Genomic DNA, 55,085 nt, shown 5'->3' on the forward strand with positions numbered 1-55,085 from the left:
CGGATCGCCCACAGGAGCGGCATCGTGGGGTCGTCGCCGACCTCGGTTTCGGTTCCGTTGAGTATGATTTTAACCATGATTTAAATCCCTTCGCTGAGTCACTTTCGGCTCTGGCTTTGAGGTGCCGCCCGGGCAGGGGCGACGGTCGTGCAGGTCCGGCCAGCGACCGTTGCACGTCTTGAACATCATCTTGACAGTGTGCGCCTCGTCGCTCAACGCGCAAGGGTTGTGCGAAAATCGGGTATTTGCGTCGGTGAAACAGGCAGGAACCCGCGCAGCCTGAGCGCGTGCAGGGTCGGTTGCGGTCAGTCGAAGATGCGGGTCATCAACATGTAGTCGTCGCGCGGCGCAAAGCGCAGACGTTCATAGAATGCCAGAGCGGAGGCGTTGTCGCGCCGGACCTCGAGATGCAGCGCGCGTAATCCCGCCCCGGCCAGCGCCTTGGGCAGGTTGCTCAGCACTTCCGATCCGATGCCGCGCCCGCGCACCGCGCGGCGGATGTAGATCTCATCGACGAAGCCGACCATCCCGGCGAACTCCATCGACCAGCCAAAGCTGAGGATGACATAGCCGATGGGCGCGCGGGCCGGCCCGATCAGGTAGGCCACGCCATGCGGGCTGCCCTCGAGCAGGGGGGTAAGGGCGGCGCGCCGGGTGGTGTCGTCCTGCACGATGCCTGCCTCGTCGTGAAACGCCGCCACCAGCGGGGTCAGCCGCTCCAGGTCATCGGGCCGGGCCAGGGTGAGTGCGGTCATAGCGTGGCCAGCCTTTCTGTCAGGAGGTCAAAGAACCCGTCGGTGTCGATATCATGTAGCACCTTTGCGTTGGGCGCGCGACCGGTGACGCCCCACCAGTCCATCACGGTCATGCCAAGGGTCAGGTCCGATTGTGTCTCGACCGTCACGTTGACGGCGCGGGAGGTGAAAAGATCGGGACACAAGAGCCAGGCGATGGTGCAGGGGTCATGCAGCGGGCCGCCCTCGCCGCCGTAGCGAGCAGGGTTGTAGCGCTCGAAAAAGCTGGTGAGATCGGCCACGGCGCGGCCCACGGGGGTGCCCAAGGCACGCAGCGCGGCGTTGCGGGCGGGGGTCACCAGCGCCTTGTGCGTGACATCGAGGGGAGCCATGACCACGGGCACGCCTGCGCGCAGCACGATATCGGCGGCGGTGGGATCGACGTGGATGTTGAACTCGGCCACCGGGGTGACATTGCCAAGGGTAGAATGCGCGCCGCCCATCAGGACGATCTCGCGCACCCGCCCGACGATGTCGGGGGCGCGGGTGAAGGCGGTGGCGAGATTGGTCAGCGGCCCGAGGGCCACCAGCGTGACGCTGCCCGGCGCGCGGTTGCGCAGGGTGTCGATCAGGAAATCCACGGCATGGTCTGCATGCAGGGGCATTCGCGGCGCGGGCAGGTCGGGGCCGTCAAGGCCGCCTTGCCCGTGCACATGTTCTGCGGTGACCAGATCGCGGCCGATGGGACGATCACAGCCCGCGCAGACCGGCAGATCGGGGCGCCCGGCCAGTTCGCAGATCATCCGGGCGTTGCGCGCGGTCAGTTCGAGCGGCACATTGCCCGCGACGCAGGTCAGGCCCAGCACCTCGATTGCCTCGGGGGCGGCCAGTGCCAGCAGGATCGCCACGGCGTCATCCTGTCCGGGATCGGTGTCTATGATGATCTGCCTGCGCGCCACATGTCGTCCCTTTTGCGATTGCGCGGACCATGCGTCCGGCGGGCAGCAATGTCCACCACTTCGCCGGTCCTGTCGGCATGGCCTTGCTACCTGCGAATCATCTCGGGCGTGCCGCGCGGCAGCACGGTGCCGCGCTGCGGCACCGGGGCCGCAAAGCCGCATTCCAGTGCAAAACCTGTCGGGTACGGGAAATATTTCATAGTTATCCGGCTCTTGGCCCCGGCTTTCTGTTTGGGTTTCGCGCCATTCTGGATATAGTCGCCTGCAACTGCCAAGCACTCAAGAGAATGGCCGGGGGAGACCACCGATGATCCGATCGGAACTGATTCAGAAAATTGCCGACGAGAATCCGCATCTCTATCAGCGCGATGTCGAGCGTATCGTGAACACCATCTTCAGCGAGATCACCGATGCGCTGGCCAGCGGCAACCGGGTCGAGTTGCGCGGCTTTGGCGCTTTCTCGGTGAAAAAGCGCGACGCGCGGATCGGTCGCAATCCGCGCACCGGCGAAAGCGTGCATGTTGACGAGAAATTCGTACCCTTCTTCAAGACCGGCAAGCTGCTGCGTGACCGGCTCAACGGAAAGTGATCCATGCGCTATATTCGCTACGCCTCCATCGCTGTCTTCGCGCTTGCCCTCGTGCTGATCGCGCTGGCCAATCGCGGGGTGGTCACCCTGCGCGTGCTGCCCGATGAGCTGGCAGGCTTTGCCGCGCTCAACCCGACCTATGACATGCCGCTCTTCGTGGTGATCTTTGGCGGTATTCTGGCGGGGCTGATCGTGGGCTTCATCTGGGAATGGATTCGCGAGGCTGGAGAGCGTGCCGCTGCCGCAAGGCAGGCGCGTGAACTGGCCAGCCTGCGCGCCGAGGTCAAGCGGCTGAAGGGCGAGAAGCACAAGGACAAGGACGAGGTTCTGGCGCTTCTCGACCAGGCGAGTTAAACCCGCGCCCATGAGCACCGATATTCGCGTCAAGATCTGCGGGCTGACCGCTGCGGGCGACGTGGCTGCCGCCGTTGAGGCGGGCGCGGCCTATGTCGGGTTCGTGTTCTTCGAGAAATCGCCGCGTCATGTGACGGTGGACGCGGCGCGCGCGCTGGCGCTTGACGTGCCGCCGGGCGTGGCCAAGGTGGCGCTGACGGTCAATGCCGACAACGCCACGCTCGATGCGCTGACGGATCGGGTGCCGCTGGATTTCCTGCAATTGCATGGCGAGGAGAGCCCCGCGCGGGTGGCCGAGATCAAGGCGCGCTATGGCCTGCCGGTGATGAAGGCCATCGGCGTGGCCGAGGCGGCGGACCTGGCGCAGATCGACGTTTATGCCGAGGTGGCTGATCAGCTGCTGATCGACGCCAAGCCGCCACCGGGGGCCACGCGCCCGGGCGGCAATGCGCTGGCCTTCGACTGGCGGCTGATCGAGGGGCGGGACTGGCCGCTGCCGTGGCTGCTGGCGGGCGGGCTGACGCCCGACAACGTGGCGCAGGCAGTGGCGCGCACTGGCGCCAGGCAGCTTGACGTGTCGTCGGGGGTGGAGCGTGCCCCGGGAATCAAGGACGCCAGGCTGATCCGTGCCTTCATTGATAACGCGCGCGGTTTAACCGACGCTTAACCAGGATCGGGTCAGATGGCGGTCATGACATGGCCGCCCGATCATCTGAGCCCCGAGACGTGGCTTGCGCAGTTCCTCGACTCACCCGAGGCGCGGCGCGGTGGCGTCGTGAAACGTCAGATCCGCGATGTGGAGCGCATAGCAGGGCGCGACCTGTTCCTGTACGAGGTCGAGCGGCGCGGATTTCAGGTGATCGAGAACGGGCGGCACTTTGTCGTGTTCTGCAATTCCATGCCCCTGCGCCGGGTGCAGGGGCCAAGGGATTTTCAAATCCCTTGGCCAAGCCGCTTGCAAGCGGCTTGGAACGCGGTTTCGAAACCGCGTTGAAAGGCGTTTGCAAACGCCTTTCCCTTGCCCTCGCCCTGTCCTCGCACTAGGACATGCGGAAGCAAACAAGGGGCGTATCTCATGGCCAACGATCTATTCAACTCCTTCATGACCGGCCCCGACGAGAAAGGCCGGTTTGGCGATTTCGGCGGGCGGTTCGTGTCGGAAACCCTCATGCCGCTCATTCTGGAGCTCGAAGAGCAGTACGAGCATGCCAAGACCGATCAGAGCTTCTGGGACGAGATGCATGATCTGTGGACCCATTATGTGGGCCGTCCCTCGCCGCTCTATTATGCCGACCGGCTGACGCAGCATCTGGGCGGGGCCAAGATTTACCTCAAGCGCGACGAGCTCAACCACACCGGCGCGCATAAGATCAACAACGTGCTGGGCCAGATCATCCTGGCGCGCCGCATGGGCAAGAGCCGGATCATCGCCGAGACGGGGGCCGGTCAGCACGGTGTTGCCACCGCCACGGTCTGCGCCAAGTTCGGGTTGCAATGCGTGGTCTACATGGGCGCGCATGATGTCGAGCGGCAGGCGCCCAACGTGTTCCGCATGCGCCTGCTTGGGGCCGAGGTGGTGCCGGTCACCTCCGGGCGCGGCACGCTGAAGGATGCGATGAACGACGCGCTGCGCGACTGGGTGACCAATGTGCGCGACACGTTTTACTGCATCGGCACGGTGGCGGGGCCGCATCCCTATCCGGCGATGGTGCGCGATTTCCAGTCGATCATCGGCAAGGAGACGCGCGAGCAGATGCAGGCCGCCGAGGGCCGTCTGCCCGACACGCTCGTGGCCGCGATCGGCGGCGGGTCGAACGCCATGGGGCTGTTCTATCCGTTTCTCGACGACAAGGAAGTGAGCATAATCGGGGTCGAGGCCGGGGGCCACGGTGTCGACGACCGGATGGAGCATTGCGCCTCATTGACCGGGGGTCGCCCCGGCGTGCTGCACGGCAACCGGACCTATCTCTTGCAGGATGATGACGGGCAGATCCTCGAAGGGCATTCGATTTCGGCGGGTCTCGATTATCCCGGTATCGGCCCCGAGCATAGCTGGCTGCATGAAACCAAGCGCGCGCAATATGTCTCGATCACCGACAAGGAGGCATTGGAGGCGTTTCAGCTGAGCTGTGCAACGGAGGGGATCATTCCGGCGCTGGAGCCGAGCCATGCGCTCGCCCATGTGATGAAGATCGCGCCCGACCTGCCGAAAGATCATCTTCTGGTGATGAATATGTGCGGGCGTGGTGACAAGGACATCTTCACCGTCGCCAAGCATCTGGGCTTTGATATCGAGACCGGTGGCTGATCGGCGGGCGAGGGGCGGCGCGAACCGCCCCTCGCCTTGTTAAGCCTCTGGTTACGCCGGCGCGTGTTGCCGCAGCACGTCCAGCGGCACGATGTCGAGCGCGCGCTGATGCGTCGCGTCGAGCCGCACCTGTGGCGCGCAGCCCTCGTCATGGGCCTGCAGGAAACGCGCGGCGCACAGGCACCACTGATCGCCGGGTTTGAGCCCGGCAAAGCCGAATTCGGGGCGCGGGGTGCTCAGGTCGTTGCCGACATATTTCGAATAGGCGAGGAATTCGGCGGTCATCAGCGCGCAGACCGTGTGGCTGCCGTGATCCTGCGTGCAGGTGTTGCAATGCCCGTCGCGGAAGAACCCGGTGACCGGGTCGCTGGAGCAGTGGGACAGCGTCCCGCCCAGCACATTGATCGACTTCTCCATCTCCATTGCGCGCCCTTCCTGTCTGTCAATGTTCCTCAAGAACCGTCTCGAAGCCCTCGAATTGTGGCGGTCCCATCAGCGCATCGCGCGTCGTCCGGTTGCCCGCGTCCTTGTGCGCCGCGCGAAATGCCTCGGATTTGGTCCAGGCGTCAAAGGCGTCGCGGCTGTCCCAGATCACGTGGCTGGAATAGAGCCTGTGCCCCTCGCCCTCGGGCCCTTTGAGCAGGCGGAACTCGCGAAAGCCCGGAACCTCGGCGAGATGGCTCTCGCGCTCGGCCCACATGCGTTCGAAGTCGGCCTCGTGGCCGGGTTTCACCTGAAAGCGGTTCATCGCGATGAATGTCATGTCGTGCCCTTCTGTCCTGTCTGCGTGAAAGGCTGGCTGGGCCCTTTGGGACCAATGGCTTGCGCTGTTACTATAGCGCCGTGCGCACGCGCGGCAAGCCGGTCAGAGCGCGGCGGCGATGCGGCGCAGCATGGCGATATTGCCGGTCTTGACGCCCGGTTCGCGAAAGCCGCGATCGGCGGAAGTGACCACGATCACCGCGTCGCGGGCCCGGTCGATATAGATGTATTGCCCGTAGATGCCATGGCCGAAGACCTCACCGTCGCGGGCGTCTTCCGGCATCCACCATTGATAGCCGTATTGCAGCGCGCCCTCGGGCGTGGGTGCGCTCGGGGTGGTGGAGGCCCGGATCCAGTCTTCGGGGACCACCTGTTGCCCTTGAAAGCGGCCCATTTGTGCGACCATCAGGCCAAAGCGGGCATAGTCGCGGGTTGTCAGGTTTAGCCCGCCAAGAGCAAAGGCCACGCCCTCGCCATCGCTCAGGTAATAGGGTTCCGCCTCGAAGCCCAGCGGTTGGATGATCTTCTCTGACAAAAGCCCCGGCAAATCGCGACCGGTCGCGCCGCGCAGCACCATGGCAAGCGCATGGGTGTCGATGGAGACGTATTTCCAACGCGTGCCGGGCGGGGCCGCGCGGGCCGTCAACCCGGCGGCGAACCCGTCCATCGTGCCGCCAAGCGCCAGCACCCGGCCCATACGGTTGATGTCGGAGTCGTAGTCCAGATAGTCTTCGTCGAATTCCAGCCCGCTGGTCATCTGCAAGAGCTGGCGAATGGTGGTCCCGTCATAGGCACTGCCCTGCAATTGAGGGGCATAGCGCGTGACCGGATCGTCAAGCGAGGCGATCTGCCCCTCGGCCACCGCGATGCCGAAGAGCGCCGACAGAAAGCTTTTGGCGACCGACCAACTGATCCGCCGGTCCTGCGCCTGCGTGCCGTGCAGGTAGCGTTCATGCACGATGCGGCCTTTGTGGAGCACCAGAAGCGAGGTGACGTTGCGCGCCTCGATCCAACCGGTCACGCCGTCGGGCAGGGTCATCTCGGGGCCTTGCGGCAGGGGCGAAACCGGCCCGTCGCCGCGCGGCACCGGTCGGGTCAGGAAGGCGCGCTCCATGTTGGAGAAATTTGCGACGATCCGATCCGCGTCAAAGAGCGTGTTGACCGCCCAGAGCCGCGTGATCTCTTCGCGTTTCCAAAGGCCCACGACAACCAGCGCAACCACCAGCGCCAGCAGAATCCGGATCGTCCATCTCACAAGTGTGCGCATGTCGGGGTCCTCCTTCTTGCGCGAGCAGAGCCGATCGGACGGTCGAAATCAAGCGTGACGCGGGGGCGCGGCCTGCCTGAAATTTCGGTAAAATAAAATAAAAGGCGGCTTGTACAGGCGGGGTCGCGAAAATGCTGCGAATGTGGCGGAAAGAGGCCTTGTGGAGCGCGAGCGGGGCGGGCATTCTGCGCCACATCTGTTGAAACGGGGCCGGGTCTGCCCCAAGTAAGACCCAAGCGAAACGGAGAGGGCTGGGGCTGCCGCGAAGCCGGGGCCGGTGTCCTCTTGCCAAGAACAGGAAAACGAGCATGCAAGACCCACTCAACGCATCCTATCCCGTGCTGCCGCTGCGAGATATCGTGGTGTTCCCGCATATGATCGTGCCGCTTTTCGTAGGGCGCGACAAGTCGGTGCGCGCGCTGGAAGAGGTGATGCAGGACGACAAGCAGATCCTGCTGTCGAGCCAGATCGACCCTGCCGATGACGACCCTGCAGAGGGCGACATCTACCGCGTCGGCGTGCTGGCCAACGTGCTGCAACTGCTGAAATTGCCTGACGGCACCGTCAAGGTGCTGGTCGAGGGCGTGGCGCGGGTGCGGATCACCGAATATCTGGAAAACGATGATTTCTTCGAGGCCCGCGCCGAATATGTGAGCGAGACGCCCGGCGATGCCACCACCATCGAGGCGCTGCTGCGCAGCGTCGGTGACGAGTTCGCGCGCTACGCCAAGGTCAAGAAGAACATCCCCGACGAGGCGCTGGCCGCTGTGACGGATTCGGACGAGGCGGCAAAGCTGGCCGATCTCGTGGCCGGGCATCTGGGCATCGAGGTCGACCGCAAGCAGGACCTGCTGGAGACGCTGAGCGTGAGCGAGCGGCTGGAGAAGGTCTACGGCCTGATGCAGGGCGAAATGAGCGTCTTGCAGGTCGAGAAGAAGATCAAGACGCGCGTGAAATCCCAGATGGAGCGCACGCAGCGCGAGTATTACCTGAATGAGCAGATGAAGGCCATTCAGAAGGAGCTTGGCGATGGCGAGGACGGCGAAGGCGAGATCGCCGAGCTGGAAGAGCGCATCGCCAACACCAAGCTGAGCAAGGAAGCCAAGGACAAGGCCGAGGCCGAGCTCAAGAAGCTCAAGAACATGAGCCCGATGAGTGCCGAGGCCACCGTGGTGCGCAATTACCTCGACTGGATGCTGGGCATTCCGTGGGGCGTGAAAAGCCGCGTCAAGAAGGACCTGCACAAAGCGCAGGACATTCTCGACGCCGATCACTACGGGCTGGAAAAGGTCAAGGAGCGGATTGTCGAGTATCTGGCTGTGCAGCAACGCTCGAAAAAGCTGAAAGGCCCGATCATGTGCCTTGTCGGCCCGCCGGGCGTGGGCAAGACGAGCCTTGGCAAGAGCGTGGCGCGGTCGACGGGGCGCGAGTTCATCCGGATTTCTCTGGGCGGCGTGCGTGACGAGTCTGAAATCCGCGGCCACCGCCGGACCTATATCGGCTCGATGCCTGGCAAGATCATTCAGGCGCTGAAAAAGGCCAAGACCACCAATCCGCTGATCCTGCTCGATGAGATCGACAAGATGGGGCAGGATTTCCGGGGTGATCCGGCGAGCGCCATGCTCGAGGTGTTGGATCCGGAGCAGAACTCGACCTTCGTCGATCACTATCTGGAGGTGGAATACGACCTCTCGAACGTGATGTTCCTGACCACGGCCAACAGCTACACCATGCCTGGGCCGCTTCTGGACCGGATGGAGATCATCCCGCTGGCGGGCTATACCGAGGATGAAAAGCGCGAGATCGCCAAGCAGCATCTGCTCGACAAGCAGATCAAGAACAACGGCCTGAAGAAGGGCGAGTTCGAGCTGACCGACGCGGCGCTGACCGATATCGTGCGTTACTACACCCGCGAGGCGGGCGTGCGGAACCTCGAGCGCGAGATCGCCAAGATCGCGCGCAAGGCGGTGACGCGCATCATCAAGGGCGAGGAGAAGGCGATCACCGTGACGCCCGACAACCTTGCCGATTTCCTCGGGGTGCGGAAATACAAGTTCGGTCTCGCCGAAGAAAGCGATCAGGTCGGTGTGGTCACCGGGCTGGCCTATACTTCGGTGGGGGGCGAGTTGCTCAATATTGAAGCGCTGCGCCTGCCGGGCAAGGGCCGGATGAAGACCACCGGCACACTGGGTGACGTGATGAAGGAGTCGATTGATGCGGCATCTTCCTATGTCCGCTCGGTCGCACCAGAAATCGGGGTGAAGCCGCCGAAATTCGAGAAGTGGGATATCCACGTCCACGTGCCGGAGGGTGCCACGCCGAAGGACGGGCCGTCGGCGGGTCTTGCGATGGTCACCTCCATCGTGTCGGTGCTGACGGGCATTCCGGTGCGCAAGGATATCGCCATGACCGGCGAGGTCACGCTGCGCGGCAACGCGCTGCCCATCGGCGGGCTCAAGGAGAAACTGCTCGCGGCGCTGCGTGGCGGCATCAAGACGGTGCTCATCCCGCGCGACAACGAGAAAGACCTGACCGAAATCCCCGACAACGTGAAAGAGGGGCTTGATATCATCCCTGTCGATCACGTGCGCGACGTGCTGAAACTGGCGCTGATCCGCACGCCCGAGGCGGTGGATTGGGACGAGGAGGCCGAAGAGGCCGCTGCCGCCGAGGCCGCGCTCAAATCCGGCGATGAGGGCCGGGGAGCGGTTGCCCACTGAGTGACGACACTTGGCTTTGAAAACGAACGGCGCGGGATGGTTCCCGCGCCGTTTTTGTTATCAGTCGATCAGCGCCGGTGACACGTCGATCTGATTGTAATCTACGGCGAGGAAGCCGCTTTCATGGCGGCTGACGGCCTCGGGATGGAGGCGGGCGACGTCCTGCGCCATGGCCCCGCGCACGCGTTGGGCATGGCCCTTGTAGCGGAATTCATAGATGCCGAAGCCCTGGGCCGAGGTGCCGACGCGTCTGATATCGGTCTTGAGCCGCTCGTCGCTGAGGGTTGCCATGGGATAGGCCCCCCCGCCACCATGCGAGATCGTAAGCGCGGCAATGAACACGATCGCGAGGAGCGCCAGAACGATGACCTCTGGCGCGGCACTGCCGACAGGACTGCTTTGGGTCGAGAGCGTGGCGGCACGTATCTGCTTGGCGCTCATCTTGGCGTTTTCGGTTGCGTGAACTGTCCCGGTCAGGACAAGCGACGCGGCGAGTGTCGCCGCACAAATCTTCTTTCTCATGACATCCCCCGTTCTGAAATTGCACTCGTGCAGGTAGATTAATCAAAAACTGACACGGTAAATGAAAGTTGCGCAAAATGCACGAATGAGGGAACATTGTAACACAAGACGGATTTTGAACAAAGATTTTGCGCGATGCAACCTAAGGGGGTGAGGCTGAGTCGGGGTGAGAGGCAGCAAGACGGGGATCGCTTCGCCCAGGACGGGCGCGACGACGTCCGAAGGACCAGGAAAGCTGCGTGATCAGTTCAGCGCGCCTGCTGCGGTCAGAATGACAAGAACCGTATAGAGCGTGAAAAAGGCAATGTCCTGGTTTTGCACCGAAGATGACGTGGCCTCTGCTGCGACGATCTCGGGTGACACGACGGGATCTGACATACCGGCCGCGGTCGCGGGGGGGGCGAGCAGGGCAAGTGCGGTGGTGAGCGCGAATACGTGTTTCATTGTTGCCTCATTGGGATTTTTACGTTCGAACGATACCGGACTATGGATCTCAGTCAACTCTGACTGGTAATGTCGGCGGGTTCGCGCTAGCCTGTTGCGATAATACAAGCACAAACATGCAACCGAGCAACCGAGGCATATGATGGCGACAACGACCAAGACGAGCAGGAGCAAGACCAGCAGCAAGACGACACGCGGCACGGCCAAGCCGGCGACCCGCGCAGCCGCAACCAACACGGCCCCGAAAGCGGCCCCCGAAGAGCCGGTGCAGGCTGTGACGCCGGTGGTGGTAACAGACACCCCGGTCGAGAGCGCCGGGCCAGAGATGAAAAAGCAGGAGTTGCTCGACAAAGTTGTGTCACGCTCCGACACGCGCAAGAAATTCGCCAAGCCAGTGGTCGAGGCGATGCTTGAAATCCTCGGCGAGACGCTGGCGGAGGGGCGCGAGTTGAACCTGCCGCCATTGGGCAAGGTCAAGCTCAATCGCACCAAGGAAGGTGCGCGCGCCCGGGTGATCGTGGCCAAGATCCGGCAGTCGAAACAGGGTGGGAATATCCTGCCCGCTGATGACGATGCGGAGAATGTCAGCGATGTAAAAGATGAGGTTGCAGACCGCGCGGAGTGACGCTAAAAGCCGCCGCACGGGTGATTAGCTCAGTGGTAGAGCGCTTCGTTCACATCGAAGATGTCAGGAGTTCGAATCTCTTATCACCCACCATTTTTCTGCTTCGCCGTGGCGTGACACAGGTGAAACGGGCGCTCCCCTGATGGGTTGAGCGCCCGTTTTCGTTCAGGCCGCCGGGGCCGGGGCGTGGCGCTGGCGCGGGTGGGGACGAAAGCGGCGGAACCAGGCCTCGAGTGTGCGAAAGCTGACCTCGGCGATCAGGACCGATAGCAGGCTGTAGGCGGCGAGCAGCGCCCAATCATGCGCGATCCCGGCAAGGCCAAGCGCGCGGTTGGTGATGTCGAGCGCGATCAGGTGATAGAGGTAGATGCCGTAGCTGATCGCGCCGACGCGGGCGATCAGGGGTTGGCGGAGCAGGCCGAGGCCGGTGTTGTCCTCGCGCAGGACGAGGGCGGCGAGGGTCGCGGTCATCAGCGTGTGAATGAGCAGGTTCGGCCAGCCGCGAATCTCGACCGGGGTGAGGTGGATGGCGAGGGCGAGCAGGGCAAATCCCGCCAGCGCCGTCCAGCGACCGCCAAGACAGCGGGCGGCCAGTGCATGGCTGCGCGGGTGATCGAGCGCAAGCGCCAAGAGCGCGCCCATGATGATCGGCGCATAGGAGGCATTGGGCAGTTTCAGGGTGAGGGGTCCGATCTGTGGGGCGGTGAGGTCGAAAATCCCCATACTGCCCAGCACATTCGCCGTTACCACGACCAGGGCCAGCCAGATCAGGGGGCGGCGGGTGAGCAAGAGCATCAACAGCGGCCAGATCACGTAATACTGTTCTTCGACCGAGAGCGACCAGGTGATCGAGAGCGTGGGGATATGGTCGGTCAGGAAGTTCGACAGGAAGAGGTAGTAAAACGGCACGAGGTCGGCGAGATCTGAACGCCCCTTGAGCCCGACATAGTAGAACGAGACCGCCGAGACGACGAAGACATAGACCGGCAGGATGCGCAGGGCGCGGCGGATGTAGAAATCACGGAGCGAGAACCGGCCATAGTCGCGTGCCTCGCGCAGCAAGAGCGTGGTGATCAGAAAGCCGCTGAGCACGAAGAAGAAATCGACACCGAGAAAGCCGCGCGACAGGATCTGTATCTGGTTCAGGTCGCCCGGCGTTGCGTGATGCCAGAGCACCATTGAGATGCAGACGAAGCGCAGCCCGTCGAGATTGGCGAAATGGCGACGCTCCTGGTATCCGCGAAATTCCAAATGACTGTTCCCGCGTCCCTGCGCCCCCAAGGTCCGACCCTACTGCGCCACCATGGCCCGATCAAGCGCGACACGGGCCTTGCGCGGGAAACAATGCTGCAATGCGGCAGAAACAGGTTGGCTTTTGGCCCAAGGGCGGCTAAAGCCTGCGGCCAATCGACTGGACTGCGGGTGCAATTCCTGCGGTGGCTCTTCCGGCCGCTTATCCGCCGGATCATTGGAACCTAACAGACGCGCAATCGGGCCGGGTATGGCTGGCCGGATCAGGGACGGATTTCACATGATTTCACTCGATGCCTATCGGGCACAATGGTTTGGCAATCTCCGGGGCGATGTGCTCTCGGGTCTGGTGGTGGCGCTGGCGCTGATACCCGAGGCGATTGCCTTTTCGATCATCGCGGGCGTCGACCCCAAGGTGGGGCTTTATGCGAGTTTCTCGATCGCGGTGAACACCGCGATCACCGGCGGGCGCCCCGGCATGATCTCGGCTGCCACCGCTGCGACGGCGGTGCTGATGATCACGCTGGTCAAGGATCACGGGTTGGAATATCTGCTGGCGGCCACGGTGCTGGCGGGGCTTATCCAGATTGGAGCCGGGGTGCTGCGGCTGGGGTTTGTGATGCGCTACGTGTCGAAATCGGTGATGACGGGCTTTGTCAACGCGCTCGCCATCCTGATCTTCATGGCGCAATTGCCGGAGCTTGATCCCCGCCACGTGCCGTGGATCACCTATCTGCTGGTCGCCGCCGGGCTGGCGATCATCTATCTCTTTCCGCTGCTGACCAAGGCGGTGCCCTCGCCGCTGGTGACGATCATCGTGCTGACGGTGCTGGCCTATCTGCTTGGCCTCGATGTGCGCACGGTGGGTGATATGGGCGATCTGCCCGACACCCTGCCGGTGTTCCTCATTCCCGATATTCCTCTCAGCTTCGAGACGCTGATGATCATCCTGCCCTATTCGGTGGCGGTGGCTGTTGTGGGCCTGCTCGAAAGCCTGATGACGCAGAACATCGTGGATGATCTGACAGACACCAAATCGAACCGCTCTCAGGAAATGGTCGGGCAGGGGATTGCCAATACCGCGACCGGTTTCATCGGCGGCATGGCGGGCTGTGCGATGATCGGGCAATCGATCATCAACGTCAAATCCGGCGGGCGCGGGCGGCTGTCGAGCTTTGCTGCCGGTGTGTTCCTGCTGATCATGGTCGTGGGGCTGGGTGACGTCGTGAGCATGATCCCGATGGCCGCGCTCGTGGCGATCATGATCATGGTCTCGGTCGGCACGTTCTCATGGTCGTCGATCAAGAACCTGCGCGAGCATCCACGCTCGTCCTCGATCGTGATGATCGCGACGGTGGTGACGGTTGTCTATACCCATAACCTCGCCATCGGGGTGCTGGTGGGGGTGCTGTTGTCGGGCATCTTCTTTGCCGGCAAGATCGCGCAGCTGTTCCGGGTCACGAGCGAGGCGTCAAAGGATGGGCGCGTGCGGACCTACCGGGTCGAGGGGCAATTGTTCTACGGGTCGGTCGAGGACTTCATGAATGCCTTTGATTTCAAGGAGGCGCTGGATAAGGTCGTGATCGACGTGAGTGGCGCGCATATCTGGGATATCTCCTCGGTGCAGGCGCTCGACATGGCGGTGCTGAAATTCCGCCGTGACGGCGCGGATGTGGAGATCAAGGGCATGAACGAGGCCTCGGAAACCATCGTTGACCGGCTTGCGATACACGACAAGCCCGGCGCGATAGACAAGCTGATGGCGCATTGAGAAGGGGATGAGCATGACGCAGAAGGTCATCGCACTGGTGGACGGGTCGGTTTATTCGGCCTCGGTTTGCGATCACGCCGCATGGATCGCGCAGCGCACCGACGCGCCGGTCGAGTTGCTGCATGTGCTGGGGCGGCGCGAAGGGGCCGAACAGGCGGATCTGTCGGGCTCGATCAAGCTGGGTGCACGGTCGGCGCTGCTGGAGGAACTGGCGGCGCTCGATGAGCAGCGCGCCAAGCTGGTGGCGCATCGCGGGCGGGCGATCCTTGAGGACGCCCGCGCCATTCTGGAAAAGGCCGAGGTGAACGAGATCACCACCCGGCTGCGCCATGGCGATATTGTCGAGACGGTGGCCGAGGTCGAGAAGGACGCCCGCGTGATCCTGATCGGCAAACGCGGCGAGGCCGCCGATTTTGCCAAGGGCCATCTGGGATCGAACCTGGAGCGGATCGTGCGCGCAAGCCACAAGCCGGTTTTTGTGGCCGCCCGCGCGTTCCGGCCCATCGAAAAGGTGCTGGTGGCCTATGACGGCGGCACCTCGGCGATGAAGGCGGTGGATCATATCGCGCGCAGCCCGCTTTTCGCGGGGCTGAAGGTGCATGTGGTGACCGTGGGCCATGCCACGCCCGAGGTGAAGAAGTCGCTGGAGGATGCGAGGGCGTTATTGCAGGCGGCGGGCATCGAAGCCGAGACCGGGGTCATCGCGGGTCAGCCCGAGACGGCGCTTGGCAAGCTGGTCGAGGAGGCCGAGTTCGACATGGTAGTGATGGGGGCCTATGGCCACAGCCGCATCCGCAGCCTGATCATCGGCTCGACCACAACCGAGATGGTGCGGTCGTGCAAGGTGCCGGTTGTGCTGATGCGCTGAGGCTGGGGTGATGAGTGGGCTGGAGCGGACATAACACCCTCGGTGCGTTTCGCACGGGACGCGGCAACGGCAGATTCAGACCAGAACCCCCCGAACCATACCCGGCCGTCAGCGCCCCAGTATTTCGAAATGCGCCTCGGTCGGCACGCAGGCCGCGCCGTTGATCGGCAGGATGTCCTGCGGGCAGGCCGACATGGCGACGATGCAATCCATGACCGCACGCAGCACGACATGATCACCCGGCTTGCTGAGCGGTTCGCCCCAGCTGGTGCGCCCGTCGGCATCCACGGGAATGTTCATCCACAGGTTCAGCGGGTTGGGGGTCTCGGGGGTCGTCAGGCCAAGCTGGCGCAGGGCGGCGTGCAGGTTGTCGGTGCAGTTGTCGTGATACTCGGTACAGCCCAGAAGGCCGTAGCGAAAATCGTCGCAGGCCGCGATCAGCGTGTCGTGGCGACCGGGCGAGGTGTCTTCCTCGAACATCAGGATCGGGCGGCGGCGATTGGTGACGAGCGGATCGCCCGCCGTGGGAAAGATGCGGCCAAGGGTGGGCCGGATATGCTCCATGGACATGAATTCCCCCATGTCATCTGCGCTGAACGCCCATGTGTCCACGACCTGCGCGCCATGCGTGTTGATGATGCGAATGGCCTCGCCGGCGTTGAGCCGTGTGGCGGTGCCGCGTCGGGCCGGGATAGTGTGGTGCTGCGCGAGGGTCATGCGGATCGTCTCCATGCTATGCGTGATGCGCGCAGGCTAGCACGATCGCGGCGGCAGCCAAGCGCGATTTGATTACCGGGGACGAAAGCCTCTTGCGCAGGAACGGAGCCTTGGCTATCACGCGCCGCACGGGTGATTAGCTCAGTTGGTAGAGCGCTTCGTTTACACCGAAGATGTCGGGAGTTCGAGTCTCTCATCACCCACCAGTCTCATCATCACGATTGCCTTGGGGCGGTGGCGGGTGTTTCAAGTGGCGTGACACCGAACGCTATCAAGCCCGGCTGGTCAAGACCGTTGATTGCGGGTGCGATGATCGCGTATCAAAGACCTCTTGACGCATGACCGACCGCGAAAGGCCGCCATCGTGACTATTCCCCAAATGCTGATTTTCTCGATCCTCGCGATCACCATGGGGCTGTTCCTGTGGGGCCGTCTTCGGCATGACGTCATAGCCCTCGCGGCACTGCTGGCGAGTGTGATCGCGGGGCTGGTTCCAACGGATACGGCCTTTGCCGGGTTTGGCCATCCGGCGGTGATCACCGTGGCCTGTGTGCTGATCCTCAGTCAGGGGTTGCAGAATACCGGCGCCGTGGATTGGCTGGCGCGCAGTGTGCTGCCGCGTGAGGCGGGGCGGTTGACCGGCATGCTGGCGCTGATGGGGTTGGGGGCCGTGCTGTCGGGGTTCATGAACAATGTCGGCGCGATGGCGCTCCTGATGCCGGTGGCGGTGCAGCTGTCGAACCGGCTTGACCTGACGCCCGGGCAGGTGCTGATGCCGCTGGCCTTCGGCACCATCCTGGGCGGCATGACCACGCTGATCGGGACGCCGCCGAACCTGATCGTCTCGGGCTTTCGGGCCGAGGCGGGGCTGGGGCATTTCGCGATCTTCGATTTTGCCCCGGTCGGGGCGGCGGTCGCGGTGGTGGGCGTCATTTTCGTGGTGTTTGTCGGCTGGCGGCTGGTGCCGGCGCGGCAATCCGCAGCCGGTGAGAGTTTCGACACCGGAGCCTATTTCACGGAATTGCGCGTGCCGGAGAAAAGCAAGGCCGTCGGTCTGACGCTGCGTGCTTTTGAGCGTGAGATCGAGGACAGTGACGCGCAAATCGTGGGCCTTGTGCGCAACGAGGTGCGGATCACCGCGCCGCATGGCGGGCGGCGCATTCGCGCCGGTGACATTCTGATTCTGGAAGCCGATGTCGATACGCTGGCCGAGGCGTTGTCGGTGTTCGGGATCGAACTGGAAGAACAGAAGGCCTCGTCCGAGGATAAGGACAAGGATAAGACAGAAGAGGTGACGGCGCAGTCCGAAAGCGTCGAGGACACCGATGAGGGAGAGGATGAAAGCCGAGCGCGCAATGATGAAATCGTGTTGCGCGAACTGGCGATCCTGCCCGGATCGACGATTGTCGGGCGGTCCGCGAATGACATGAAACTGCGCACGCGGTACGCGATCAACCTGCTGGCCGTGTCGCGTGCCGGGCGCGCGCCGCGCACCCGGTTGCGCACGCTGGAGCTGAAATCCGGCGACCTGTTGCTGGTTCAGGGGGCCTCGGAGGCGGTGTCGGGGTTTGTGAATGACACCGGCTGCGTGCCCTTGGGCGCGCGCGACCTGCGCATCCCCGACACGCGCATGGCGATCATCGCGGGCGCTATCATGCTGGGGCCAATCGGGATCGTGGCCTTGGGGCTGCTGCCGGCGGCGGTTGCCTTTGCGCTCGGGGTGCTGGCCTCGATGGTGCTGCGCACGGTGCCGCTCAGGCAGGTCTATACCGCCATCGACTGGCCGGTGATCGTGCTTTTGGCGGCCCTGATCCCGGTCGCGGGCGCGATGCAGAGCACCGGGGCTGCCGACCTGCTGGCGCGCTTTCTGGTTGATACCATCGCGCAGGGCAATGCCGTGGTTGCGCTCGGCGTGGTGCTGATTACGACGATGTTCCTGTCGGATGTGATGAACAACGCGGCCACCGCCGCTGTGCTTTGCCCCATCGCGCTTGGAATATCGGACACGTTGGGTGTCAATCCCGACAGTTTCCTGATGGCCGTTGCGATCGGGGCCTCCTGTGCGTTCCTGACCCCGATCGGGCATCAGAACAACACCCTGATACTGGGGCCGGGCGGGTTCCGCTTTGGCGATTACTGGCGATTGGGGCTGCCGCTGGAGGCGCTGGTCGTCGTGGTCAGCCTGCCGTTGCTGCTGGTCGTCTGGCCGTTGTGACCGCGTGGCGGTGCGCGGGGCCGCGAAGGGGGCGTACCTGCGTTTCCCTTCGGTCCGGTTTCGCGCTAGATCAAGTATATGGACATCGTTCTCATCACCACGGTGATCGCCTCGCTTTTCCTTGTGATCGGGGTGGCGGAGCCGTTGGCGGCGCGGTTGCGGCTGCCCTATAGCGTCATCCTTGCGACGCTCGGTATCCTGATCGGCCTTGCGGCGGTGTTCTTTCTGCGCACGGAGCTGACCGATGCGCTCAACCCGGTGGCGGAGGCGATTCTGGGCCTGCCTATCCGGTCCAACGTGTTTCTTTACGTGTTTCTGCCGACGCTGCTGTTTCAGGCCACATTGGGCATGAACCTGCGGCGGATGCTGGATGACTGGGTGCCGATCCTTGTGCTGGCGGTGGTCGCGGTGATCGTGGCGACGCTGAGCGTGGGCTATGCGCTGTCCTGGGCGAGCACCCTGCCGCTGGCGGCCTGCCTGCTGATCGGGGCCATCGTGTCGACCACCGATCCGTCAGCAGTGGTGTCGATCTTTCGGTCACTGTCGGCACCGCGCAGGCTGGCGCGGATCATCGAGGGCGAGAGCCTGCTGAACGATGCCGCTGCGATTGCGCTCTTCGGCCTGTTCATGGGCTTTGTGATGCTGGGGGTGCCCAATCCGAGCCTTGGCGATGCGCTGTCGCGGTTTCCGGTCCTGATCGCCGGGGGTGCGCTGACCGGCTGGTTGGCGGCGCGGGTTGCGGTCTGGATCATGGCGCTGTTCAGCCGACATGAACTGGCGCAGATCTCGATCTCGGTGGCGCTGCCTTATCTCGCCTATATCGGGGCCGAGCAGAGCGTCGGCGCTTCGGGGGTGATCGCCGTGGTCGCCGCGGGGCTGACCCTGAACCTGAGCGGGCCGGGCCGTCTACCCCCGCAAGCCTGGACGAACCTGCGCGAGGTCTGGGACCTGTTGGCGCATTGGGCAGGGGCGCTGATCTTTATCCTTGCGGCGCTGTTGATCCCGCGCCTGCTGGAGGAGGTGAAGGCGAGTGATGTCGCGCTGGTCGGTGTGGTGATCCTTGCTGCAATCGCGGCGCGGGCGGTCATTCTGTTCGGGTTGTTGCCGCTGCTCACGCTGATCCGCGCCTCGCCGCCCGTTGAGCGCCCCTACCGTGCGGCGATTCTGTGGGGGGGGCTGCGCGGGGCGGTGACGCTGGCGCTGGCGCTGGCGGTGACCGAGAGTTTCAGGGTGCCCGTTGAGGTCAAGCGGGTGGTCGGCATTCTTGCTACCGGCTTCACGCTCTTCACGCTGATCGTGCAGGGCACGACCTTGCGGATGGTCATTCGCTGGCTTGGGCTTGACCGGCTGTCGCCGCTCGATGAGGCGCTGTCGCGGCAGGTGGTGGCGGTGGCGTTGCAGACCGTGCGCGAGGATGTCGCGCGCACGGCGGAGAATTATGACCTGTCCCATGACATCGTGCGATCCGAGGCCAAGCGGTTCGGCGAGCGTCTGGACGGGGCGGTGAAGCGTGCCGAGGCAAGCGCGGATATCCTTGACCGGGATCGGATCACGCTTGGCCTGATCGCGCTGGCGGGGCGAGAGCGCGACACCATTCTGGCGCGGGTGCGGGAGCGGACGATCTCGGCACGCATGGCCGAGCAGGTGCTGTCGGATGCCGACCGGCTGATCGAGGGCGCGCGCAGCGACGGGCGCAGCGGCTATATGCGCGCGGCACGGGGGATCGTCGCCTATGGTCGGGGTTTTCGCGCGGCGGTGGTGCTCAATCGCCGCCTCGGACTGGCGCGGCCGCTGGCGCGGCTGACCGCCGACCGGTTCGAATTGCTGTTGTCGCAACGGCTGATCCTGCAGGATCTGGACGAGTTCATACGCGGTCGCATCCGGCGCATTCATGGCCGCCGCGTGGCGGAGTTGCTCAACGAGTTGCTGGCGCGCCGCGTCGAGATGCTGGAGACCGCGCTGGAGGGGTTGCGGCTGCAATATCCCGGATATGCCGAAGAGTTGGAGCGGCGGTTCATCCGGCGCACCGCGTTGCGGCTGGAAGAGCGTGAATACGCGACCATGCGCGAGGACGGGCTGATCGGATCGGAGGTCTATACCGCCCTGATGCAGGATGTCGCCGCCCGCCGGGCGCGGGCGGAGGTGCGCCCGAGGCTCGATATCGCGCTGCGGCGGGCCGAACTGATGATGCAGTTCCCGCTATTCGCCGAGTTGGATGCGCGCGCGCAGAAGCGTCTCGCGCGGGTGCTGCACACCCGGTACGTGGATGCGGGCGATGTCGTGATCCGCAAGGACAGCACGGCCAAGCGGGTGTTCTTCATCGCCTCGGGGGCCGTTGAGCTGGAAAGCGCGGGCCAGACATGGCGGCTGGGTCGGGGCGAGATGTTCGGCCAACTGGCGATCCTGATGAACAAGGCGCGCCGGGCCGAGGTGCGCGCGATTGCGCCATCGACGTTCCTGGTGCTGGACGAGGACCGCTTTCGCCGCCTGTTGCGCCGCAGTGCCGCGCTGCGTGAGGCCGTGCGCGCGAGCGCTGAGAAGCGCGGCATCGAGCCGGGTGGTCTGTTGTCGGATATCCCGGGCTGATGAGGTCGGTAGACTGTCGGGCTAACGATCTGTTTTTGCTTGCAAGTTCCGAAATTGACAGCGGGCTTTCGCGGCGCGTGCGCGGGGCTTTCAAAGGCGCGCGGTCGGGGCCGGGCCGCGGGGTCGAGAAAAATGAAATTTCGCGCATGGGGCGCTTGACGAGGACCGGTCTGCCGCTTAGAAGCGCAACACGTCCGAGGGATCGGGCGGGCAGTGAGCGGTTGTAGCTCAGTTGGTTAGAGTACCGGCCTGTCACGCCGGGGGTCGCGGGTTCGAGCCCCGTCAACCGCGCCACTCTCCTTGAAATTCCCGAGTATCTGGCAGTGGCTCAGACCACCAGAACCGGGATGTCGGAGAGCCCCGTTACCTTGTGCGAGACGCTGCCCAGCAGGTAGCCTTCCATCGAGCCCATGCCGCGGCTGCCGATCACGATCAGGTCGTTGTCGTGCTCTTTGGCAAAGCGCACGATGGTGCGCGAGGTGGGTCCCGATTTGACGAAGGCGCGGACCCGGCTGAAGCCCGCCTCAATCGCGTGTTTCTTGGCGTAATCGGCGACTTCCTTGGCATGGGCGGACATGATGTCGTCGAGATTTCCGGGATCGGAGGGGCGTACCATCGACAGCGATGCCTCGAGCATCGAATGGTGGCGATAGACGGTCAGGATGGTGAGCGCCGCGTCGGTGAGGCGGGCCATTTCCATCGCGCGGTCGAGCGCCACTTTTGCATTGGGCGAGCCGTCGAAAGGCACAAGAATCGATTTGAACATGGGTGTTCTCCTCGGGGTTATTTCGCAAAGGCCAGATCGCGCAGGAAGAGGGCGATCTGCGGGAAATAGATCAGCGCCACGGCAACCGATAGCAGGATGATGATGAAGGGCGGCGTGCCGCGGATCACTTCCCAGTAGGGCCGTTTGAAGACCGCGATGGCGGTGAAGATGTCACAGCCGAAGGGTGGCGTCGCCGAGCCGATGGCGACCTGAAGCGTGATGATTGTACCGACCAGCACCGGATCGAGACCCACGGATTGCACCACCGGCGCAAAGATCGGCACCATGACGAGGATCACCACGATCGGATCGACAAACATGCAGCCGACAAAGAAGGCGATGGAGATGACGAAGAGCACGCCGACCTGTCCCATCTCGTCGATGCCGATGGAGCCAAGGATTTCCTGCGGAATCTGGGCAAAGGAAATCACCCAGGAAAATGCAGCACCGACGCCGACGAGGATGAACACCACCGCCGTGATCAGCCCGGTGGATTTCGCCGTGTCATAGACGCCAGAGAGGTCGAGTGACCGGAACACCAGCACTTCGAGGATGAGGGCGTAGAGCACACAGGCCGCCGCCGCCTCGGTGGGCGAGAAGATGCCGCCATAGATGCCGCCGATGATGATCGCCGGGAAGCCCAAGGGCCAGAGCGCGTGCTGGATGGCGCGGGCGCGGTCGGGCCAGCTGGTCTTGTCCTCGGTGGGGACGTTGTTGCGCACTGCGTAGATCCACGAATAGATCGAAAAGAGCAGCAGGATCAGTAGCCCCGGCCCGATGCCCGCGATGAACAACTCGGCAATCGAGGTGTTGGAGACGACGCCGTAGATGATCATCCCGATGGAGGGCGGGATCAGGAAGGCGATGTCGGAGGAGTTGACGATCAGCGCGAGGATGAAGCTGTCGTTATAGCCGGCCTTTTGCATCCGGGGCCGTAGCGGTGAGCCGATGGCGACCACCGTGGCCTGGGTAGAGCCCGAGACCGCGCCGAACATGGTGCAGGCCGCCGCCGTCGACACGGCAAGACCGCCCTTGAGGTGGCCCACGAAAGCCATCACGAGGTCGATGAGCCGCCCCGCCGATTGCCCGCGCGTCATGATATCGGCGGCGAAGATGAACATCGGCACCGCGATCAGCGAGGCCGGGCGGATGCCCGCCATGATCTGCTGGATCATCGTTTCAAGCTGACCGAAGCCGCCGAAGAGCGTGTAGAAGCCCACGAAGGCCCCGACGATCAGCGGTATCATCATCGGAAAGCCCAGAAGCAGCAGGACGATCATGATCGAGAAAATCGTTGCGGCCATGGCTCAGACCTCCATCTCGTTGTCGTCATATCCCTCAAGCACGGCGGTGGAGAGGTAGATATCCTTGGACAGAATGTTCTTGATGGCCGTGAGCAGATATTGCAGCCCGGTCATGAAGAAGCCGACCGGCACCCAGACGAGGGTAACCCAGACCGGAATTTGCAGCGAGGGCAGGACACGACCGCGCCCCGCCTGCGTCATGATGTACTGGAACGAGTAGTAGCACAGCCCCAGCATGAACACCGCCGTCACCAGCGCGATGACGATCATCATGAATTTGCGCACCTTGGGGGGCAATGCGTCATAGATCGCCGACATGCGGATGTGACGGCCCTGTCGCGCGGCATAGCTGATGCCGGCGAAGGTGATCAGGATGATCAGGATGCGGTTCAGTTCCTCGGAGAAGAAGAGGCTGTTCTGAAAGACAAAGCGGCCCACCACATTGGCGACGGTATTGGCGGCCATGAGCAGCACGCCGACGGCGAGCATGACCGCCTCGATCTTGGCGATCAGCGTGTCGATGGTGCCGAGAAAGCCGGGTAGCGTGGAGACATATGCATCTGGCGGAGGCAAGCCCCGGGCGTTTCGTTCCGGCGGTGACGCGCCGTCCGTTTCAGGCTTATCGTTCACGGCTGACCCTCCCCGTGAAAATCATTTGTCGATTATGGGTGCGGGGGCGGCGCAATGCGGGCCGCCCCCGATGTGGTGCCGGTGTTATTCGGTCACGGCCTCTAGGTCGGCCTTCATCTGGTCGAGGATCTTCTTGCCGCTGTCGCCGGTCATCTCGATGAACCGATCTTCGACCTTTTCGCCAGCCTCGATGAACGGCTGACGCTGCTCTTCGCTCAGCACGTTGATTTCGATCTCGGGCTTGGCTTCCTTGATCTTCTCGATGCTCTCTTCGTGCAGGCCTTGCTGGTAGTCGATGATATGATCGAACGCCACGTCGATGGCATTCTGAACGACCTGCTGCTCTTCGTCCGAGAGGCCGTCGTAGAACTCCTGATTGGCCATCACGGCGGTGGTGAAGTTGCTGTGGCCCATGCAGGTGATCACCTCGGAGACCTCATACATGTTGGCGGACCAGTTCCAGAACATCGGGTTTTCCTGGCCCTGAATGATGCCGGTCTGGAGCGCGCCGTAGACCTCGCCCCAGGGCAGTGGCGTGGGGGTCGCGCCGAAGGCCTGATAGCTTTCGACAAGAAGCGGGTTGGTCATCACGCGCACCTTGACCTCGTTGAGGTCGGCGGGTTCGGTCACCGGTTCCTGCGTGGTCACGCAGACCTCGCCTTCGGGGAACATGGTCAGCAGTTCCAGCCCCTGCTCGGCATAGAGCTCGGGGAACATTTCGTTGACCGCCTTGGAGGTGCGGAAAAATTCGCCGAGTTCCTGGGTGTCCTGCGGCAGCAGGTACGGGACGAAAAAGACCTGCGCCTCGGGGATGAGCGAGCCGGTGAAGCCCGGGCTCTGATCGACGAATTGCAGGATTCCGGCCTGCGCCTGTTCCATCGTGTCGGCGGATTCGCCGAGGGTGCCATAGGGGAAGAGCTGCACCGTGTGATCGGTGTTGGCCTCGACCTCTTCCTTGAATTTCGTGGCAAAGACGCCCTGCACGTCCTCGATCGCCTCCTCGAAGGCATAGCGCCAGGTATCTGCGGTCGCGGCGGTCGCGCTGAGAGCCAGAATACTGGTGGTGGCGAGCGCCGTGAATGTACGTTTGACGACTGTGGTCATGATGTTCTCCCTGCAGTTAACCTATACCTTCGAGCCTGTCGCGAACTGACCGCCTTGTCAAATGGGACTCGTAAGCCATTGTAAAAATTATGTATAGATTGGTTCTTAGGGGAGTCGCGCGTGTCGCTTTTGACCTAATTCAACGCGCGCGCACGTTCAGAAACGGCTGTAGGGCGGCGCAGGTCGCGGTGGGGTTGGTGTCCGGGAAAAAGTGCCCGCCGGGGATCGCCTGGGCCTGCATATGGCGGCATTTCGGAGCCCATGTGGCGGGTACGTCGTAGTGCTCGGCCATGGCTCCGGAGGCCCCGAAGAGGACGAGTACGGGGCAGGGGATTAGCGCCGTTGCGTCCGCCGCGTCATCGGCCATGTCGAGGGCGAGCGTGGCGCGGTAATCGTTGCACATGCCGCGAATCGTGTCGGGGTCGCGCCAGGCGGTGCGGTAATGGGCGAGTTGATCCGCGTCTAAATCCGACAGTTGCGCGCCACCCCAGCCGAGCAGGCAGGACTGGAAATATCGGTCCGGGGCGGCGGCGATCATGGTGTCGGGAAAGGGTTCGGGCTGGGCGAGGAAGAACCAGTGGTAATAGGATTTGGCCACCTGCCAGCGCAGGTCCGAGAGCAGCGTATGGGTGGGGATGATGTCCATCAGGGTGAGGGTCGTCACGCGGTCGGGCGCGTCGAGCGTCAGGCGATGCGCCACCCGTGCGCCGCGATCATGGCCGACAAGATCAAAGGCTGCGTGGCCGAGACGGTCCATCAGCGCGCAGATCTCGCGCGCCATGGCGCGAAAGCTGTAGGCGGCGAGGTCTTGCGGCTTGGCCGAGGCCCCATAGCCCGGCAGGTCGGGGCAGATCACGGTATGGGTTTGCGCCAGCACAGGCGCGATTTGCGCCCACATGGCGCGGGTCTGCGGGAAGCCGTGCAGGAGCAGGAGCGGCGGCCCCTCGCCGCCGATGCTGTAGGCGAGGGCGCCGGTTTGGTGGTCGGTGAAGCCGGGGATCATTTGGCCCGACTCTTACTTGGCCAGAGCGTCGAGCACCCGTGCCCATGACCTGATGCCCTTGTGAAAGCTCTCGACATTGTATTTCTCGTTGGGTGAGTGGATCGCGTCATCCTCTTGCGCGAAGCCGATGAGCATCGCATCCAGCCCGAGGATCTCCTTGAAGAAGCCCGCAATGGGGATCGAGCCGCCCATGCCGGTGAGCACCGCCTCGCGGTCCCATTCTGCGGTAAGCGCCTGACGCGCTGCCTCGAATTCGGGGCGGTCGGTGTTCATCACGGCGGCGGGGGAGCCGTCGAGATCCTGGTTCCAGGTGATTTTCGCGTCGGGGGACAGCCGGTCCTCGACATGTTTGCGGATCTTGCTGCGCAGTTTGTCAGGGTCCATGTCGCCGACGAGGCGACAGGTCAGTTTGCAATGCGCCTCGCTTGGGATGACGGTCTTGGTGCCGGCCCCCTGATAGCCGCCCCATAGGCCGTTGATCTCCAGCGTCGGGCGGGCCCATTGCTGCACCAGCGTGGAATAGCCCGCCTCGCCATGCGGTTGCGTCATACCTACCGAGGAGAGGTATTCGTGCTCGTCGAACCCGCAGTTCTCCCATTGCCGCAGCAAGTCGGCGGGCACCTCGTGGACACCCTCGTAGAAGCCCTCGACCGCGACGCGGCCCTGGTCGTCGTGGAAGGACGCGATCACGCGGGAGATTTCGCGCAGCGGGTTGAGGGCGGGGCCGCCGTAATGGCCCGAATGCAGGTCGATGCGCGGGCCTGTGATGGTGAATTCGTCCTTGAGCATCCCGCGCAGTTGCGAGGCGATGGAGGGCACGCCGGGGGCGACCATGGAGGTGTCGCAGATCAGTGCGAGATCGGCGGTCAGTTCGTCCGCGTTGTCGCGCATGAAAGGGATGAGTGAGGGCGAGCCTGATTCTTCCTCGCCCTCGAAGAAGAAGGTGATGCGGCAGGGCAGGGTGCCGGTCACGTCCTTGTAGGCGCGACAGGCCTCGACGAAGGTCATCAACTGGCCCTTGTCGTCTGACGCGCCGCGCGCACGGATCACTTTTCCGTGGGGCGTGTCCTGGATTTCGGGGGCGAACGGGTCAGTATGCCACAGGCTCAATGGATCGACCGGCTGCACGTCGTAATGGCCGTAGAACAGGAGGTGCGGGCCGGTGGCCCCCTCCGGCCCATCGACATGGCCGACGACCATCGGGCGACCCGGTGTGGGGCGTTTTTCGGCTTTGACACCAAGGCTTTGCAGGTCTTCGACCAGCCAGTCCGCCGCCGCGTCGCAGTCCGCGTTATAGGCTGGATCGGTGGAGATGGAGGGGATTCGGAGTAGCCCCGACAGCCGGTCGAGGGATGCGGGCAACTGGTCGTCGATGCGGGTGAGAACGGCGGAAAGGGACATGGCTGGCCTTTGGGTCTGGTCTATGTATTCTGGGGAGGGTATCAGGCCGCGCGGCACTGTCCAGCACTTGACCCAAGTCAAGGAAGGCGGGGGCGGCAATTTGTAACCTGTTGTGTGAAAGGGATGTATATTATATGCATTCCAAATATTGAATAAGTAGCGTGGACCACGCTGCCAAAGACCCCGAGTGGTGGCCAAGGCTGCCCAAGGGTGCCGAAGGGAAGGACCTGCCAGTGGATTACGCGGCCAAGCTGGATCAAGCGATCGAACGTCTGCACGACGAGGGGCGCTATCGCACCTTCATCGATATCGAGCGGAAAAACGGCAATTTCCCGCATGCCACCTGGCGCAAGCCGGATGGCAACGAGCAGCCGATCACGGTCTGGTGCGGCAATGATTATCTGGGCATGGGGCAGCATCCGGTCGTGCTGGCGGCGATGCACGAGGCGATTGACGCCACGGGGGCAGGATCGGGCGGCACGCGCAACATTTCCGGCACCACGGTCTATCACAAGCGTCTGGAGGCGGAACTGGCTGACTTGCACGGTAAGGAAGCCGCGCTTCTCTTTACCTCGGCCTATATCGCCAATGACGCGACGCTGAGCACGCTGCCCAAGTTGTTCCCCGGCCTGATCATCTATTCCGACGCGCTCAACCACGCGAGCATGATCGAGGGGGTGCGCCGCAATGGCGGGGCCAAGCGGATATTCCGGCATAACGATGTCGCGCACCTGCGTGAGTTGATGGCAGCGGACGACCCTGACGCGCCCAAGCTGATCGCGTTCGAGAGCGTCTATTCGATGGATGGCGATTTTGGCCCCATCGAGGCGATCTGCGATCTGGCGGACGAGTTCCGCGCGCTGACCTATATCGACGAAGTCCACGCGGTGGGCATGTACGGCCCGCGCGGCGCGGGAATCTGCGAACGGGACCGGCTGATGCACCGTCTGGACATCATCAACGGCACGCTGGCCAAGGCTTATGGCGTGATGGGCGGCTATATCGCGGCGAGCGCCAAGATGTGTGACGCCGTGCGCAGCTATGCGCCCGGCTTTATCTTTTCGACGTCGCTCGCCCCGGCACTGGCTGCGGGTGCGACCGCGTCGGTTGCATTTCTGAAGACCTCGGAGGGGCAAAAGCTGCGGGAGCGGCACCAGACGCAGGCGAAGATTCTCAAGACCCGGCTGAAGGGCATGGGCCTGCCGCTGATTGATCACGGCAGCCATATCGTGCCGGTGATCGTGGGCGACCCCGTACATACCAAGAAGCTGTCGGATATGCTGCTTGAGGGCCATGGCATCTACGTGCAGCCGATCAACTTCCCGACCGTGCCGCGCGGCACCGAGCGGCTGCGCTTTACGCCTTCGCCGGTGCACGGACCGAACGAGATGGATGCATTGGTGCACGCGATGGACGCGCTCTGGAGCCATTGCGCGCTGAATCGCGCCGAATTGGCGGGATGACGCAAGCAGACGTGCAATAAACCTTGCGCTGTGTTAATCTGATCTAAAGATAAGGCCTATGGTCGAATCGCAAGATTCGGATGGGGCCAAGGGACACGCAAGAGGCACAGAGCGCATGATCGGGCGGCGTTTTTCGCGCAATGTCGAAACGGACGAGGCCGATATGCGCGGCTTCGACGCCTTTGAACTGCGTCTTGGTGACCTGATGCGCGGTGAACGCGCAACGCTTGGCAAATCCCTGTTGGATGTGGAACGTGAGTTGCGGATCAAGGCCAATTACGTGGCCGCGATCGAGAACGCCGACCCGTCTGCCTTTGACACCCCCGGTTTTATTCCCGGTTATGTCCGGTCCTATGCGCGCTATCTGGGCATGGACCCGGATCAGGCGTTCACGACATTCTGCGCCGAGTCGGGTTTCTCCATTGCGCATGGCATGTCCGCCGAGGCATCGTCGATCCGCAAACCCGGTGCGATGCCGGTGCGCAAGACGAGGGCGCAGGACCCGCTGATCGCCCCGAACACGCCGTTTCTGCCGGCCTCCGAGAGTTTTCTGGCGCGGATCGAGCCGGGTGCTATCGGATCGGCGCTGGTGCTGGTCGCGCTGATCGGCGCCATCGGGTACGGTGGCTGGAGCGTGCTGCGACAGGTGCAGCAGGTTCAGCTTGCGCCGGTCGAGAATACGCCTGTCGTGCTGGCCGATCTTGACCCGCTGAGCGGGGCCGTGGTGACACGTGACGAGGCGATGGCCGATGCGGGCGAGGCAGCGGGTGTGTTTCAGCCGCCGCGCGATGAGCGTCTGAGCCGTCTGTATCGCCCCAAGGCCCTGGATGTGCCGGTGATGGTGGCGCGCGATGCGCCGATTTCCACGCTTGACCCGCGCGAGGTGGGCACCCTGAGTCCGACCACGCCCGAGGCGGACCGCGCGAGCGGGATCGAACTGGCACTGCGTGAGGCGCAGGGATTTGACGCCGAGGCGTTGGCCACCCCCAAGGTTGTTGCGGATGGCCCGCCCGATTTGCATGTCGTGGCCGTACGACCGGCCTGGGTGCGGGTGCGCGGCGCCGATGGCAGCGTGATTTTTGAAGGTATTCTGAATGCAGGCGATACCTATGACGTGCCCGCCACCGAAGAACCGCCGACCCTGCGGGTGGGCGAATCGGGGGCTGTGTATTTTGCCGTGAACGGTCAGCATTACGGGCCTGCGGGCACGCGCGGATCGGTGACGTCCGACCTTGCACTGACCCCGGAGACGCTGACAGAGCGCTATTCCGTGGCAGATATCGCGGCCGATCAGGACCTGCAGCAATATGTCGCCGAACTGACGACAGACCCTGCCGCTCAGGACTGAGCCGCAACGCATGATTGCCCCGAGGGCCTTGGCGTATTATCTGTAGCGTTGACAGCCACTCTCAGACCGAACGGGGCCAAAGCTATGTCGCTCAACCATATCCGCCCGTGGCGCAATATCTATCGCCGCAAATGCCGTCAGATCATGGTGGGCAATGTCCCCGTGGGCGGCGATGCGCCGATTTCCGTGCAGACCATGACCAACACGCTGACCACCGATGTGGCGGGCACCGTCGCACAGGTTCAGGCCGCCGCGGAGGCGGGGGCCGATATCGTGCGGGTGTCGGTGCCGGATGAGCCGTCGTCGAAGGCGCTGAAGGAGATCGTGCGCGAAAGCCCGGTGCCAATCGTGGCAGATATCCATTTTCACTACAAGCGCGGCATCGAGGCGGCCGAGGCGGGCGCGGCCTGTCTGCGGATCAACCCCGGCAATATCGGCGATGAACGCCGCGTGCGCGAGGTGATCTCGGCGGCGCGCGATCATGGCTGTTCTATGCGGATCGGGGTGAATGCCGGGTCGTTGGAAAAGCACCTGCTGGACAAGTATGGCGAGCCATGCCCCGATGCGATGGTCGAGAGCGGGCTCGAGCATATCCGCATCCTGCAGGACAATGATTTCCACGAGTTCAAGATCAGCGTGAAAGCCTCGGACGTGTTCATGGCGGCCGCCGCCTATCAGCAATTGGCCGAGGCGACGGATGCGCCGATCCATCTCGGGATCACCGAGGCGGGGGGGCTGACCTCGGGCACGATCAAGAGCGCGATCGGTCTGGGCAATCTGCTGTGGATGGGCATCGGTGACACCGTGCGTGTGAGCCTGAGCGCCGATCCGGTCGAAGAGGTCAAGGTCGGCTACGAAATCCTGAAATCTCTCGGCCTGCGGCATCGCGGCGTGAACATCATCTCGTGCCCGTCTTGTGCGCGGCAGGGGTTTGACGTGATCAAGACTGTCGAGGCGCTGGAAGAGCGGCTTGAGCATATCAAGACGCCGATGAGCCTCAGCATCATTGGCTGCGTGGTGAATGGCCCCGGCGAGGCGCTGATGACCGATGTCGGCTTTACCGGCGGCGGGGCCGGCAACGGCATGGTCTATCTGGCGGGCAAGCAGAGCCACCGCATGGACAACGCGCAGATGATCGACCACATCGTCGAACAGGTCGAGAAGCGCGCCGCCGAGATCGAGGCGGAGAACGCGGCACAGGCGGCGGAGTAATCGGCGTGGTGCCGCGTGCTGCGCCTGTGGAGATTATTAACAAAACGTAATGACTGCGGGCGCTTGTGGGGCGCTCTTGATTGACGTTGCGCGCGGTTTCTCGTATAGGTTGTGTCATGCTGGACGAAATGGGCGAGCGGCCCCGGGTGATGCCCGGAGGCCGCTTTTTTACGTCGGCACGGCGGAGGCGCTCACAACAGCATCAGACAATCGCACGAGGCATGAGCACGCATGGTTTTGATCACCCCCGATGAGGGGCCTTCGGGCCTGACCACCTCCATCAACGCGCTGGAGGGCCAATTGGCGGATATGCGTCAGGAACTGGAGGACCTCTATCACCGGATCAAGGCCGGGGATCTTGATGAACTGAAGAGCGCGACCAAGGCCACCGCCGAGATCCGGCAATGGCTGAAGATCGCGATAGAAGCGGAGGCGCAACTTGACAAACGCAAACGACACGAGCGTGGCATCGTCCACGGATACGCAATTGATTTCGACGCCGCCCGGGATGAGATCGGGTGCCGCATGGATCGTCTCAGAAGGGCAAGATGTTCAGGACCAGTTCCTAGATGCGCTGACTGAGGGGGAATTGCTGGCGCTGCCCTTTATCTTCGAGTTCTGGGCGCTGGAGCATCAGCTGCCCCCCGATGGCGGGTGGCGGACCTGGGTTATCATGGGCGGGCGTGGTGCGGGCAAGACGCGGGCCGGGGCGGAATGGGTGCGCGCGCAGGTCGAGGGCGGGCGGCCGCTTGACGAAGGCCGCTGCAAACGGCTGGCGCTGGTGGGTGAGACCATTGATCAGGTGCGCGAGGTGATGATCTTTGGCGAGAGCGGCATCCTCGCCTGTTCGCCACCCGACCGGCGGCCCGAATGGCAGGCGACGCGCAAGCGGCTGGTCTGGCCCAACGGGGCGATTGCGCAGGCGTTTTCGGCGCATGATCCCGAGGGGCTGCGCGGGCCGCAATTCGACGGGGCCTGGGTGGATGAGCTGGCCAAGTGGAAGAAGGCGCGCGAGACCTGGGACATGCTGCAATTCGGGTTGCGTTTGGGGGATGATCCGCGCGTCTGCGTGACGACGACGCCGCGCAATGTGGGCGTGCTCAAGGATATTCTGGCGGCCTCCAGCACGGTGGTAACGAGCGCGCCGACCGAGGCCAATGCGGCCTATCTGGCCGAGGGTTTTCTCGAAGAAGTGCGCGCGCGCTATGCGGGCACACGGCTCGGCCGGCAGGAACTGGACGGGGTGCTGGTCGATGCGGCCGAGGATGCGCTCTGGACGCCTGCAATGCTGGAGGCGGGACGTGTCGAGGCCGCGCCCGATCTGGACCGGATCGTTGTGGCGGTCGATCCGCCGGTGACCGGGCATTCCGGGTCGGACGCATGCGGCATCGTGGTGGTGGGGGCGGTCACGCGCGGCCCGGTGCAGGACTGGCGCGCCTATGTGCTGGCCGATGCCAGCGTGCGCGCGGCAAGCCCGGCAAGCTGGGCTAGGGCGGCCATTCGAGCGATGGAGCAATGGGGAGCCGAGCGGCTGGTGGCCGAGGTCAACCAGGGCGGTGATCTGGTCGAACAGGTGATCCGGCAGGTCGATCCGCTGGTGCCGTTCCGGTCGGTGCATGCCAGCCGGGGCAAGGTTGCGCGCGCCGAACCGGTGGCGGCCCTCTACGAGCAGGGTCGGGTGCATCATTTGCGGGGCCTCGGTGCGCTGGAGGACCAGATGTGTGCGATGACCGCGCGCGGCTATGAGGGCAAGGGCAGCCCCGACCGGGTCGATGCGCTGGTCTGGGCGCTGACCGATCTGATCGTGGAGCCGGGGGCCAAGTGGCGGCGGCCCAGCGTGCGGGCGGTGTGACAGGGGGGGCAGCGCCTTGCCCGGTTATTTATGCTGCTCCCGATACTTGGCGGGGTACCGGGGCCATCTGTCGTGTGTTGGCGATTTAGGACGGGGGATGATTGGACTGGTAGGCCCGGAGGGACTCGAACCCCCAACCAAAGCGTTATGAGCGCTCTGCTCTAACCAATTGAGCTACAGGCCCGACCTGTTGTTCCTCGTAAGTGCAGCCCGAAGGGAGGTCAAGGCTTTGACGTTGCGTGGCGCGCGCTGATGGGCTAACGGGTGGCGCATTCAGCCGATGAGGACTGCCATGACCGACAAGCGAAACGGGATCACCTATGCCGAGGCCGGCGTCGATATCGATGCGGGAAATGCGCTGGTGGAGCGGATCAAGCCTGCTGCCAAGCGCACGGTGCGCCCCGGTGTGATGGCGGGTCTTGGCGGGTTCGGCGGGCTTTTCGATCTCAAGGCGGCGGGCTATTCCGATCCGGTTCTGGTCGCGGCCACCGATGGCGTCGGCACTAAGCTGCGAATTGCGATCGACACCGGCCATGTGGATGGCGTGGGGGCCGATCTGGTGGCGATGTGCGTCAATGATCTGATCTGTCAGGGTGCAGAGCCGCTGTTTTTCCTGGATTATTTCGCGACCGGCAAGCTCGAGCTCGATCAGGCGACGCGGATCATCGAGGGGATTGCGCGGGGCTGTGAAGGCTCTGGTTGCGCGCTCATCGGTGGTGAGACGGCGGAGATGCCGGGCATGTATCCGGCGGGTGATTTCGATCTCGCGGGCTTTGCCGTGGGCGCGATGGAGCGTGGCCTCGAGTTGCCTGCGGGCGTGGCCGAGGGGGATATCCTGCTGGGGCTTGCCTCGGACGGGGTGCATTCCAATGGCTACAGTCTGGTGCGGCGGATCGTCGAGATGTCGGGGTTGGGCTGGGACGATGCCTGCCCGTGGTCCGAGGGCAGTCTGGGGGCGGCGCTGTTGACGCCGACGCGGCTCTATGTGCGGCCCGTGCTGGAGGCGATCGCCACTGGCGGTATACATGCGCTGGCACATATCACCGGTGGTGGTCTGACCGAGAACCTGCCGCGCGTCTTGCCCGAAGGCACGGGCGCCGAGATCGACCTTGGGGCATGGGATTTGCCGGGGGTGTTCCGCTGGCTGGCCGAAACCGGCGGGATGGCAGAGGGCGAGTTGCTCAAGACCTTCAATGCCGGGATCGGAATGGTCGTGGCGGTGGACCCGGCGCAGGCCGACGCCGTTGAAGGTGTGCTGCAAGACGCGGGCGAGACCGTATACCGGATCGGGCATGTGACGGCGGGCGAGGGGGCGGTGCGCTACACGGGCCGTCTGCTTTGACCAAACGGGTTGCGATCTTTCTGTCGGGGGGTGGATCGAACATGCGCGCCCTCGTTGAGGACATGGCGGGCGATCATCCGGCGCGGCCAACGCTGGTACTGTCGAACAAGGCGAGTGCTGGCGGCATCAATTGGGCGCAGGAGCGTGGGATCGCGACCGAGGTTGTGGATCATCGACCTTACGGGGCCGACCGTGCCGGGTTCGAGGCCGAGGTCGCAGCACGGATCGCGCCATTCGAGATCGACATCATTTGTCTTGCTGGGTTTATGCGGGTTCTGACAGCCGGGTTCGTGATGCCCTGGCAGGGGCGGATGATCAACATTCATCCGTCGCTCTTGCCGAAGTATCGCGGGCTAAATACCCATTCGCGCGCCATCGAAGCGGGTGAGCGCGAGGCGGGCTGCACCGTACACGAGGTGACGCCGGAACTCGATGACGGCCCGAACCTCGGGCAGGCGCGCGTTGTGGTGCGCCCCGATGACAGCCCCGAGACCCTTGCCGCGCGGGTTCTGGAGCAGGAACATATCCTTTACCCGATGGTTCTGCGCCGGTTCGCGGCGGGCGACACGACCCCGGTTCATTTGCCCTGACGGGGCAGGTGGCAGGCGTTTGCAATCGGCGCATTCTCGTCTATAGCTGGGGCACGGGGGTGGCGCAGAGCAGACGAGACAAGAAGAGAGAAGACACCGTACCCCATGAAAACTATCACCAAGACAGACGATCTCGCGGCGTTTTGCGCCATGGCGAAACAGCACCCTTACGTCACCGTGGACACGGAATTTCTGCGCGAGCGCACCTATTATTCCAAGCTGTGCCTGGTGCAGCTTGCGGTGCCGGGCAAGGAGGACGACTGCGCCGTTCTGGTTGATCCGCTGGCGGGTGACGGCCTGTCACTGGAGCCACTTTACGACCTGTTCCGCGATACATCGGTGGTAAAGGTGTTCCACGCCGCGCGGCAGGATCTGGAGATTTTTCAGGTTGAGGCAGGGGTGATCCCGGCGCCGCTGTTCGATACTCAGGTGGCGGCGATGGTCTGCGGGTTCGGCGAGCAGGCGGGCTATGAGACGCTGGTCAAGAAGATCGCCAAGCAGTCGCTCGACAAGAGTTCTCGGTTCACCGACTGGTCGCGCCGCCCGCTGACCGATGCGCAAAAGACCTATGCCCTGGCCGATGTGACGCATTTGCGGGGGATCTACGAATTTCTGGCCAAGAAGCTGGCCAGCAGTGGCCGCGACAAGTGGGTCGAGGAGGAACTGAGCGTGCTCACCGATCCCGAGACCTACCGCACCGAACCCGGAGAGGCGTGGCGGCGGATCAAGACGCGCAACACCTCGCCGCGATTCCTCGCGATCCTGCGTGAACTGGCGCGGTTCCGCGAGGAGTATGCGCAAAGCCGCAATATCCCGCGCAACCGGGTCTACAAGGATGACGCGTTGCTGGAACTGGCCGCGACCAAGCCACAGAATGTTCAGGATCTGGGGCGGTCCCGTCTGCTGTTGCGCGAGGCGCGCAAGGGCGATGTCGCTGATGGCATCTTGGCCGCAGTCAAGGCCGCGCTGGACTGCCCAACCGAAGATCTGCCCAAGCCCGACAAGATGGCGGATCGTCAACAGATCAACCCGGCGCTCGCGGATTTGCTCCGGGTGCTGCTCAAGGCCAAGAGCGACACCTATGGCGTGGCACCGAAGCTGATCGCCAGTGCCGCCGATCTCGACGCGATGGCGGGCGGCGACCGCGACGTGGCGGCCCTGCGGGGATGGCGCAGCGATGTGTTCGGTCAGGACGCGCTCCGGCTGTGCGAAGGCAAGATCGGGCTGGCGGTGAAGGGCAGCGCAGTGGAGCCGGTCGAGATCTGAGCGATCCGGCTAGAGGTTTGGCAAAAGGCTCTTGCAAAAGCCTTTCGCACCTTAGGCGGGGTCAGCGGCTGCTGACTCGCTCGTTGCGCGCGCCGCGCACGCGGATTTCTGCAGCACGTTCGATATTCTGCCGCGAGACAAAAACCGCTGCATGAACGCTGCGTGCGCGTTCCGGGCCTTGTGGCATATTGTCGGACTGGATCGCGCGCAGCTCGAAGTTGAGGACGCCGTCGATCGGTTTCTTGTCCTCGTCCTCGGGCACCAGCCGTACGTCAAATGCGCCCTGTCGCAAGGGCAGGCCCGTCACCCGGATGATCGCCCCGTCCGAGGTGCGCTCGATCTCCATGGCGGTGATCTGATCGACAAGTGTGCCTTCATAGACAACTTCGCGGTTGCGGCGAAAGATGCTGTCCTCGCGCTCGGGGATCAGGGGATTGGTGTTCTCTGTTGCGGTCGCGGGCGTGGCCCGGCTTCGTGACCTGCTGCGCCCGAACCAATTGCGCGGATTGACCCGCGACTCCCGAAATCCGCCGCACCCTGCCAGGGCGAGCGCCCCGGCCATTGAAAGAAATACCCGCCTGTGCATGCCATCCGCCTTTGTCTTACGTCACTTCCGGTTATCGCATCCATTCCCGCTTGAAAAGGTGCAAGCTTGGACTGGACCTTTTTCGCTCGCCTACCTAGGTCTTGGACAGGACCAGAAGGAGCAGGCCATGACCGGTGCGGCATTTGAAGAAATTGTCGAAGATTTCGAATTCCTCGACGAGTGGGAGGACCGCTACCGCTATGTCATCGATTATGGCAAGGCGATGGAGCCGCTCGACGACGCGCTCAAGGTGCCTGCGACCAAGGTCGATGGCTGCGCGAGCCAGGTCTGGTTGCATCCCAAGATTGAGGATGGCCGGTTCAGCTTTGACGGCGACAGCGATGCGATGATCGTGCGCGGGCTGATCGCGGTGTTACGCGCGCTCTATAACGATCTACCGGTCAAAGACGTGCCGCAGGTCAATGCCCCGGAGCAATTGGGCCGGTTGGGTCTGAACGATCATCTTTCGGCGCAGCGCTCGAACGGATTGCGCGCAATGATCGAACGGATTCGGCTGGTGGCCTCCGATGCGGCGTGATCGCAGGCCTTTCCGGAGCGTTTTTAACCGCGGCGATGCGGCGTATCAGCCGCCGGTATGGCTCATGTGGCGCGAGACGCGACCATCGACCGATTGGCGCGAATAGTCGAAATCGTGGCCCTTGGGTTTGCGCGTTATGGCGCTGCGGATCGCGGCCTCGAGCGGGGCGTCATTGGCCGGATTGTTGCGCAGGGGCGCGCGCAGGTCGGCCATGTCCTCTTGTCCGAGGCACATGTAGAGCTCGCCGGTGCAGGTCAGGCGCACGCGGTTGCAGCTTTCGCAGAAATTATGGGTGAGCGGCGTGATGAAGCCGATCTTTTGGCCGGTTTCTTCCAGCCGCACATAGCGCGCCGGTCCGCCGGTGCTCTCGGGCAGGTCGGTGAGGGTGAAGTTTTCGGCCAGATGCGCGCGCAGATCCGACAGTTTCCAGTATTGGCCGAGCCGGTCCTCGTTGCCGATATCGCCCATCGGCATGACCTCGATGAAGGTCAGATCCATGTCGCGCGATTTGCACCACTCGACCAGCGTGAACAGCTCGTCCTCGTTGAAGCCCTTGAGGGCGACGGTGTTGATCTTGATCCGCAGCCCGGCCTTTTGCACGGCGTCGATGCCCTTGATCACCTGCGGCAGGCGGCCCCAGCGGGTGATGTCGGCAAATTTCTGCTCGTCGAGCGTGTCGAGCGAGACGTTCACCCGGCGCACGCCTGCGGCGTAGAGATCGTCTGCGAAACGCTCGAGCTGGCTGCCGTTGGTGGTCAGCGTCAACTCCTTGAGATCGCCCGCCTCTAGATGCCGGGTCATGGCGTCGAAAAAGGTCATGATCCCCTTGCGCACCAAGGGCTCGCCGCCGGTGATGCGCAGTTTTTCCACGCCCATGCGCACGAAGGTGGAGCACATGCGATCGAGCTCCTCGAGCGTCAGCAGCTCTTTCTTGGGCAGGAAGGTCATGTTTTCCGACATGCAATAGACGCAGCGGAAATCGCAGCGGTCGGTCACGGAGACGCGCAGGTAGGAGATGGCGCGCTGGAACGGGTCTATGAGAGGTGCTGTCATGGCCGAAACTTAAGCCGCGCCGTGGAGCGGGGCAAGGGCGATGTTGCGGATTGTCGGGGCCGCAGGGGCGCGATAGGGTGGCGGCATGACACGGACCCTGACAGTGATCGCGATGCTCGCCCTCCTTGGTGCCTGTGCGCAGGTCGAGGGGATTTTCCAGCCTGCGCCAAAGCCTGCCGCCGAACCGCCGCCCGCCGCGTCGGAAACCGCGCCGGGCGACGATGAAGCCGAGACACCCGCGCCCGCGACGGGTGATCTGGGGCTGACAGTGGCGTCCTTGGGCACGGCGACCGAGCCGGGGCTGTGGCTCAAGACGCCGCTGGTGGATGCGCCGGGGCGGGGACGGGTGACCTATCCGGTGAATGGCAAGACGGTGGAGGTGGATCTCATTCCGCTTGATGCGCCGCGCGGCGCGGGCAGCCGCTTGTCGCTGGCCGGGTTTCAGGCGCTCGGCGCGCCGCTCACCGGCCTGCCGGAGGTACGGGTCACCGGCCTTGGCGAATGAGGCGCGGCTTTCGCTTTGTCTTTCGTGACGTGGCGGGCTATCTGCTCCGGACATCATAGGGGCGGATGAGGAGACGCGCGATGCGCACGGTGGTTTTCGATCTCGATGGCACGCTGGCCGACACGAGCGGTGATCTGGTCGCCGCCGCCAATGCCTGTTTCCGGGGGATTGGTGTGGGCGATATGCTCGATCCGGTGGCCGATGCCGGGGTTGCGCTGCGCGGCGGGCGGGCAATGCTGACCCTCGGGATGGAGCGGCTGGGGCGCGGCGCGGATGTGGCCGAAATCGACCGGCAATATCCCATCCTGCTGGAGGCCTATGCCGAGGCGATCGACGTGCATACCACGCTCTATCCCGGTGCGATGGAGGCGGTCGCGGGGTTGAGCGATGCGGGCTACAAGGTCGCCATCTGCACCAACAAGCCCGAGCGGCTGGCGCGGCTGCTGATGGAGCGGCTGGGCGTTCTGGGGGCGTTTGCCGCGCTGACCGGGGCCGATACGCTGACGGTGCGCAAGCCCGACCCGGAGCATCTGCGCGAGACGGTGCGGCGCGCAGGGGGCGATCCCATGCGCTCGCTTCTGGTGGGCGATACCGTGACCGATTTTGACACCGCGCGCGCGGCGGGCGTGCCCTCGGTGCTGGTGGGGTTTGGCCCCAATGGCGCGGCGGTGGCGGATCTGGGGCCGGAGGCCGTGATCGGCCATTACGATGAGTTGCCCGGCGTGGTGACGCGGCTTATCGGGTAAGGCGCAGGGCGGTTTCGGATTTTGCGAATATGCCGGGGCGGCGCGCAGGAAAGCATTGACGCAGCCCGGATCGGTACCCAAAACAAAGCCATGACCGAGATATTCAAAGGCAATTTCACCCAGCAGGAGCCGATCCCCGAAGAGGGGATCGAGGCGGCACTCGATGTGCTGCGCTCGGGCCGGTTGCATCGCTACAACCTTGTGGGCGAGGAGCCGGGTGAGGTGGCGCTCTTGGAGCGGGAATTCGCGGCGTATACCGGGGCCAAATACGCGCTTGCCGTGGCCTCGGGCGGCTATGCGATGGCCACGGCGCTGCGCGCGCTCGGGGTTGGCCCCGGTGACCGGGTGCTGACCAATGCCTTTACGTTGGCCCCGGTGCCGGGGTCGATTGCCAGTGTCGGGGCGGTGCCGGTCTTTGTCGGTGTGACCGAGGCGCTGACCATCGACCTCGATGATCTCGCGGCCAAGACGCAGGAGGCCGATGTGCTGATGCTGAGCCATATGCGCGGCCATCTGGCGGATATGGACCGGCTGATGGAGATCTGCGACGCGGGCGGTGTCACCGTGGTCGAGGATTGCGCGCATACGATGGGGGCGGCGTGGCGCGGCGTGCCCTCGGGCCGGTGGGGGCGTGTGGGCTGTTATTCGACGCAGACCTACAAGCACATGAATTCCGGCGAGGGCGGGTTTCTGGTCACCGATGATGACGAGGTGATGGCGCGCGCGATCATCCTGTCGGGGTCTTACATGCTCTATGGTCGGCACGGAACGGTGCCGCCCGATGAGGTGTTCGAGCGGGTGAAATACGATACGCCCAATGTCTCGGGGCGGATGGACCATCTGCGCGCGGCGATCCTGCGGCCGCAATTGCGCGGGCTGGAGGCGCAGGTTGCGAAGTGGAACGCGCGGTACCACGTGGTCGAGGACGGCTTGCGCGGCACGCCGGGCCTGACCCTGCCGGAACGCGGCGAGCAGGAGAGCTATGTCGGCTCGTCCATCCAGTTCCTGTTGCTCGATTGGGACGGTGCGCGCATCGGCGAGGTGCTGAAACGCTGTGTCGCGCGAGGGGTTGAACTCAAATGGTTTGGTGCGGCGGAGCCGACGGGGTTCACCAGCCGGTATGACAGCTGGCGCTATGCGCCGTCTGCGCCGATGCCCGCGAGCGACCGTATCCTGCGCGGCATTGTCGACATGCGCCTGCCGCTGACCTTCAGCCTTGAGGATTGTGCGCAGATTGCCCGGATCATCCGGGCCGAGGTGGGGGCGGTCTATCAGGCGGCATCTTGACGGAACGGCTCAAATGGGCTATGTGAAAGGCTCAATTGAGCCACGCATCGGAGCCACCCCATGCCGTTCGATATCGCCAATCAGCAAGAGCTCGAACAATCCTGGAAATACCTGAGCCGTAGCGGCCCGGTGCCCGAATCGCCCTACGAGGTGCATGCGGCGATCGAGAAGGGGCTGCCTGCGGCGGCGCTGAAACGGTTTCGCGCGGCGGTTGAGGAATTGCCGGACAAGACCTGGGCCGAGATCCTCGCGATCAGTGTCTCGCAACTCAAGCGGCTGCGCGGCGCGGACCGGCCGCTGTCGAGCGGGGTAAGCTCGCAACTGGTGCTGTTCGCACTGCTGCTGACCCGGGCCGAGGATATCTTTGGCGGGCGCGCGGCGGCGCTTGACTGGATGCGCAGCGAGCAGATGGCGCTTGGCGGGCGGCGGCCCATCGACCTTCTGGATACCTTTATCGGTGCGGCCCTCGTGGACCGGACCCTGCGGCAGATCGATTACGGCGTCTATCTGTGACGCCCTTGCCCGCAGCCCTGGGCGGCGGGGCGGTGGCCGCGCACCGTCTGGATCGGGCCCGGCACGCGGAAACCTGGAGCAGTGGCGAGGGCGCGTTTCAGGCCGGGGGGCGGTGGAATTCGGTCGGCACGCGGGCGGTCTACTGCGCACTCGACCCGTCTACGGCCATTCTCGAGGTGGCCGTGCACAAGGGGTTTCGCGTGCTCGATACGCAGCCGCATGTGCTGACCTCCTTTACCGTGGCCGCCCCCGAGCGGGTGCGGGTGATAATGCCCGAGGAGATCCCCGACGCCCGCTGGCTCGATCCCAACAACGCCGTGCCGGACCGGCGGGCCTGGGGCGATCAGCAGCTGCGCGCGCATGGCATGATCGTCATCCCCTCGGTGGTGTCGCGGCAGAGTTGGAACCTGGTCTTTCTCGCGCCCTTGCCCGATGGGCGGATCAGTGATGCAGTGCAGGAGGATTTCGTCCTCGACCCGCGGCTGAATGCGGCGCGCTGAGCCGCGCGCACGGGATTGACGTGAACGCGGCCTTGTGTCTATAAATGAACAAGTGTTCAATAAATCCGTTCCGGAGGAGGAAGCGCGATGTTCAATGCCGTAATGCAGTTTGATCTGGGCGAGGATGTGAACGCCCTGCGCGAGATGGTACATCGGTGGGCGCAGGAGCGCGTCAAGCCGATGGCGGCGGATGTGGATCGCGACAACGCCTTTCCGAATGAGCTGTGGCGCGAGATGGGCGATCTGGGCCTGTTGGGGATCACCGTGCCCGAGGAATATGGCGGCTCGGGGATGACTTACCTCGCGCATGTGATCGCGGTGGAAGAGATCGCGCGTGCCTCCGCCTCGGTGTCGCTGAGCTATGGCGCGCATTCAAATCTGTGTGTCAACCAGATCAAGCTGAACGGGACGGACGAACAGCGGGCGAAATACCTGCCCGGGCTGGTCAGTGGCGCACATGTCGGCGCGCTCGCCATGTCAGAGGCGGGGGCGGGCAGCGATGTGGTCTCGATGAAGCTGCGCGCCGAGAAGCGCAACGATCACTACAAGCTTAATGGCAACAAGTACTGGATCACCAACGGGCCGGATGCCGACACGCTGGTGGTCTATGCCAAGACCGACCCCGAGGCGGGCGCGAAGGGGATCACGGCGTTTTTGATCGAGAAGACGATGACCGGGTTCAGCACGAGCCCGCATTTCGACAAGCTGGGGATGCGGGGCAGCAATACCGCCGAGTTGATCTTCGACGATGTCGAGGTGCCGTTCGAGAACGTGCTGGGCGAAGAGGGCAAGGGCGTGCGCGTGCTGATGTCCGGGCTGGATTATGAGCGCGTCGTGCTGGCGGGGATCGGCACGGGGATCATGGCCGCCTGTCTGGACGAGATCATGCCCTATCTGGCCGAGCGCAAGCAGTTCGGGCAGCCCATCGGGTCGTTCCAGCTGATGCAGGGCAAGATCGCGGATATGTACACGGCGATGAATTCGGCGCGCGCCTATGTCTATGAGGTGGCGAAGGCCTGCGACCGGGGCGATGTGACCCGGCAGGATGCCGCCGCCTGCTGCCTTTATGCGAGCGAGCAGGCGATGGTGCAGGCGCATCAGGCGGTGCAGGCGATGGGCGGTGCTGGGTTCCTCAACGATGCGCCCGTCGCGCGGCTCTTTCGCGATGCCAAGCTGATGGAGATCGGGGCGGGCACGTCGGAGATCCGGCGCATGCTGGTGGGCCGCGAGTTGATGGGAGCGATGGCGTGAGGGCGGTTGCCTGCCTGTTGCTGCTGGCCGGGGGGGCGTCGGCGCAGGATGTCACGATCGACCGGGGGATGGTCGAGGCGTGTTTCGACACTGGCCGTGCGGCGTTCGAGACGCGGCCCGATTGCATAGGCGATGCGGCGGCGCGCTGTCAGGCGCGGCCCGGCGGTGAGACCACGCTGGGCATTGCCGATTGCGTCATGGCCGAGACCGGGGTCTGGGGTGCGTTGATGAGCGCGGCGCTGGAGCGCAAGACACAGGATTTCGAGCAGCAGGCAGCCGGGCTGCCGCAGGCTCTGGCCAAGGCGCAGGCGGCCTGGGCCTCCTATCGCGATGCCGAGTGCGGGTTGCGCTATCAGGTGTGGATCGAGGGTTCGATCCGGACCATCATCGCCGGCCATTGCCATCTGCAGAAGACTGCCGCGCGGGCGCTGGAAGTGGACATGCTGGGGGAGATGGAGTGATGCGGCGGATACGCGGTATGGTTTTCGGACTGGTGCTGATGCAGCCGACAGGAGCCGTGGCGCAGGAGCTCGTCTTCGACATCGCCCCGGTCGAGGCCTGCATCCGCGCGGGCGGCGGCGAGACCTGCGCTGGCAAGGCGGCCGAACGCTGTATCGAGGCCACGCCCGGCGGATATACCACCATCGGCATGAACGGCTGCACCGATCGCGAGCGCGCGCATTGGGATGGCTGGCTCAACACCGTCTATCAGCAGCTTTCCGCGACGCTGGCCGCGCAGGACGCGCAGGCCCCTGCCTATGCGCCGAAACAAGCCGAGGCGCTGCGCGAGATGCAACGTGCCTGGATTGGGTTTCGCGATGCCAAATGCGGCTATGAGGCGGCGCAATGGGGCGGTGGAACAGGCAGTGGCCCGGCCACCGTGAGCTGTCTTTTGCACGAGACCGCGCGGCAGATGCTTTACCTGCAATCGAGTCGGTTGGGGGAGTGACATGCCGCGCCGCCTGATCTTTCTTCCGGTTCTGGCGCTGATCGCCGTGGTTGCGGGCATCGGCCTGATGCTGGGCGGGCGTGCGGTGACGACGACTGAGACAGAGGTGATTGAGCGCATGGCGGCGCGCTATCTGGCCGAGGCGGGCGCAGGGGCGGCTCGTTCGGATTGCGCGGCGCGCCCGGCGGTGAGCGATGATCTGTGGCTGGTGGTGGCCTGCGGCGACTACGAGTATTTCGTCGATGCCTATGGGCGGCTGGTGCATCGCAACGCGCCCGAGGCGGCGTTATGAGCGGCCCGCGCCCCCTGTTGCGGCCCGCGCCTTATGAGGTGCTGCGCGACGAGTTCCGGTGGGATATCCCGGCGCGTCTGAACATGGCCGCACAGGTGTGCGACGCTTGGGCCGAAGCGGCACCGGAGCGCGTGGCGATCATCGACCTGTCCGGCGATGGCCCGCGCGAGGTGAGCTATGGCGCGTTGCGTGTCATGGCGGATGGGCTGGCGCAGGCCTTGCTGGCGCGGGGTGTGATGCAGGGTGACCGGGTGGGTGTGTTGCGTAGCCAGGGCGCATGGTGTGCGGCGGCGCATATCGCAATCTGGAAAATAGGTGCGATTTCAATCCCTTTGTTTAAACTCTTCAAGCACGATGCGCTGTCGACCCGGGTGCGCGATGCCGGGGCTCGGGTCGTGGTCACCGATGCAGAAAGTGTCGATCTGCTGTCGGATTTGCCCGGGGTCGCGGCGCTCATCCCCGAGCGGGAGGCGCTGCCCGAGGGGCGATTCGAGACGATTGACACGGCGCCGGAGACGCCTGCCGTGCTGATCTACACGAGCGGCACCACAGGCAGCCCCAAGGGCGCGTTGCACGGCCACCGTGTGCTGACCGGGCATTTGCCGGGGGTGGAGATGAGCCACGATTTCCTCGGGCAACCCGGAGATTGCCTTTGGACGCCTGCCGATTGGGCGTGGATCGGCGGGCTGTTCGATGTGCTGATGCCGGGGCTGGCGATCGGAGTGCCGGTGGTGGCGGCGCGGATGGCCAAGTTCAGCGTTGCGGACTGCGTGAGGGTCGTCTCGGAAGGTTCTGTCAAAAATGTGTTTTTTCCGCCCACTGCCCTCCGCATGCTGAAAGCGGAAGATGCGCGAATCGAAGGTCTGCGCAGCGTGGCGAGCGGCGGTGAGCCGCTCGGCGGCGAGATGCTCGACTGGGGGCGGCGCGCCTTTGGGCTGACGATCAACGAGTTCTACGGGCAGACCGAGTGCAACATGGTGGGATCGTCCTGCGGGGCGCTGTTCGATCCGCGCCCGGGTGCGCTTGGCCGCGCCGTGCCGGGGCACGAGGTGGCGGTGATCGACGGCGAGGGTCGTGAAACGAGGGGTGAGGGCGATATCGCGATAAGGCGAGGTTCGGCCTCCATGATGTTGGAATATTTCAAAAAACCGCGCGAGACGGCGGAGAAGTTTCGGGGCGATTGGCTACTGACCGGCGACCGGGGCGTGATCGAGGACGGGTTCATTCGCTTTGTCGGGCGGGAGGATGACGTGATCACCTCGGCAGGCTACCGGATCGGTCCGGCGGAGATCGAGGATTGTCTGCTGACGCATGACGCGGTTGCGACGGTGGGGGTGGTCGGCAAGCCCGACCGCCTGCGCACCGAGATCGTCAAGGCCTATGTGGTCCTGCGCGAGGGCTGGGAGGCGTCCGCATCCTTGGCTGAAACGTTGCAGACGCATGTCAAGGAACGCCTCGCAAGTTATTCTTATCCCAGAGAAATTGCGTTTATCGATTCGCTGCCATTGACCGTTACGGGGAAGGTGATCCGCAAGGATCTCAAAGCGCGTGCGGCTGCGGAGGTGGTGCAATGAGTCCGATGCAGGCAATTAAAAGGGCCGGTGCGATGACCGGCCCTTTGTCGGGTGAAGTCTGGGGAGGATCAGAACTTCATCACGTAGGCGATGTTGAAGACCCACGGGCTGATATCGACGTCGCCGATATTGGTGCCGCCGACGGTGGCTTCGGTTTCGATGTCGATGTAGCGCACGTCGGCGCGGAGTGCGGACTTCTCGGACAGGGCGAAATCGGCACCGGCATGCAGTGCGAGGCCCCAGGAGTCATCCAGGTCAAGCGATGCGCCACCCAGATTGTTGGTCCCTTCGTCGAAGAAGTAGGTGTAGTTGATACCTGCGCCGATGAAGGGCGTGATGCTGCTGTTATTGGTGAAGTAGTACTGCAGCGACAGGGTGGGCGGCAGGTGCTTGGTTTCACCGATGTCACCACCGTTGAGATTGAGATCATGTTTGAACGGCCAGGAGGCCAGCAGTTCGATCCCGACGCGGTCGGCGACGAAATATTCGAAAGTGATCGTCGGGCTCAGGGCCCCATCGGCATCGACCTTGCCGGCCAAGGTGTTCGAGCCGTTGCCGGGTTCGATCCAGCCGAGGCCGAGGCCGAGCAGGATGTCGCCTTGCTCCTGTGCGAGCGCCGGGGCGGCGGTCGAGGCCATCAGGGCCGCGAGGGTGAGGGCTGTGATATGTTTCATGGTCTTTCCACTCTTGTTCTTACAAGGGCGGGTATGCGCCTTAATCGCTTGAGCGACCTTGATGTGGGTCAAATTGCGCGGTCGGGCCCGTGCTGTGGTGAAATTGCAACAGGCGGGGTGTGCCCTGCCGTTATGCGGGAGACTGCGAAATGCAACTGAAATCGGCGGTTCTGCCGTCCTCGGAGGCGTTCAAGGCCAATGAGGCGGGCCATCTGGAGGCGCTGCGTCTGGTCGAGGAGGCGGCCTTACAGGCGGCGGCGGGTGGCGGTGAGCGCGCCCGCGAGCGACATCTGTCGCGCGGCAAGATGCTGCCGCGCGACCGTGTGGCCGCGCTGCTTGATCCGGGCAGCCCGTTCCTTGAGGTAGGGGCGACGGCGGCGCATGGTCTCTATGACGGGGCGGCACCGGGGGCAGGGGTGATCGCCGGGGTCGGACGGGTGCAGGGGCGCGACTGCATGGTGGTCTGCAACGACGCCACCGTGAAGGGCGGCACCTATTACCCGATGACCGTCAAGAAGCATCTGCGCGCGCAGGAGATCGCAGAGGAATGCCATCTGCCCTGCATCTACCTGGTGGATAGCGGCGGCGCGAACCTGCCCAATCAGGACGAGGTCTTCCCCGACCGGGACCATTTTGGGCGGATTTTCTACAATCAGGCGCGGATGAGCGCGAAGGGTATCGCGCAGATCGCCGTGGTGATGGGAAGCTGCACGGCGGGCGGGGCCTATGTGCCTGCCATGTCGGATGTGACCATTATTGTGCGCGAGCAGGGCACGATCTTTCTGGCCGGGCCGCCGCTGGTGAAGGCAGCGACCGGCGAGGTGGTGACGGCCGAGGATCTGGGCGGCGGTGATGTGCATACGCGCCTGTCGGGCGTGGCGGATTATCTGGCCGAGGATGACGCGCATGCGCTCAGCATTGCCCGGCGGGCGGTGGGCAATCTGGGGAGTGGGCTTGCCCCGGTCCGGGGCTGGCAGACACCAGAAGAGCCCGCCTATGATCCGGCGGAATTGCTCGGCGTGGTGCCTGCCGATCTGCGCACGCCCTATGACATTCGCGAGGTCATTGCGCGGCTGGTGGACGGCTCGTATTTTGACGAGTTCAAGGCGCGCTTTGGCGAGACGCTGGTCTGCGGCTTTGCCCATGTGAAGGGCTGCCCGGTGGGGATCGTGGCCAACAACGGCGTGCTCTTTTCCGAGGCCGCCGCGAAGGGCGCGCATTTCGTGGAACTGTGCAGCCAGCGGCGCATCCCGCTGGTCTTCCTGCAGAACATCACCGGCTTCATGGTGGGGCGCAAATATGAGAACGAAGGCATTGCGCGGCACGGGGCCAAGATGGTGACGGCGGTGGCCACGACCGCGGTGCCCAAGATCACCATGCTGGTGGGCGGCTCTTTCGGGGCGGGCAATTACGGCATGGCGGGGCGGGCCTATCAGCCGCGATTCCTGTGGACCTGGCCCAATTCGCGGATATCGGTGATGGGCGGCGCGCAGGCGGCGGGGGTGCTGGCCACCGTGAAGCGCGACGCGATGGAGAAACGCGGCGAAACGTGGTCGGCGGAAGACGAAGAGGCGTTCAAGCGCCCCACCGTGGAGATGTTCGAGCGGCAGGCGCATCCGCTCTATGCCAGCGCGCGGCTGTGGGACGACGGCTGCATCGACCCGCGCAAGAGCCGGGATGTGCTGGCGCTCAGCTTGCGGGCGGCGCTGAATGCGCCGGTGGAGGAGACGCGCTTTGGCGTCTTCCGGATGTGAGGGTGGTGATGTCGGGATTTGAGTATTTTTGGCAAGATGAAGCAGGGGGCGTGCGCCATGTTTGAGCGGATTCTGGTGGCCAACCGGGGCGAGATTGCAGCCCGCGTGATGCGGACGGCGCAGGAGATGGGCGTCGAGGTGGTGGCGGTCTATTCCGATGCCGACCGCGGCGCGGCGCATGTGGCGATGGCGGATCTGGCGGTGCATATCGGCGGGTCGGCGCCGTCGGAGAGCTATCTCAAGGGCGAGGCGATCATCGCGGCGGCGCTGGAGACGGGGGCGGAGGCGATCCATCCCGGCTATGGGTTTCTGAGCGAGAACCCCGATTTCGTCGAGGCGGTAGAAGCGGCGGGGCTGGTGTTTATCGGCCCGTCGGCGGATGCGATTCGGGCGATGGGGCTCAAGGATGCTGCCAAGGCGCTGATGGAAGAGGCGGGCGTGCCGGTGGTGCCGGGTTATCATGGCAGCAATCAGGACCCTGAGCATCTGGCAGGCGCGGCCGACACGATAGGCTATCCGGTGCTGATCAAGGCCGTGGCGGGCGGCGGCGGCAAGGGCATGCGGCTGGTGGAGAAGCCACAGGATTTTGCCGATGCGCTGGAGAGCGCCCGAGGCGAGGCGCGCACCGCCTTTGGCAACGCGGACGTGTTGATCGAGAAATTCGTGGAAAAACCGCGCCATATCGAGGTGCAGGTGTTTGGCGACGGGAGCCGCGCGGTGCATCTGTTCGAGCGGGACTGCTCGCTTCAGCGCCGCCATCAGAAGGTGATCGAGGAGGCCCCGGCACCCGGCATGACGCCCGCGATGCGCGCCGCGATGGGGCAGGCAGCGGTGCGGGCGGCGGAGGCCATCGGATACGCGGGCGCGGGCACGGTGGAGTTCATCGTCGATGGCTCGGACGGGCTGCGCGCCGATAGGTTCTGGTTCATGGAGATGAACACGCGGTTGCAGGTCGAGCATCCGGTGACCGAGGCGATTACAGGCGTCGATCTGGTGGAGTGGCAGTTGCGGGTGGCCGCCGGAGAGGGGCTGCCTGCGCGGCAGGAGGAGCTGAGCATCACGGGCCATGCCTTTGAGGCGCGGCTCTATGCCGAGGATGTGCCCAAGGGGTTTCTGCCCGCGACAGGCAGGCTGTCGCATCTGGCCTTTCCGGCAGGTTGCCGCGCCGATAGCGGGGTGCGCGCGGGCGATGAGATCAGCCCGTTCTATGATCCGATGATCGCCAAGGTGATCACCCATGGCGCGACGCGCGCCGTGGCGCTGCGGCGGCTGGCGCGGGCGCTGGAGCGGACGGAAGTGGCGGGGACGGTGACCAATCTCGGCTTTCTCGGCGCGCTCGCACGGCATCCGGGGTTTGCGCGCGGCGATGTGGATACAGGGCTGATCGCGCGGGATATCGACGCTCTGGTGGTGGCTCCGGCACCCGGGCCGGGGGAGGTCGCACTGGCGGCCCTGGCCGGGCTGGCGCTGTTGGAGGAGGCACCGGAGGCGGCGGGCTTTATCCTCTGGCAACCGCTGGAGCGTGATGTGGTGTTGGTGTCGAACGGGGAAGAGGTGACGGTACGGCTGCGCACGCTGTCAGGCACCGCGCATGATCTGCGCGTGGGCGAGACATGGGTCGCCGCGCGGCGTGTGGACGGGCAATGGCGGCTGGACGGTCAGCCCGCGCCCGGGGTGGCGATGGATGGTACGCGGATCACGGTCTTTGCGCGATACGGGCTGTCCTTCGATCTGGTCGACCCATTGGCGCGGGACAGCGCGGCGGGGGGCGATGCGGCCTTGATCGAGGCACCGATGCCGGGGCTGGTCAAGGCGGTCTTTGCCAAGGCCGGAAAGGCGGTGACCAAGGGCGACCGGCTGGCGGTGCTGGAGGCGATGAAGATGGAGCATAGCCTGCTGGCCGCACGTGACGGTGTGGTGGCCGAAGTGCTGGTCGCGACAGGCGATCAGGTCAGCGCGGGGGCGGCGCTGGTGCGGTTGGAGGACGACACATGATCCGGCTGCATCATGTACCGCTGGCGCGCTCGCTGCGGGTGCTTTGGCTGCTGGAGGAGTTGGGGCTGGACTATGAGCTGCGCTATTACTCGATCCGCGACGGCTCGATGCGCAGTCCGGAGTTTCTGGCGCTGTCGCCCGCCGGGCGGGTTCCGGTGCTGGAGCATCAGGGTGCTGTCTGGGTGGAGAGTGCGGCCATCGTGCAGATGCTGTGCGAGACCTATCCCGATGCCGGGCTGATGCCGCCGCCGGGCCATCCGGAGCGCGCTCGGTTTCTGGAAATGCTGAGCCTGTCGGAGACGGTGGGCTGTCTGCTGGAAAACCTCAACCTCAATCAGGTGTTCCTGCGCCCGCCCGCGCGCCCGTCGCCCACGGTGGTGAAGCTGCTGAATGCCCGGCTGCGGGCGGTGCTGGCGGCAATGGAGGCGCGGCTGGAGGGCGATTACCTATTGCCCTCGGGGTTTTCGGCGGCGGATATCATGTTTGCCTACGGGTTCGAGCTGGCGCGGTATTATGTTGATCTGGAAGCCTATCCGCGTCTCATGGCGTATTGGGAGCGGCTGCGCGCGCGGCCCGGGTATGAAAGGGCCAAGGCGCGGGACGGCGAGCAGGATATCTATGCGCAGGCGTTCTATCCTGTGCCGGAGGAATGACCATGGCAGAGCGTGTTGAAATCTTCGAGGTCGGCCCGCGCGACGGGTTGCAGAACGAGGCGGCGCGAATTGCCACGCGCGACAAGATCGCGTTTGTGAACCTGCTGAGCGAGGCGGGGTTTGCGCGCATCGAGGTGGCGAGTTTCGTCAGCCCGAAATGGGTGCCGCAGATGGCCGACTCGGGAGAGGTGTTGCGCGGGATCAGGCGCGCGCCGGGGGTGCGTTATGCGGCCCTCACGCCGAATATGCGCGGGCTATCCGATGCGCTCGAGGCTGGGGCGGATGAGGTGGCGATCTTCGGCTCGGCCTCGGAGGGGTTCTCGAAGGCCAATATCAACGCCACGATCGACGAAAGCCTCGCGCGGTTCGCCCCGGTGCTGGAGGCGGCGGGGGCCGAGGGGCTGCGGGTGCGCGGCTATGTCTCCTGCGTGGTCGAGTGCCCCTATGACGGGCCGGTGGCCCCGGCGGCGGTGGTGCGCGTGGCCGAGGCGTTGTGGCAGATGGGATGCTACGAGATCAGCCTTGGCGACACCATCGGGCAGGGCAGGCCCGAGGCGGTCGATGCGATGCTGGCGGCGGTCTGTGATGCGCTGCCGGCGGAGCGGCTGGCCGGGCATTTCCACGACACGGGCGGGCGCGCGCTTGACAATATCGAGGTGGCACTGGCGCGTGGCCTGCGGGTGTTCGATGCGGCGGTCGGTGGTCTTGGAGGCTGTCCCTATGCGCCTGGTGCTGCGGGCAATGTGGCGACGGAAAAGGTGCATGAGCGTCTGACGGCGCTTGGATACCAGACCGGGCTCGACCCCGATATATTGTCCGAGGCGGTGGCTATGGCGCGGGCGATGCGGGGTAAGGCGCAAAAATCTTGAAAAGATTTTGGCAAATTTCTTTTGAAGAAATTTGGCGCGAGGAGGAGAGGGCATGACCGAGACGATCAGCATCGAGCGGGACGCGCGCGGTGTGGCCACACTTTGGCTGGACCGGGCCGAGAAGCACAACGCGATGTCGGCGCAGATGATCGCGGAGTTGCATCAGGCGGCCACGGATCTGGGGGCTGACGATGCCGTGCGAGTCGTGGTGCTGGCGGCCAGGGGCAAGACATTCTGCGCCGGGGGCGATCTGGGCTGGATGCGGGATCAGTTCGAGGCGGACCCGGAGGAGCGCGGGCGCGAGGCGGCAAAGCTGGCGCACATGCTACAGGCGCTCAACACCCTGCCGAAGCCGGTCATTGGCCGGGTGCAGGGCAATGCCTTTGGTGGCGGTGTCGGGGTGATGAGCGTCTGCGATGTGGTGATCGGGGTGGAGGCTGCGCAATTCGCGCTGACCGAGACGCGGCTGGGGCTGATCCCTGCCACGATCGGGCCTTATGTGGCGGCGCGCATGGGCGAGGCACGGGCGCGGCGCGTCTTCATGTCGGGGCGGCGGTTCGATGCGGTCGAGGCGGTGGATCTGGGGTTGCTGGCGCGGGTGGTGCCCGAGGCTGACCTTGATGCGGCGATCGAGGCCGAGGTCGCGCCCTATCTTGAGTGCGCGCCGGGGGCGGTGGCGCGGGCCAAGGCGCTGTTGCGGGATCTGGGGCCGAGGATCGACGAGGCGGTGATTGCGCGGACCGTCGACGCGCTCGCCGAGTGCTGGGCCGGGTACGAGGCCCCCGAGGGCATCGGCGCGTTTTTCGACAAGCGCGCGCCCCGCTGGCGGGGTTGAGTCGCGCGGATTTGCCGCGATGCGGCGAGGGCGGTCAGGTTTTCCGTCCAATTCGACCGGTTTGCGGCATACTATCGCATACATAAATGCAGATTCAGGCCTGCCGGGCGATCAAACCCGCGTACGCTTGGTTGACCCCATCAAGGGGCGGGTTTAAACCCGACATAGTCATGCAGCCATCTTGATGCGCCCGCGCCCGCGCATGAAAGGAGCCACCTCGTGGAAGAGATGCTGAGGGAATACCTCCCCATCCTGATTTTGCTGGCCATTGCCATAGGGCTCGGGCTGGTCCTGATCCTGGCGGCCGTGGTGCTGGCGGTTCGCAACCCCGACCCGGAAAAGCTGAGCGCCTATGAATGCGGTTTCAACGCCTTTGATGATGCGCGGATGAAGTTCGACGTGCGCTTTTATCTGGTGTCGATCCTGTTCATCATCTTTGACCTTGAGATTGTCCTGCTATTTCCATGGGCAGTCGCCTTTCAGGATCTGAGCATGGCGGCATTTTGGTCGATGATGGCGTTTCTGGCCGTACTGACCGCCGGATTCGCCTATGAATGGCGCAAGGGAGCGATGGAATGGCAGTGAACGATCAAGACGACGCAGTCGTGACCGAAACGCAGGGGCAGGGCCAAGGTGTCCAGAGCCCGCGCGTGAAATCCGCGCCGTCGAGCCTCGCCCCGGTTGAAGCCTATGAGCCGGGCGAGACCCGTGAGCCCGCGATGCAGGCGCTGAACGCCGAGTTGCAGGACAAGGGATTTCTGGTGACCTCGACCGAGGATATCATCAACTGGGCACGCACCGGCAGCCTGCACTGGATGACCTTTGGTCTGGCCTGCTGCGCGGTCGAGATGATGCACACCGCGATGCCGCGCTATGACGTGGAGCGGTTCGGCTTTGCGCCGCGCGCCAGCCCGCGTCAGTCCGATGTGATGATCGTGGCGGGCACGCTGACCAACAAGATGGCCCCGGCGCTGCGCAAGGTCTATGACCAGATGCCCGAGCCGCGCTACGTGATCTCGATGGGGTCCTGCGCCAATGGCGGCGGCTATTACCACTATAGCTATAGCGTGGTGCGCGGCTGTGACCGGATCGTGCCGGTCGATATCTATGTGCCGGGCTGCCCGCCGACCGCCGAGGCGCTGGTTTACGGCATCCTGCAATTGCAGCGCAAAATCCGCCGGACGGGGACGATCACGCGATGAGCAAGGCACTCAAGGAACTGGGCGCATATATCGAGGTCAAGCGCGGCGATTGCGTGCTGGGTTGGGATGTGACGCATGACGAGTTGAACGTCGATGTGGCGCTGCCGAACATCAGGGGGCTGATTGAGTTTCTCAAGACCGATCAAACCTGCGCGTTCTCGACGCTGGTCGATATTACGGCGGTGGACTATCCCGAGCGGCCCAAGCGGTTCGGCGTGGTCTATCATCTGCTGAGCATGTATCAAAACCACCGTGTCCGCCTGCGCGTCGCCACGCGCGAAGAGGACATGGTACCCTCGATCACCGAGATTTTCCCGTCGGCCAACTGGTTCGAGCGCGAGGTGTTCGACATGTTTGGCATCCTTTTCTCGGGTCATTCCGACCTGCGCCGCATCCTCACCGATTACGGCTTTCGCGGCCATCCGCTGCGCAAGGATTTCCCGACCACGGGCTATACCGAGGTACGCTATGACGAGGTGCAGAAGCGCGTCGTGTACGAGCCGGTGAAACTGGTGCAGGAATACCGACAATTCGATTTCATGTCGCCCTGGGAAGGGGCTGACTACATCCTTCCCGGCGATGAGAAGGAGGAGGGCGCGAAATGATGGGCAGTGGCTATGGCATGGGTGGCGGCGGTTTTCTCGTCATGCTGATCTTTGCGGTATTGGTCATCATTCCGTTCTGGAAGCTGTTGCCGAAATTCGGCATTCCCAGTTGGGTCAGCCTCGTGTCGATCATCCCTCTTGGGGCGCTGGTCCTGCTTTGGGTCATGGCGTTCCGCGACAAGCTTGACGGAGGACGCAGATAATGGACGGCTCCAAATTCGAAGACACCCTTACGGGTGAGCAGAAGATCCGCAACTTCAACCTTAACTTCGGCCCGCAACACCCTGCGGCGCATGGTGTTTTGCGGCTGGTTCTGGAATTGGACGGCGAGTTGGTCGAGCGGTGCGACCCGCATATCGGCCTGCTGCATCGCGGCACTGAAAAGCTGATGGAAAGCCGCACATACCTGCAGAACCTGCCCTATTTAGACCGGCTGGATTACGTGGCACCGATGAACCAGGAGCATGCCTGGTGTCTGGCGATAGAAAAGCTGACCGGTGTCGAGGTGCCGCGCCGCGCGAGCCTGATCCGGGTGCTTTATTCCGAGATCGGCCGTGTGCTGAACCACCTGCTGAATGTCACCACGCAGGCCATGGACGTGGGCGCGCTGACGCCGCCGCTCTGGGGGTTTGAAGAGCGTGAAAAGCTGATGGTGTTCTATGAGCGGGCCTGTGGCGCGCGGCTGCACGCGGCCTATTTCCGGCCCGGTGGCGTGCATCAGGACCTGCCGC

General features: G+C 64.1%; 59 protein-coding genes, 4 tRNA genes and 1 other annotated feature (2 of these 64 cut by a window edge). Of the genes, 43 read left to right on the forward strand and 20 right to left on the reverse strand.

Annotated features, from left to right (window positions below; all coding sequences use genetic code 11):
* From RID11_RS06365 to RID11_RS06375, 3 genes are all read right to left on the reverse strand, one after another.
* A protein-coding gene (locus RID11_RS06365; RefSeq protein WP_350136685.1) for a (2Fe-2S)-binding protein crosses the window boundary here: on the reverse strand, positions 1 to 77 show its beginning. The gene continues 376 nt to the left of window position 1, outside the view; only the first 77 of its 453 coding nucleotides appear in the window; its start codon is at positions 75 to 77; its stop codon lies beyond the left edge, outside the window.
* 228 nt (positions 78 to 305) lie between these two features.
* A complete protein-coding gene (locus RID11_RS06370; RefSeq protein ID WP_350136688.1) occupies positions 306 to 755 on the reverse strand; it encodes a GNAT family N-acetyltransferase in 450 nt (149 codons plus the stop codon).
* On the reverse strand, positions 752 to 1,693 hold the full coding sequence (locus RID11_RS06375; RefSeq protein WP_350136690.1) for a nucleoside hydrolase: 942 nt from the start codon (positions 1,691 to 1,693) through the stop codon (positions 752 to 754). Before RID11_RS06375 ends, RID11_RS06370 begins: the two co-directional genes overlap by 4 nt.
* A 307-nt stretch (positions 1,694 to 2,000) precedes the next feature.
* Here RID11_RS06375 and ihfB point away from each other — a divergent pair, with 307 nt between their 5' ends.
* The 5 genes from ihfB to trpB all read left to right on the forward strand — a co-directional run bounded on the left by ihfB (position 2,001) and on the right by trpB (position 4,944).
* Positions 2,001 to 2,282 carry an integration host factor subunit beta gene (ihfB, locus tag RID11_RS06380; RefSeq protein WP_050662556.1) on the forward strand — a complete coding sequence of 94 codons (282 nt, stop codon included), beginning with the start codon at positions 2,001 to 2,003 and terminating at the stop codon, positions 2,280 to 2,282.
* 3 nt (positions 2,283 to 2,285) lie between these two features.
* Positions 2,286 to 2,636: a DUF1049 domain-containing protein gene (locus RID11_RS06385; protein WP_350136693.1), complete on the forward strand. Its 351-nt coding sequence runs from the start codon at positions 2,286 to 2,288 to the stop codon at positions 2,634 to 2,636.
* A gap of 10 nt (positions 2,637 to 2,646) precedes the next feature.
* Positions 2,647 to 3,303 (forward strand): phosphoribosylanthranilate isomerase, encoded by a 657-nt coding sequence (locus tag RID11_RS06390; RefSeq protein WP_350136696.1) that lies wholly within the window; start codon positions 2,647 to 2,649, stop codon positions 3,301 to 3,303.
* A 15-nt stretch (positions 3,304 to 3,318) separates the two neighbouring features.
* Complete coding sequence (locus RID11_RS06395) at positions 3,319 to 3,630, forward strand: N-(5'-phosphoribosyl)anthranilate isomerase (RefSeq protein WP_350136698.1); 312 nt, start codon at positions 3,319 to 3,321, stop codon at positions 3,628 to 3,630.
* 81 nt (positions 3,631 to 3,711) lie between these two features.
* Complete coding sequence (gene trpB, locus RID11_RS06400; RefSeq protein WP_350136701.1) at positions 3,712 to 4,944, forward strand: tryptophan synthase subunit beta; 1,233 nt, start codon at positions 3,712 to 3,714, stop codon at positions 4,942 to 4,944.
* A gap of 51 nt (positions 4,945 to 4,995) precedes the next feature.
* Here trpB and RID11_RS06405 read toward each other — a convergent pair whose 3' ends face one another.
* The 3 genes from RID11_RS06405 to RID11_RS06415 form a co-directional block, all read right to left on the reverse strand.
* Complete coding sequence (locus tag RID11_RS06405) at positions 4,996 to 5,367, reverse strand: DUF2237 family protein (protein WP_350136704.1); 372 nt, start codon at positions 5,365 to 5,367, stop codon at positions 4,996 to 4,998.
* 19 nt (positions 5,368 to 5,386) lie between these two features.
* Complete coding sequence (gene hmuQ / locus RID11_RS06410) at positions 5,387 to 5,707, reverse strand: heme-degrading protein HmuQ (protein WP_350136706.1); 321 nt, start codon at positions 5,705 to 5,707, stop codon at positions 5,387 to 5,389.
* A 102-nt stretch (positions 5,708 to 5,809) separates the two neighbouring features.
* Complete coding sequence (locus RID11_RS06415; protein WP_350136708.1) at positions 5,810 to 6,973, reverse strand: serine hydrolase domain-containing protein; 1,164 nt, start codon at positions 6,971 to 6,973, stop codon at positions 5,810 to 5,812.
* A 308-nt stretch (positions 6,974 to 7,281) separates the two neighbouring features.
* Here RID11_RS06415 and lon point away from each other — a divergent pair, with 308 nt between their 5' ends.
* Positions 7,282 to 9,693: an endopeptidase La gene (lon, locus tag RID11_RS06420; RefSeq protein ID WP_350136710.1), complete on the forward strand. Its 2,412-nt coding sequence runs from the start codon at positions 7,282 to 7,284 to the stop codon at positions 9,691 to 9,693.
* A 60-nt stretch (positions 9,694 to 9,753) separates the two neighbouring features.
* On the opposite strand, the gene RID11_RS06425 is transcribed toward lon, so the two are convergent.
* Together RID11_RS06425 and RID11_RS06430 are read right to left on the reverse strand one after the other, a co-directional pair.
* A complete protein-coding gene (locus tag RID11_RS06425) occupies positions 9,754 to 10,215 on the reverse strand; it encodes a tail fiber domain-containing protein (protein WP_350136712.1) in 462 nt (153 codons plus the stop codon).
* Between the two features lie 243 nt (positions 10,216 to 10,458).
* Entirely contained in the window at positions 10,459 to 10,659 is a 201-nt protein-coding gene (locus RID11_RS06430; protein WP_350136714.1) for a hypothetical protein, read from the reverse strand.
* A 139-nt stretch (positions 10,660 to 10,798) separates the two neighbouring features.
* Here RID11_RS06430 and RID11_RS06435 point away from each other — a divergent pair, with 139 nt between their 5' ends.
* Entirely contained in the window at positions 10,799 to 11,284 is a 486-nt protein-coding gene (locus tag RID11_RS06435) for an HU family DNA-binding protein (protein ID WP_350136716.1), read from the forward strand.
* 18 nt (positions 11,285 to 11,302) lie between these two features.
* Positions 11,303 to 11,377: transfer RNA gene (locus tag RID11_RS06440), tRNA-Val, on the forward strand.
* Positions 11,378 to 11,449: 72 nt separating this feature from the next.
* Here the strand turns inward: RID11_RS06440 and RID11_RS06445 are convergent.
* On the reverse strand, positions 11,450 to 12,535 hold the full coding sequence (locus RID11_RS06445; RefSeq protein ID WP_350136718.1) for an acyltransferase family protein: 1,086 nt from the start codon (positions 12,533 to 12,535) through the stop codon (positions 11,450 to 11,452).
* Positions 12,536 to 12,694: 159 nt separating this feature from the next.
* Positions 12,695 to 12,754, forward strand: a sequence feature (sul1 is cis-regulatory element that is thought to sense ions involved in sulfur or methionine metabolism; They are found in Alphaproteobacteria).
* A gap of 61 nt (positions 12,755 to 12,815) precedes the next feature.
* Between RID11_RS06445 and RID11_RS06450 the strand changes: the two genes are divergently transcribed.
* Both RID11_RS06450 and RID11_RS06455 read left to right on the forward strand, forming a co-directional pair.
* A complete protein-coding gene (locus tag RID11_RS06450; protein WP_350136720.1) occupies positions 12,816 to 14,306 on the forward strand; it encodes a SulP family inorganic anion transporter in 1,491 nt (496 codons plus the stop codon).
* A gap of 13 nt (positions 14,307 to 14,319) precedes the next feature.
* Positions 14,320 to 15,174, forward strand: coding sequence for a universal stress protein (locus RID11_RS06455; RefSeq protein ID WP_350136722.1), 855 nt, complete (start codon positions 14,320 to 14,322; stop codon positions 15,172 to 15,174).
* Positions 15,175 to 15,282: 108 nt separating this feature from the next.
* On the opposite strand, the gene RID11_RS06460 is transcribed toward RID11_RS06455, so the two are convergent.
* A complete protein-coding gene (locus RID11_RS06460; protein ID WP_350136725.1) occupies positions 15,283 to 15,891 on the reverse strand; it encodes a DUF1989 domain-containing protein in 609 nt (202 codons plus the stop codon).
* 130 nt (positions 15,892 to 16,021) lie between these two features.
* On the opposite strand from RID11_RS06460, the gene RID11_RS06465 reads away from it, so the two are divergent.
* The 4 genes from RID11_RS06465 to RID11_RS06480 all read left to right on the forward strand — a co-directional run bounded on the left by RID11_RS06465 (position 16,022) and on the right by RID11_RS06480 (position 20,986).
* Positions 16,022 to 16,097 (forward strand) — tRNA-Val (locus tag RID11_RS06465).
* A gap of 158 nt (positions 16,098 to 16,255) precedes the next feature.
* Positions 16,256 to 18,106, forward strand: coding sequence for an SLC13 family permease (locus RID11_RS06470; RefSeq protein WP_350136728.1), 1,851 nt, complete (start codon positions 16,256 to 16,258; stop codon positions 18,104 to 18,106).
* A gap of 78 nt (positions 18,107 to 18,184) precedes the next feature.
* Positions 18,185 to 20,692, forward strand: coding sequence for a cation:proton antiporter (locus RID11_RS06475; protein WP_350136730.1), 2,508 nt, complete (start codon positions 18,185 to 18,187; stop codon positions 20,690 to 20,692).
* A 217-nt stretch (positions 20,693 to 20,909) separates the two neighbouring features.
* Positions 20,910 to 20,986: transfer RNA gene (locus RID11_RS06480), tRNA-Asp, on the forward strand.
* A gap of 34 nt (positions 20,987 to 21,020) precedes the next feature.
* Here the strand turns inward: RID11_RS06480 and RID11_RS06485 are convergent.
* The 6 genes from RID11_RS06485 to RID11_RS06510 all read right to left on the reverse strand — a co-directional run bounded on the left by RID11_RS06485 (position 21,021) and on the right by RID11_RS06510 (position 26,900).
* Positions 21,021 to 21,458 carry a universal stress protein gene (locus RID11_RS06485; RefSeq protein ID WP_350136732.1) on the reverse strand — a complete coding sequence of 146 codons (438 nt, stop codon included), beginning with the start codon at positions 21,456 to 21,458 and terminating at the stop codon, positions 21,021 to 21,023.
* A 17-nt stretch (positions 21,459 to 21,475) separates the two neighbouring features.
* On the reverse strand, positions 21,476 to 22,762 hold the full coding sequence (locus tag RID11_RS06490; RefSeq protein WP_350136735.1) for a TRAP transporter large permease: 1,287 nt from the start codon (positions 22,760 to 22,762) through the stop codon (positions 21,476 to 21,478).
* Between the two features lie 3 nt (positions 22,763 to 22,765).
* Positions 22,766 to 23,335 (reverse strand): TRAP transporter small permease, encoded by a 570-nt coding sequence (locus RID11_RS06495; RefSeq protein ID WP_350137747.1) that lies wholly within the window; start codon positions 23,333 to 23,335, stop codon positions 22,766 to 22,768.
* Positions 23,336 to 23,476: 141 nt separating this feature from the next.
* The gene (locus RID11_RS06500) at positions 23,477 to 24,496 is read right to left on the reverse strand and encodes a TRAP transporter substrate-binding protein (RefSeq protein WP_350136737.1); all 1,020 of its coding nucleotides are present in this window, start codon (positions 24,494 to 24,496) and stop codon (positions 23,477 to 23,479) included.
* 139 nt (positions 24,497 to 24,635) lie between these two features.
* A complete protein-coding gene (locus tag RID11_RS06505) occupies positions 24,636 to 25,499 on the reverse strand; it encodes an alpha/beta fold hydrolase (RefSeq protein WP_350136738.1) in 864 nt (287 codons plus the stop codon).
* Between the two features lie 12 nt (positions 25,500 to 25,511).
* Positions 25,512 to 26,900, reverse strand: coding sequence for a dipeptidase (locus RID11_RS06510; protein ID WP_350136741.1), 1,389 nt, complete (start codon positions 26,898 to 26,900; stop codon positions 25,512 to 25,514).
* Positions 26,901 to 27,133: 233 nt separating this feature from the next.
* Between RID11_RS06510 and hemA the strand changes: the two genes are divergently transcribed.
* From hemA to RID11_RS06535, 5 genes are all read left to right on the forward strand, one after another.
* Positions 27,134 to 28,363, forward strand: a complete 1,230-nt coding sequence (hemA, locus tag RID11_RS06515) for a 5-aminolevulinate synthase (protein WP_350137749.1) — start codon at positions 27,134 to 27,136, stop codon at positions 28,361 to 28,363.
* 115 nt (positions 28,364 to 28,478) lie between these two features.
* A complete protein-coding gene (locus tag RID11_RS06520) occupies positions 28,479 to 29,711 on the forward strand; it encodes a helix-turn-helix domain-containing protein (RefSeq protein ID WP_350136743.1) in 1,233 nt (410 codons plus the stop codon).
* 84 nt (positions 29,712 to 29,795) lie between these two features.
* The gene (ispG, locus tag RID11_RS06525) at positions 29,796 to 30,923 is read left to right on the forward strand and encodes a flavodoxin-dependent (E)-4-hydroxy-3-methylbut-2-enyl-diphosphate synthase (RefSeq protein WP_350136745.1); all 1,128 of its coding nucleotides are present in this window, start codon (positions 29,796 to 29,798) and stop codon (positions 30,921 to 30,923) included.
* A gap of 231 nt (positions 30,924 to 31,154) precedes the next feature.
* A complete protein-coding gene (locus RID11_RS06530; protein WP_350136747.1) occupies positions 31,155 to 31,505 on the forward strand; it encodes a hypothetical protein in 351 nt (116 codons plus the stop codon).
* Positions 31,432 to 32,775, forward strand: coding sequence for a DNA-packaging protein (locus tag RID11_RS06535; RefSeq protein ID WP_350136749.1), 1,344 nt, complete (start codon positions 31,432 to 31,434; stop codon positions 32,773 to 32,775). The genes RID11_RS06530 and RID11_RS06535 overlap by 74 nt, the downstream gene beginning before the upstream one ends.
* A gap of 107 nt (positions 32,776 to 32,882) precedes the next feature.
* On the opposite strand, the gene RID11_RS06540 is transcribed toward RID11_RS06535, so the two are convergent.
* A tRNA-Ile gene (locus RID11_RS06540) sits at positions 32,883 to 32,959 on the reverse strand.
* 108 nt (positions 32,960 to 33,067) lie between these two features.
* Here RID11_RS06540 and purM point away from each other — a divergent pair.
* The 3 genes from purM (at position 33,068) to rnd (ending at position 35,973) form a co-directional block, all read left to right on the forward strand.
* Positions 33,068 to 34,117 carry a phosphoribosylformylglycinamidine cyclo-ligase gene (gene purM, locus RID11_RS06545; protein ID WP_350136751.1) on the forward strand — a complete coding sequence of 350 codons (1,050 nt, stop codon included), beginning with the start codon at positions 33,068 to 33,070 and terminating at the stop codon, positions 34,115 to 34,117.
* A complete protein-coding gene (gene purN, locus RID11_RS06550; RefSeq protein WP_350136753.1) occupies positions 34,114 to 34,707 on the forward strand; it encodes a phosphoribosylglycinamide formyltransferase in 594 nt (197 codons plus the stop codon). Before purM ends, purN begins: the two co-directional genes overlap by 4 nt.
* Before the next feature lie 105 nt (positions 34,708 to 34,812).
* Positions 34,813 to 35,973 carry a ribonuclease D gene (rnd, locus tag RID11_RS06555; protein WP_350136755.1) on the forward strand — a complete coding sequence of 387 codons (1,161 nt, stop codon included), beginning with the start codon at positions 34,813 to 34,815 and terminating at the stop codon, positions 35,971 to 35,973.
* Between the two features lie 61 nt (positions 35,974 to 36,034).
* On the opposite strand, the gene RID11_RS06560 is transcribed toward rnd, so the two are convergent.
* Positions 36,035 to 36,559 (reverse strand): hypothetical protein, encoded by a 525-nt coding sequence (locus RID11_RS06560; RefSeq protein ID WP_350136758.1) that lies wholly within the window; start codon positions 36,557 to 36,559, stop codon positions 36,035 to 36,037.
* 127 nt (positions 36,560 to 36,686) lie between these two features.
* Between RID11_RS06560 and RID11_RS06565 the strand changes: the two genes are divergently transcribed.
* On the forward strand, positions 36,687 to 37,097 hold the full coding sequence (locus RID11_RS06565) for a SufE family protein (RefSeq protein ID WP_350136760.1): 411 nt from the start codon (positions 36,687 to 36,689) through the stop codon (positions 37,095 to 37,097).
* Positions 37,098 to 37,142: 45 nt separating this feature from the next.
* Here the strand turns inward: RID11_RS06565 and moaA are convergent, their stop codons facing one another.
* Entirely contained in the window at positions 37,143 to 38,150 is a 1,008-nt protein-coding gene (moaA, locus tag RID11_RS06570; RefSeq protein WP_350136762.1) for a GTP 3',8-cyclase MoaA, read from the reverse strand.
* A gap of 85 nt (positions 38,151 to 38,235) precedes the next feature.
* Between moaA and RID11_RS06575 the strand changes: the two genes are divergently transcribed.
* The 10 genes from RID11_RS06575 (at position 38,236) to RID11_RS06620 (ending at position 45,767) form a co-directional block, all read left to right on the forward strand.
* Complete coding sequence (locus RID11_RS06575; RefSeq protein ID WP_350136764.1) at positions 38,236 to 38,655, forward strand: hypothetical protein; 420 nt, start codon at positions 38,236 to 38,238, stop codon at positions 38,653 to 38,655.
* Positions 38,656 to 38,735: 80 nt separating this feature from the next.
* Complete coding sequence (locus RID11_RS06580) at positions 38,736 to 39,401, forward strand: HAD-IA family hydrolase (protein WP_350136767.1); 666 nt, start codon at positions 38,736 to 38,738, stop codon at positions 39,399 to 39,401.
* A 90-nt stretch (positions 39,402 to 39,491) separates the two neighbouring features.
* Complete coding sequence (locus RID11_RS06585; RefSeq protein ID WP_350136769.1) at positions 39,492 to 40,688, forward strand: DegT/DnrJ/EryC1/StrS family aminotransferase; 1,197 nt, start codon at positions 39,492 to 39,494, stop codon at positions 40,686 to 40,688.
* A 60-nt stretch (positions 40,689 to 40,748) separates the two neighbouring features.
* The gene (locus tag RID11_RS06590) at positions 40,749 to 41,201 is read left to right on the forward strand and encodes an Xre family toxin-antitoxin system antitoxin (RefSeq protein ID WP_350136771.1); all 453 of its coding nucleotides are present in this window, start codon (positions 40,749 to 40,751) and stop codon (positions 41,199 to 41,201) included.
* Complete coding sequence (locus RID11_RS06595) at positions 41,198 to 41,701, forward strand: RES family NAD+ phosphorylase (protein ID WP_350136774.1); 504 nt, start codon at positions 41,198 to 41,200, stop codon at positions 41,699 to 41,701. The genes RID11_RS06590 and RID11_RS06595 overlap by 4 nt, the downstream gene beginning before the upstream one ends.
* An 87-nt stretch (positions 41,702 to 41,788) precedes the next feature.
* Complete coding sequence (locus RID11_RS06600; protein WP_350136776.1) at positions 41,789 to 42,952, forward strand: isovaleryl-CoA dehydrogenase; 1,164 nt, start codon at positions 41,789 to 41,791, stop codon at positions 42,950 to 42,952.
* Positions 42,949 to 43,413, forward strand: a complete 465-nt coding sequence (locus tag RID11_RS06605) for a lysozyme inhibitor LprI family protein (RefSeq protein WP_350136779.1) — start codon at positions 42,949 to 42,951, stop codon at positions 43,411 to 43,413. Before RID11_RS06600 ends, RID11_RS06605 begins: the two co-directional genes overlap by 4 nt.
* Positions 43,413 to 43,901 (forward strand): lysozyme inhibitor LprI family protein, encoded by a 489-nt coding sequence (locus RID11_RS06610; protein WP_350136782.1) that lies wholly within the window; start codon positions 43,413 to 43,415, stop codon positions 43,899 to 43,901. Before RID11_RS06605 ends, RID11_RS06610 begins: the two co-directional genes overlap by 1 nt.
* 1 nt (position 43,902) lies before the next feature.
* Positions 43,903 to 44,193: a hypothetical protein gene (locus RID11_RS06615; RefSeq protein ID WP_350136784.1), complete on the forward strand. Its 291-nt coding sequence runs from the start codon at positions 43,903 to 43,905 to the stop codon at positions 44,191 to 44,193.
* Positions 44,190 to 45,767: an AMP-binding protein gene (locus tag RID11_RS06620; protein WP_350136786.1), complete on the forward strand. Its 1,578-nt coding sequence runs from the start codon at positions 44,190 to 44,192 to the stop codon at positions 45,765 to 45,767. Before RID11_RS06615 ends, RID11_RS06620 begins: the two co-directional genes overlap by 4 nt.
* Positions 45,768 to 45,835: 68 nt before the next feature.
* On the opposite strand, the gene RID11_RS06625 is transcribed toward RID11_RS06620, so the two are convergent.
* A complete protein-coding gene (locus RID11_RS06625) occupies positions 45,836 to 46,441 on the reverse strand; it encodes an OmpW/AlkL family protein (protein ID WP_350136788.1) in 606 nt (201 codons plus the stop codon).
* 149 nt (positions 46,442 to 46,590) lie between these two features.
* Between RID11_RS06625 and RID11_RS06630 the strand changes: the two genes are divergently transcribed.
* From RID11_RS06630 to RID11_RS06675, 10 genes are all read left to right on the forward strand, one after another.
* Positions 46,591 to 48,195, forward strand: a complete 1,605-nt coding sequence (locus RID11_RS06630) for a carboxyl transferase domain-containing protein (RefSeq protein ID WP_350136790.1) — start codon at positions 46,591 to 46,593, stop codon at positions 48,193 to 48,195.
* Positions 48,196 to 48,252: 57 nt separating this feature from the next.
* Complete coding sequence (locus tag RID11_RS06635) at positions 48,253 to 50,190, forward strand: acetyl/propionyl/methylcrotonyl-CoA carboxylase subunit alpha (RefSeq protein ID WP_350136792.1); 1,938 nt, start codon at positions 48,253 to 48,255, stop codon at positions 50,188 to 50,190.
* On the forward strand, positions 50,187 to 50,843 hold the full coding sequence (locus RID11_RS06640) for a glutathione S-transferase family protein (RefSeq protein ID WP_350136794.1): 657 nt from the start codon (positions 50,187 to 50,189) through the stop codon (positions 50,841 to 50,843). Before RID11_RS06635 ends, RID11_RS06640 begins: the two co-directional genes overlap by 4 nt.
* Positions 50,844 to 50,845: 2 nt before the next feature.
* Entirely contained in the window at positions 50,846 to 51,712 is an 867-nt protein-coding gene (locus RID11_RS06645) for a hydroxymethylglutaryl-CoA lyase (RefSeq protein ID WP_350136797.1), read from the forward strand.
* Positions 51,713 to 51,764: 52 nt separating this feature from the next.
* On the forward strand, positions 51,765 to 52,547 hold the full coding sequence (locus RID11_RS06650) for a crotonase/enoyl-CoA hydratase family protein (RefSeq protein ID WP_350136799.1): 783 nt from the start codon (positions 51,765 to 51,767) through the stop codon (positions 52,545 to 52,547).
* A 219-nt stretch (positions 52,548 to 52,766) separates the two neighbouring features.
* Positions 52,767 to 53,132, forward strand: coding sequence for an NADH-quinone oxidoreductase subunit A (locus RID11_RS06655; RefSeq protein ID WP_350136801.1), 366 nt, complete (start codon positions 52,767 to 52,769; stop codon positions 53,130 to 53,132).
* A 134-nt stretch (positions 53,133 to 53,266) separates the two neighbouring features.
* Positions 53,267 to 53,749: a NuoB/complex I 20 kDa subunit family protein gene (locus RID11_RS06660; protein ID WP_350137751.1), complete on the forward strand. Its 483-nt coding sequence runs from the start codon at positions 53,267 to 53,269 to the stop codon at positions 53,747 to 53,749.
* Positions 53,746 to 54,354, forward strand: a complete 609-nt coding sequence (locus RID11_RS06665) for an NADH-quinone oxidoreductase subunit C (protein WP_350136803.1) — start codon at positions 53,746 to 53,748, stop codon at positions 54,352 to 54,354. Before RID11_RS06660 ends, RID11_RS06665 begins: the two co-directional genes overlap by 4 nt.
* Positions 54,351 to 54,557, forward strand: coding sequence for a hypothetical protein (locus RID11_RS06670; protein WP_350136805.1), 207 nt, complete (start codon positions 54,351 to 54,353; stop codon positions 54,555 to 54,557). The genes RID11_RS06665 and RID11_RS06670 overlap by 4 nt, the downstream gene beginning before the upstream one ends.
* A protein-coding gene (locus RID11_RS06675) for an NADH-quinone oxidoreductase subunit D (protein WP_350136807.1) crosses the window boundary here: on the forward strand, positions 54,557 to 55,085 show its 5' portion. The gene runs 689 nt beyond the window's last position; only the first 529 of its 1,218 coding nucleotides appear in the window; the start codon lies at positions 54,557 to 54,559; its stop codon lies beyond the right edge, outside the window. Before RID11_RS06670 ends, RID11_RS06675 begins: the two co-directional genes overlap by 1 nt.

Source organism: Roseovarius sp., assembly GCF_040219995.1.
Taxonomy (GTDB): Bacteria; Pseudomonadota; Alphaproteobacteria; order Rhodobacterales; family Rhodobacteraceae; genus Roseovarius.

Coding starts and splice junctions, on each gene's coding strand:
- RID11_RS06370 (WP_350136688.1), bottom strand. CDS start 755: ATGACCGCACTCACCCTGGCCCGGCCCGATGACCTGGAGCGGCTGACC.
- ihfB (WP_050662556.1), top strand. CDS start 2,001: ATGATCCGATCGGAACTGATTCAGAAAATTGCCGACGAGAATCCGCAT.
- RID11_RS06385 (WP_350136693.1), top strand. CDS start 2,286: ATGCGCTATATTCGCTACGCCTCCATCGCTGTCTTCGCGCTTGCCCTC.
- RID11_RS06390 (WP_350136696.1), top strand. CDS start 2,647: ATGAGCACCGATATTCGCGTCAAGATCTGCGGGCTGACCGCTGCGGGC.
- RID11_RS06395 (WP_350136698.1), top strand. CDS start 3,319: ATGGCGGTCATGACATGGCCGCCCGATCATCTGAGCCCCGAGACGTGG.
- trpB (WP_350136701.1), top strand. CDS start 3,712: ATGGCCAACGATCTATTCAACTCCTTCATGACCGGCCCCGACGAGAAA.
- RID11_RS06405 (WP_350136704.1), bottom strand. CDS start 5,367: ATGGAGATGGAGAAGTCGATCAATGTGCTGGGCGGGACGCTGTCCCAC.
- hmuQ (WP_350136706.1), bottom strand. CDS start 5,707: ATGACATTCATCGCGATGAACCGCTTTCAGGTGAAACCCGGCCACGAG.
- RID11_RS06415 (WP_350136708.1), bottom strand. CDS start 6,973: ATGCGCACACTTGTGAGATGGACGATCCGGATTCTGCTGGCGCTGGTG.
- lon (WP_350136710.1), top strand. CDS start 7,282: ATGCAAGACCCACTCAACGCATCCTATCCCGTGCTGCCGCTGCGAGAT.
- RID11_RS06425 (WP_350136712.1), bottom strand. CDS start 10,215: ATGAGAAAGAAGATTTGTGCGGCGACACTCGCCGCGTCGCTTGTCCTG.
- RID11_RS06430 (WP_350136714.1), bottom strand. CDS start 10,659: ATGAAACACGTATTCGCGCTCACCACCGCACTTGCCCTGCTCGCCCCC.
- RID11_RS06435 (WP_350136716.1), top strand. CDS start 10,799: ATGATGGCGACAACGACCAAGACGAGCAGGAGCAAGACCAGCAGCAAG.
- RID11_RS06450 (WP_350136720.1), top strand. CDS start 12,816: ATGATTTCACTCGATGCCTATCGGGCACAATGGTTTGGCAATCTCCGG.
- RID11_RS06455 (WP_350136722.1), top strand. CDS start 14,320: ATGACGCAGAAGGTCATCGCACTGGTGGACGGGTCGGTTTATTCGGCC.
- RID11_RS06460 (WP_350136725.1), bottom strand. CDS start 15,891: ATGACCCTCGCGCAGCACCACACTATCCCGGCCCGACGCGGCACCGCC.
- RID11_RS06475 (WP_350136730.1), top strand. CDS start 18,185: ATGGACATCGTTCTCATCACCACGGTGATCGCCTCGCTTTTCCTTGTG.
- RID11_RS06485 (WP_350136732.1), bottom strand. CDS start 21,458: ATGTTCAAATCGATTCTTGTGCCTTTCGACGGCTCGCCCAATGCAAAA.
- RID11_RS06490 (WP_350136735.1), bottom strand. CDS start 22,762: ATGGCCGCAACGATTTTCTCGATCATGATCGTCCTGCTGCTTCTGGGC.
- RID11_RS06500 (WP_350136737.1), bottom strand. CDS start 24,496: ATGACCACAGTCGTCAAACGTACATTCACGGCGCTCGCCACCACCAGT.
- RID11_RS06505 (WP_350136738.1), bottom strand. CDS start 25,499: ATGATCCCCGGCTTCACCGACCACCAAACCGGCGCCCTCGCCTACAGC.
- RID11_RS06510 (WP_350136741.1), bottom strand. CDS start 26,900: ATGTCCCTTTCCGCCGTTCTCACCCGCATCGACGACCAGTTGCCCGCA.
- RID11_RS06520 (WP_350136743.1), top strand. CDS start 28,479: ATGATCGGGCGGCGTTTTTCGCGCAATGTCGAAACGGACGAGGCCGAT.
- ispG (WP_350136745.1), top strand. CDS start 29,796: ATGTCGCTCAACCATATCCGCCCGTGGCGCAATATCTATCGCCGCAAA.
- RID11_RS06530 (WP_350136747.1), top strand. CDS start 31,155: ATGGTTTTGATCACCCCCGATGAGGGGCCTTCGGGCCTGACCACCTCC.
- RID11_RS06535 (WP_350136749.1), top strand. CDS start 31,432: ATGAGATCGGGTGCCGCATGGATCGTCTCAGAAGGGCAAGATGTTCAG.
- purM (WP_350136751.1), top strand. CDS start 33,068: ATGACCGACAAGCGAAACGGGATCACCTATGCCGAGGCCGGCGTCGAT.
- rnd (WP_350136755.1), top strand. CDS start 34,813: ATGAAAACTATCACCAAGACAGACGATCTCGCGGCGTTTTGCGCCATG.
- RID11_RS06560 (WP_350136758.1), bottom strand. CDS start 36,559: ATGCACAGGCGGGTATTTCTTTCAATGGCCGGGGCGCTCGCCCTGGCA.
- RID11_RS06565 (WP_350136760.1), top strand. CDS start 36,687: ATGACCGGTGCGGCATTTGAAGAAATTGTCGAAGATTTCGAATTCCTC.
- moaA (WP_350136762.1), bottom strand. CDS start 38,150: ATGACAGCACCTCTCATAGACCCGTTCCAGCGCGCCATCTCCTACCTG.
- RID11_RS06575 (WP_350136764.1), top strand. CDS start 38,236: ATGACACGGACCCTGACAGTGATCGCGATGCTCGCCCTCCTTGGTGCC.
- RID11_RS06580 (WP_350136767.1), top strand. CDS start 38,736: ATGCGCACGGTGGTTTTCGATCTCGATGGCACGCTGGCCGACACGAGC.
- RID11_RS06585 (WP_350136769.1), top strand. CDS start 39,492: ATGACCGAGATATTCAAAGGCAATTTCACCCAGCAGGAGCCGATCCCC.
- RID11_RS06590 (WP_350136771.1), top strand. CDS start 40,749: ATGCCGTTCGATATCGCCAATCAGCAAGAGCTCGAACAATCCTGGAAA.
- RID11_RS06600 (WP_350136776.1), top strand. CDS start 41,789: ATGTTCAATGCCGTAATGCAGTTTGATCTGGGCGAGGATGTGAACGCC.
- RID11_RS06610 (WP_350136782.1), top strand. CDS start 43,413: ATGCGGCGGATACGCGGTATGGTTTTCGGACTGGTGCTGATGCAGCCG.
- RID11_RS06615 (WP_350136784.1), top strand. CDS start 43,903: ATGCCGCGCCGCCTGATCTTTCTTCCGGTTCTGGCGCTGATCGCCGTG.
- RID11_RS06620 (WP_350136786.1), top strand. CDS start 44,190: ATGAGCGGCCCGCGCCCCCTGTTGCGGCCCGCGCCTTATGAGGTGCTG.
- RID11_RS06625 (WP_350136788.1), bottom strand. CDS start 46,441: ATGAAACATATCACAGCCCTCACCCTCGCGGCCCTGATGGCCTCGACC.
- RID11_RS06630 (WP_350136790.1), top strand. CDS start 46,591: ATGCAACTGAAATCGGCGGTTCTGCCGTCCTCGGAGGCGTTCAAGGCC.
- RID11_RS06635 (WP_350136792.1), top strand. CDS start 48,253: ATGTTTGAGCGGATTCTGGTGGCCAACCGGGGCGAGATTGCAGCCCGC.
- RID11_RS06640 (WP_350136794.1), top strand. CDS start 50,187: ATGATCCGGCTGCATCATGTACCGCTGGCGCGCTCGCTGCGGGTGCTT.
- RID11_RS06645 (WP_350136797.1), top strand. CDS start 50,846: ATGGCAGAGCGTGTTGAAATCTTCGAGGTCGGCCCGCGCGACGGGTTG.
- RID11_RS06650 (WP_350136799.1), top strand. CDS start 51,765: ATGACCGAGACGATCAGCATCGAGCGGGACGCGCGCGGTGTGGCCACA.
- RID11_RS06660 (WP_350137751.1), top strand. CDS start 53,267: ATGCAGGCGCTGAACGCCGAGTTGCAGGACAAGGGATTTCTGGTGACC.
- RID11_RS06665 (WP_350136803.1), top strand. CDS start 53,746: ATGAGCAAGGCACTCAAGGAACTGGGCGCATATATCGAGGTCAAGCGC.
- RID11_RS06670 (WP_350136805.1), top strand. CDS start 54,351: ATGATGGGCAGTGGCTATGGCATGGGTGGCGGCGGTTTTCTCGTCATG.